Genomic DNA, 57,403 nt, shown 5'->3' on the forward strand with positions numbered 1-57,403 from the left:
GGGCGCCTCGCCGGGGTGCGGTTCCGCTTCGTCGGGACGGCGGCGGTCACGGATCCGCGGGCGGCCCCGGTCGTCACCCCGATCGCGGCGGCCCAAGGCGTCGCGGACCTCGTCGAGGAGATCCCCATGCGCCTGCCCTATCTCGACGCGCTCGGCGAGATGTGGGGATGCGCCGTCAACCTGATGGTCGGATCGGACGAGCCGCACTACACGGCGTCCCGGATCTATCCCGCCCTGATGTCGGGCCGGCCCTTCCTCTCCCTGTACCACGCGCAGAGCAGCGCGCACACGATCCTGTCCCGCTGCGGCGGCGGGATCGCCGTGGGCTTCGACGCGGCGGGGGGGCCGGCGGCGGCCGAGCCGGCCCTGCGCGACGCCCTCGCCCGGGTGCTCGCAGCCGGCGACCGCCTCGGCCCGGTCGATCCCGCGGCGATCGCGCCGTTCACCGGCTCGGAGATCGCGCGCCGCTGCGCCCGGTTCTTCGAGCGCGTCCTCGCCGCCGAGGGGTCGTCGTCCGGGAGAGCCGCGCCGTGAACTCCGGCGAGCGCCTGGCCGGCATCGACGCCCTGCGGGGCGTCGCCGCCCTCGCGGTGGCGTGGCTTCATCTGACGAACACCTATACGGGCGCGAGCCGGGAGGCGGGCGCACTCGGATGGCTCGGCGTCGACGGCTTCTTCGTCCTCTCGGGCTTCGTGATCCCGCTGGCACTGCACCGCGCCGGCTACGGGCTCGCCCGGTTCCCCGCCTTCCTGGCGCGGCGCCTGATCCGGCTCGAACCGCCCTACCTGGCCAGCATCGCCCCGGTGGTCGTGCTCCAGATCGCGAGCAGCCACGCCCCCGGTTTCGCCGGGCGCGATCCGGGCTACGTGCCGGCCCAGCTCGCCCTGCATCTCCTCTACCTGATCCCGCTCAGCGGCTACGACTGGATCAACGTCGTCTACTGGACGCTCGCCTACGAGTTCGCGTTCTACGTCGCGGCCGGGCTGCTGTTCCCCTTCCTCTGGACGCGACCGCTCGCCGCGACCGCCGCGGTGATCGTCGGGGCGACGCTCATCGTCGAGGGCGTCGCCGGTGCGGCGGAGCCCCCGCGCTTCCCGCTCTTCCTGATGGGGATCGCGGCGGCCCGCCGGCATCTCCGGCGCGACTCGTGGGTCTCGTTCGGCGTCGGCGTCGGCGGCGCGGCCGCGCTCATGGCGGCGGGGGGCGGCCTGCTCTCCGCGCTGGTCGGCGCACAGACGGCCTTGGCCGCGACCCTGGCGACGACCTCGGCGCCCACCCGGGAGAGGACGTGGTCCGGATCGCCGCTGCTCTGGCTGGGGCGGATCTCCTATTCGCTCTACCTGACGCACGTGCCGGTCGGCGGTCGCGTCGTGAATCTCGGCAAGCGCGTCGTCGACGGGCCGCTCCAGGAGATCCTCCTGTCCCTGGCGGCGCTCGGCACGTGCCTCGCCTTCGCGACGCTGTTCCATCGCGCGGTCGAGCGGCCGTTCATCCGCCTCTCGCGCTCCATCGTCCTGCGGCGTTGAGGCGAACCGTCGGTCACGCCCGGGCTCAGCCTGCGGCGTCCGGGCCGGCGCGGTCCCGGCTGGCCGCGTCCCAACCGTGCGCGTCCCAATCGATCGCGTCCCAAGCCGCCAGGATGCGGCCGGGCGGCGGGCCGGCGCCCAGGCCGAGGCGGGAGGCCAGCGTCGTCACGATCCAGTTGCCGCAGGTGTTCCCCTCCAGCACGACCGGCCCCCGCGGCGTCGGCACGAGGTCCCAATCGACGATCGGCAGGGGCGGCATCGTCCGCATCGCCTCCACCACCGCGGCGGCGGCCTCGGCGTAGCCCGGCACGACGCGACCGGTGAGGCCGGCCCCGTTCCAGGGCAGGGCCGCGAAGCGCTCGCCCGGCTGGGCGAACGAGAGTCCGGCCGTCATGCGGCCGCTGGACGGATCGACCGGCACCCGCAGCACGCCATCCCGGAAACGGCGCGGATCGCGGCCGGGCACCGGGATCTCGACCAGCGCCGCGTGGAGGATCGGCGCCCCGCCGGGTTCCCGCGTGGTGGTCAGGCGCAGGACCGGCGGGCGGCCGGCGGCGGCGAGGTCCGCCAAGTCCGGATGAGCGCTCAGCCGTTCCTGGACCAGCAGGGGATCGCGGGCGGATCGCTCGAGGAGAAGCCGGCGCAGAATCGTCCAGGGCATCGGCGGCGTCCCCTCGCCGATCCGCCAGCCATCGGATTCCCGGATCAGCGCGAAGCTCCCGCGTCCGCCGGAGCCGCGGCGCGGCTTGACGAACAGGTCTCCGGCGACAGGGAGCGGCGGGTCTGTCCCGCCGAGCGAGGAGGGTCCCTCGACCAGCAGGTGGAGGGTCGGGACGGCCAATCCGGCGGCGCTCAGATGCGCGGCGGCCGCCAGCTTGTCGGCCAGCAGCGCATGGCCGGCCGGGTCGCCCAGTCGCGACAGCAGCAGGCCCGCGGCGCGCCCGGGCAGCGGGTGGCGGGAGCCGTGCAATCCGCGCCAGACCACCGCTTCCGGGGGCGTCGCCCCCGACATCAGACAGTCAACGTACAATTGCGGGATCGCATTCCGGTCGAGCCCGGCCCGGCGCGCGAAGCGGAGGGCTCCGGCCAGGGCGGCGACCGACCAGCCGATGCGATCGATGATGCGAAGCCCGGGATGCAGGGAGGCCGCCATGCGTCGCCGGAACGCGGCGCTGCTCCGGCGGCGGGGCAGCGCCAGACAGGGGTCCGCGCTCGCCGCCCATCCCTCGCCGTCCCAGGGCAGCCGCCGCCACAAGTCCCGGATGGACCGATCCGCGCGCCGCCGGCCGGGGCTCAAGTCCGAACGATCCTCAGACACGGGACGGGCCACCGGCCCGGTAACCGGACCGATGCGGACGCGAGTGCCGCACCGGAACCGCGCGAGGCGATGCGACGAGGCCGGTTCGACCTCATAGTCGGTGCTCGGCCAGAAGCCGATCGAAATACAGGACCGTCTTCTCGATGCCCTGGCGCAGCGGCACCGTGGGCTCCCAGCCCAGGATCTCCCTGGCCCGGGTGATGTCGGGGCAGCGCTGCCTGGGATCGTCCGGAGGCAGCGGACGGTGGATCAGCCTCGAGGACGACCCGGTGACGTCGAGCACGACCTCCGCCAGCTGCCGGATCGTGACCTCGCTCGGATTGCCGATATTGATCGGGCCGGCGATCTCCGGCCCGGTCGCCATCATCCGCATCATCGCCTCGATCAGGTCGTCGACGTAGCAGAACGACCGCGTCTGCTGACCGTCGCCGTAGAGCGTGATGTCCTCCCCTCGCAGCGCCTGCACGATCAGGTTCGACACCACCCGCCCGTCATTCGGGTGCATGCGCGGGCCGTAGGTGTTGAAGATGCGCACGACCTTGACCTCCAGCCCGTGCTGGCGGTGGTAGTCGAAGAACAGCGTCTCGGCGCAGCGCTTGCCCTCGTCGTAGCAGGAGCGGAAGCCGATCGGGTTCACCCGCCCCCAATACTCTTCCGGCTGGGGATGGATCTCCGGGTCGCCGTAGACCTCGGAGGTCGAGGCCTGGAGCACCCGCGCCTTGGTCCGCTTGGCCAGGCCCAGCATGTTGATCGCACCGTGGACGCTGGTCTTCGTCGTCTGTACCGGATCGAACTGGTAGTGGACGGGCGAGGCGGGACAGGCGAGATTGTAGATCTCGTCGATCTCGACGTAGAGTGGAAATGTTACATCATGTCTCAGCAATTCAAAGCGTGCTTCATTCAGCAAATGCTTCAGATTTGTTCGCGTACCTGTAAATAAATTGTCAACACATAGCACTTCATGACCCTGCAAAATAAGCCGCTCACAGAGATGGGAACCGAGAAATCCGGCGCCACCCGTAACCAGTATTTTCTTTATATTTCCGTATCGCATAGACATAAATCCCACATGCGGAATTCGATCCACTTATCGTCGTGCGCGCGGCGGTCACGGGAGCCGGAGCGGATATCTCCTCGGAGTGCCGATGCCGGCAGATCCCAGGCGGGAGATCTTTCAGGCCGACGCAGATGTCGACCGTCATCGGACTTGGGGGGGGCGGTCAACTGGTTTTCGGCGATCCGGCTCGACTCCGGCGCATGGACCACGCGCCCTGGATCGCACCGGCTCCGTTCACTTGGGGTCATGTCCCTCGGATGACGCGAACGGCGCCGTTTTTCCCTAGGTCAGCGAGCGTACCGGGAGGATGGTGCGCGACCATGAGGGCGAGCACGGCGCGCGATGGCCGGTGATCCGGTCGGTCGCGGCCGAGAGTCGATCGCGACCAAGAGTCGGTCGCGGCCGAGAACGGCGGCTCGGGCGAGACGCTGGAGGACCTGGATGCCCAATCGCACCGCCGAAACCGGCCGAAGTCGAGTTCAGGATGCCGTCCGGCGTTTCGCCCGCGGTGCCGGGACCGCGTCCTCGCCGAGTACCTTGCCCAGCATCAGCGCGGCGTCGTCGATGTCCCGCTGCAGGGCCAGCCGCGCCCCGGCCGGGTCGCGCCCGGCGATGGCGGCCCGCATCACCCGGTGGTGGTCGTTCGAGGCGCCCCAGGCATCGCTCGCGCCGAGAAGATTGAAGAACGGGCCGATCTGGAGCCAGAGGGACTCGATGATCGAGAGCAGGGCGTCCGATCCGGATGCCCGGTAGATCGTGAAGTGGAACGCCCGGTTCGCCGGAACGTAGCGGGCGCGGTCGCCCTGCTGCCTGGCCTCCTCCATCTCCGCGATGAGGTCGTCGAGCGGGCCCTGCTCCTCCGGCGTCATGCGCTCGGCCGCCCATCCGATCGCCGTGCCCTCGACCTCGATCCGGACGCGCTGGAGGTCCGCCAGGCGCTCGGGCGACAGGAACGGGATGCCGACCGAGCGCCCGGCGACGTTCGTCAGCGCCTTCTCGGCGACGAGGCGGTGCATCGCCTCGCGCACCGGCATGGCGCTGACGCCGAAGGCTTCCGCGAGGCTCTGCACCGTCACCGTGCGCCCGGGCTCGATCCCGCCGGTGAGGATGAGCTCGCGCAACCGGACGTAGACGTGATCCTGCAGCGTCGCCCGCGACACGGGGGAATACGGCAGCACGGGCTGCGCGCGCGGGGGCGCCATGGGGATCCGCTCGTCTCTCGGGGAATGTGGGCCCGGATCCTACCGAAGACCGGCTTCCGGAAAAAGGCCTTGTCGCGATTTTCGATCTGTGATTTTTGATCAAAAAAAGCGTCGAACGCCCGAGGACCACACGTCCGAGAATCAGACGCTCAAGAATCGAACGTACGAGCATTGCGTCGAACGCCGACGAGGCGACCGGGAGGGGACGTAGAGATGACCAGGACGCTGCTTTCGGCTGCGACGGCCGCCCTGTGCCTGACGGCGGGACTGACGCACGCGGCATCGGCCCAGGAGAAGGCGCAAGAGAAGGCCAAAGTCTTCCTGAGCATGAGCTATATCGGGAACGACTGGCAGGCCGAGGCCGCCAACATGATCAAGGCCATGGCGGCGAGCCCCGCCGTCGCGTCGAAGATCGACCTCCAGGTCCAGGTCGCGGGCCCGAACGCCCAGAAGCAGATCCAGCAGATCAACGCCATGGTCCAGGCGGGCGCCAAGGCGATCCTGGTCTTCCCGATCTCGCCCACCGCCCTCAACCAGGTCGTCAAGAACGCCTGCGCGAAGGGCGTGATGGTGATCGCCTATGACGGGCAGATCACCGAGCCCTGCGCCTACAACGTCCATATCGACCAGCAGGAGGCGGGCCGGGTCACCGCCGAGTGGCTGGCGGGCAAGCTCGGCGGCAAGGGCAACATCGTGGCGATCACCGGCGTGCCCGGGACCTCGGTCGACAGCGGCCGGACCGAGGCCGCCAAGGCCGTCTTCGCCAAGCATCCCGGCCTCAAGATCGTGGCCGAGGCTCCGGGGATGTGGAGCCAGGCGGTCGCCCGGACCGAGCTCTCGAAGATCCTCGCCACCCAGGGCTGGGACAAGATCGACGGGCTGTGGATGCAGGTCGGCTGCTTCACCGCCAACCAGATGCAGCTCGAGGCCGGCATCCCCGCCGACAAGCTGAAGCCCTGCGCCGGCGAGGGCTCGAATGGCGGCCGCATCCAGATGCTGCCGAAGGGCACGGCGGTGGAGGGCGCGAACGGCGCCTACGCGCCGATGGGCGCGCCGCGCATCTCCTACGCCTCGCCGCCCTATTCCGGCGCCTACGCCCTCAAGCTCGTGCTCCAAAAGCTCGACGGCAAGGAGGTCCAGCGCGAGACGATCCTGCCGCTGCCGGTGGTGACGAACGAGACCGTGAAGCTCTGCAAGACCGGCACCTGGCAGGAGATGTCGGAGGGCTGCAACGCGTTCCAGCCCGCTTCCGTGTCCAATCCCGGCTGGTTCGCCTCGATCTTCTCGGCGGAGACGCCCGAGGTCGGCCTCAAGGCGGCGCTGAACGGCGAGCCCGAACCGGTCCGCTGACCGGTTCTTCGAAGCATTATCCGACGAAGTGGATTCCGGTTCGTCGAAAAATGCTTTGGCGAAGGTTCGACACGGCGAGGGTTGAGAATGGCCGAGAGCCATCGGGTAGACCTTTCGTTTCCACTTCTCTCCCTTTCCCGGACGACTGCAGCGAGAGCGGAAGGAGATCCGGGATCCAGCGAAGGAATTGCCGCGAAGCGGCTCTGCATACTGCACCGTGGCAGACACAAGGACGCTTCGCGACTTTTCGTGCTGGATCCCGGATCTCCTTCCACTTCGTTTCAGTCGTCCGGGAAAGGGGAGGCAGCTGCACCGGAGCCGCCTCGCGCGGCTTACGCGCCTCCGCCGTGCCGCGCGTCATCAGCTTGAGAGCCAAGGCATGACCGACAGCTTCGAAGCGCTCACGCTCGACCGGGTCGTCAAGACCTACGGCGCGACCACGGCGCTCGGCGGCGCGTCCCTGAAGGTCGCCACCGGCGAGGTCCACGCGCTGCTGGGCGAGAACGGGGCCGGCAAGTCGACCACCGTCAAGCTGCTGTCGGGCCTGATACGGCCGAGCGCCGGCGCGATCCGGGTCTTCGGCCGCGAGGTGGCGATGGCCCGGCCTGCCGACGCGCATCGCCTCGGCATCCAGACGGCGTTCCAGGAAATCAGCCTGGTGCCCGACCTCACGGTCGCGCAGAACATGCTGCTGCCCGAGGGGCCGCGCAACCGCCTGGGCCTGCTGCGCCGGCGCGAGGGCGAGGCGCAGGTTCGCGCCCATCTGGAGCGGATTGGGCTATCGTCGATCGACCCCCGCGCCGAGATCCGCGCCCTCGACCTGCCGCAGCGGCAGAAGATCGAGATCGCGCGCGCCGTGTTCCGCGATCCGCGCATCCTCCTCCTCGACGAGCCGACCTCGGCCCTGTCGGGCGGCGACATCGACTGGCTCGGCGGCCTGATCGCCGGGCTGAAGGCGCAAGGGGTGACGACGATCTTCATCTCGCACCGCATGGCCGAGGTGCGCCGGTTCTGCGACCGCCTCACCGTCCTGCGCAACGGCAAGGATGCCGGTTCGGCGCGGGTGGACAAGGTCGACGACGACGCGGTGATCCGGATGATCATCGGGCGCTCGCTCGAGGCCACCTTCCCGCCGCGGCCGGCCCCGACGGCCCGTCCGGCGGGGGCGGTTCCGGTCTTGAGCGGCGAGGGCCTGAGCACGGTTGGACGCTTGCGCGACGCGAGCTTCGCGCTGTGGCCGGGCGAGATCCTCGGCATCGCGGGCCTGGCCGGGATGGGCCAGCAGGACCTGTTCCACGCCTGTTTCGGCCTCGCTCCGCTCACCGCCGGCACCCTCTCGGTGGATGGGCGCCCCATCACCCTGCGCTCGCCGCAGGACGCCATCCGGCCCGAGGTCGGCCTCGCGCTGGTGCCGGAGGAGCGCAAGACCGAAGGCCTGTTCCTCAAGCGGGACGGCCGCTTCAACGGCTCGCTGCCGGTGATCGAGCGCTACTCGCGCCTCGGGCTCGTCGACACGGCGGCCGAGGGGCGGGACGTGGCCGCCGCGCTCGCGCGGGTCGACATCCATCCGCGCGCGATCTTCACCCAGGCCGGCGCGTTCAGCGGCGGCAACCAGCAGAAGATCGCCATCGCCAAGTGGCTGATCACCGGCGGCCGCGTGCTGCTGATGTTCGATCCGACCCGCGGCATCGACATCGGCACCAAGCACCAGCTCTACGTCCTGATGCGGGACTTCGCGGCGGCGGGCGGCGCGGTGCTGTTCTACTCGACGGAGATCACCGAACTCGTCAACCTCTGCGACCGGGTCCTCGTCCTCTACGGCGGCACATTCGTCGACGAGATGCCGGCCGGCGCGATCGACGAGGAGCGGATCATGCGCGGGGCCCTCGGCGGATCCGGGGTCACTCGCCACGGAGCGCCGGCATGACGACTCTCGCCGAGACACCCGTCCGGGCCTCAAGTCCCGCGTCGCGCCCCGGCGTCGGGCTCTCCACCCTGGCGCGGCACCGGGGCGCGCTGATCGCGCTCGCGGTCTTCGCGGTCCTGTTCAGCATCGTCGTCCTCGTCTCGGGCTTCAACTACTTCCAGTTCAGCTTCATCGCCTCCGGCGGGGCGGCCCTGGCGCTGGCGACCGTCGGGCAGACCTTCGTGGTGCTCACCGGCGGGTTCGACCTCTCGGCCGGCGCCGTGGTCTCCCTCGTCAACGTCGTGCTCGGCACCGGGATGGGGGCGGGGATCGGCTCCCAGATCCTGTTCGGCTGCCTCGCGCTCGGCATCGGGGCGGTGGTCGGGGCGGTCAACGGCGTCTTCGTCGCCTACGTCCGGATGCAGCCGATCGTGGTCACGCTGTCGACGATGTTCATCGTCCAGGGCGTGACGCTGCTGATCAGCGACAAGCCGGGCGGCACCATCGCGCCCGAATTCGTGGCCTTCCTCACCGGCGACGCGATCCCCGGGATCCTGCCGGCGCCGGTGCTCGTCGTCGCGGGGGCGGCTGCCCTCTGGCTCCTCGTCCGGGCGACGCGGTTCGGCGTCGGACTCTACGCCGTCGGCAGCGACGAGGACGCGGCCTTCGCCTCGGGTCTCGACACGCGCTTCGTCACCTTCCGGGCCTACGTGCTCGCGGGCACCTTCTACGGCGCGGCCGGCGCCTTCGTGTCGGCGCAGACCGGGTCGGCGGACCCGCTCGTCGGCAATGCCATGCTGCTGCAGATCTTCGCCGCGGTGGCGCTCGGCGGGACGGTGCTGGGTGGGGGCCGCGGCGGGGCGATCGGCTCGATCGTCGGCGCCTACACGCTGATGATCGCGGTCAACCTCCTGCTCGCCCTCGACGTCCCCGCCTTCTACTCGTCGGTCGCCGAAGGGACCCTGCTCATCCTCGCGGTGGTGGGCGGCTCGTTCGGCCGGCGCTCTCCCCTGGCGAACACTCTCCGCCTCGGTCTGCTCACGCTCAGGGCGCGCCGGGACGGCACCCTGGCCTCGTCCCGCCGATCGGACCGCCCGGCCCTCGTGCTGCCCGCGGGCCCCCGCCGGAGCCACGAGCCCGCCGCCTCCGGCTGGCTCGTGCGCCACCGCGACGCGCTCAAATACACGCTTCCCGCCTATGCCGGTCTCGTCCTGGTGCTGGTGGCGACGCAAGCGCTCAACGGCAACGCGCTGACCAATCCGGGCTTCTTCAACTCGCTCGTCGTGCTGTCGTCCTTCCTGGCGATCCTGGCGCTCGGCCAGGGGACGGCGATCCTGACCGGCGGCCTCGATCTGTCGCTGCCGTGGATGATCTCGCTCACCGGCATCGTGGTGGCGGGCCTCGTCAGCGGCTCGGACCAGGCGGCCCTCTGGGCGGTGCCGCTCGGGCTCTGCCTCGGCACGGCGCTCGGCGCGGTCAACGGCCTCGGCATCGTGCTGCTGGGCCTGCCGCCGATCGTCATGACGCTCGCGATGAACGGCATCCTCCAGGGCGCGGCGCTCGTCTATAGCGGCGGCACCCCGGCCGGCTTCGCCTCGCCGGCGATGCGCTGGGTCATGACCGGCCGGTTCCTCGGCGCCACGCCGGTGGTGTGGGGCGTGGCCGCCTTCGCGCTGGCCGCGACGGTCCTGCTCGGCCGCACCGTGTTCGGGCGCCGCGTCTACGCCGTCGGCAACAGCCCGCTCGCGGCCCGCTTCAGCGGCGTCGGCGTCGGCGGCACCTTGATCGGGGTCTACGCCCTGTCGGGCTTCTGCGCGGCGCTCGTCGGCATCCTGCTCGCCTCGTTCAGCGGCCAGGCCAGCCTCGGCATGGGCGACGAGTACCTGCTGCCCTCGATCGCCGCGGTGGTCGTGGGCGGCAGCCTGATCACCGGCGGGCGGGGCCGCTACCCGGGCATGCTCGGCGGCGTGCTGCTCCTCACCGCGCTCTCGACGCTGCTCGCCGGCACCATGCTGCCCCACGCGGTGCGGGACATCATCTTCGGCCTCGTCGTGCTCGGGGCCGTGCTCGCCCTGCGCGATTGAGGGCGACCAAGACGCCTGAAACGACACGAATGGGAGGACACCATGCGCATCGAGATCCTGGCGGACGTGAAGACGACCCTCGGCGAGGGCCCGCTCTGGGACGTCGAGGAGCAGCGCCTCTACTGGATCGACAGCTTCGACGGGCGGGTCTTCCGCTGCACGGCGGACGGGCGCGAGATCCGGGCCTGGGACGTGCCGCAGAAGATCGGCTCGATGGCGCTGCGCCGCGGCGGCGGGGCGATCGTCTCGCTGCAGCGCGGATTCCACGCCCTCGACTTCGAGACCGGCGAGGTCACCCTGATCCACGATCCCGAGCCCGGCCGGCCGGCGAACCGGCTCAACGACGGCAAGGTGGACCGGCAGGGCCGTTTCGTCGCCGGCTCGATGGACACGATGGAGGAGGGCGCCAACGGCGCGCTCTACCGCCTCGACCCCGACCTCTCCGTGCACGAGCTCGACCGCGGGATCATCTGCTCCAACGGCCCGTGCTGGAGCCCGGACGGCACCACCTTCTACTTCAACGACACCTGGTCGGGCGAGATCTGGGCCTACGATTACGACACGGCGACGGGCAACGTCTCGAACCGCCGGACCTTCGCCACGGTCGATACCTCGCGCGGCGGCGCGGCCGACGGCTCGACTGTCGACGCCGAAGGCTGCCTGTGGAACGCGCTCGTCTATGACGGCAAGCTCGTCCGCTACCGGCCGGACGGCACGGTCGACCGGGTCATCGACATGCCGGTCAAGAAGGTGACGAGCGTGATGTTCGGCGGCCCGGATCTCGATGTCCTCTACGTGACCTCGATGGCCAAGCCCCCGCTGCCGCGCTTCCCGGGCGACGGGCCGCTGCGCGGCAGCCTGTTCGCCATCCACGATCTCGGCGTGCGCGGGGTCCCCGAGATGCGCTTCGCGGGGTGACGGCCCTGCGGGCACCGTAACCCGCCTCGCGCCGGCCGACTCCGTTTCGGAGCGCGTTCGATCGATCGACGTCCGTCTGTCCCACTCACGCCCTCATCCTGAGAGCCTGTTTGAGCGGTTGCATCGATCGATCGGCACACCGACCGACATCTCTCCACATCATCCCGGGGCTCGTCGAAGACGAGAACCCGGGATCCATAGCCGCTGACGTTGCAGAACGAGACGGGGCGCATACTGCTTCATCCTGACTCGTCGGCGGTTATGGATCCCGGGTTCCGCTACGCGGCCCCGGGATGACATCGAGGGTTTCAATGCTGGTGGCCAACTCAAACAATCCCCGAGGTGTCAGCCTGCTCGATTGATGACCACAGAGTTGACACCCTGCATGTCATTCCGGGGCCGCTGCGCGGCCCCGGAATGACATGCAGGGTGTTGAAACTGTCGAGCGGATCAAACAACCTCTCATTCGATTGAAAATCAATTGATTTCGAAGTAAGTCTCCAGACATCTTGGAGATCCCTGGAGCCCTCCTTCGAGGCTCCTTTCAGTCGCACCTCAGGATGAGGTCACGAATGGGACAGAAAATTCCTTCGCGGTACCATCGTCGATTGTCAAACTAGCTCTCAGTTCCTTGAAGCCTGCGATCCGCCCGGCGATCGCACTCGCCGCCACCGTGGCGGGGCTGGCGAGCCAGACCTGCCCGGGCCCCGAACGGCCGGGGAAGTTGCGGTTGATGGCCGAGATCGTGACCTGCTCGCGGGTCTCGGAGGCGCCCGGACCGCAATTGGCGCAGGCGCCGCAGGCGGGCTGCATCACCTCCGCGCCGACCGCCGCGAAGGCGTCGAGGTAGCCTCGTTCCTCGCAGTAGCGGCGCACGTCGATCGTGCCGAATTGCAGGATCAGCCGCACGCCGGGCGCGACCTTCAGCCCGTTCTGGGCCGCCCAGGACAGGACCTCGTGGTAGCGGTCGAAATCCTCCCGCTTGCCGGCGGTGCACGAGCCGCCATAGGCGATGTCGATCGCCACCGGCCCGTCGAGGGCGTTGAGCGGAATGCCGTTGCCGGGATCGCCCGGGCGCGCCAGCATCGGCGACAGCGACGCGACGTCGATGCCGATCTCGGCCGCGTAAGGAGCGCCCGGATCGCTCTGCATCCACGCCTCCAGGGCGGGCGCCGTGCCGCGGCGCTCGTTGAGGAAGCGCAGGGTCTCGGCGTCGGGCGCGACGAGGCCGGTGAAGCCGCCGAGCTCGGCCGTCATGTTGGTGAGCGTCGCCCGCTCGTCGGTGGAGAGCGCCGCGACCGCGTCGCCGGCGAACTCGAACACCCGGCCGACGCCGAGACCGGCGCGGATCTCCGGCAGCGCCAGGAGGTGCAGCACGATGTCCTTGGCGCCGACGCCCGGGGGGAGCGCGCCGTCGAGGGAAACCCGGACGCTCTCGGGCATCGCGAACCGCACCGCCCCGGTGACGAAGGCGTTGGCGATGTCGGTCGTGCCGACCCCGAAGGCGACGCAGCCGACTGCGCCGGCATGCGGCGTGTGCGAATCGGTGCCGACGACGAGCTGGCCCGGGAGCGCGTAGCGCTCGGCCATCAGCGCGTGCGAGATGCCCTCGGAGCCCGGCCCGTCCGGGAGGTATCCGTGATGGGTCAGGCCGTGCTCGGCCACGAAGGCGCGGTGGGCCCGCGACGCCTCGCGGATGAAGGGCATCAGCTGCCGGTGGGCGCTGCTGAGGTGGGTGTAGGAATAGTGGTCCTCGAAGGCGAGGATCGAGGCGGGATCGTCCAGGGCGAGACCGGCCCCGAACGTCTCGTAGAGCAGGTGGCGGGCCATCCCGGTGTAGATGTCGTGGATGAAGCGCAGGTCCGCGCGCACGAAACCGCTCGCGCCCGCCTCCCCCACCGGCGGGCAGGATGCCGTTGCCAGCGCGTGGCGCCGCACGACCTTCTCGAAGTAGGTCCGCGGCCGCCCGTCGTCGGGGAGCGGCGCGGGCCGGGCCCCGGCGAGCTGCGCCCGCCCGTAGGCCAGGAGCCCGCCGGCGCGCAGGATCGCGGCCGCGAGGGGGTCGCGGCCGGCGACCAGCTCGTCCACCGTCACCGCCTCGCCGGCCCGGATCCGGGCGACGAGGCCCAGATCGGTCGAGGTGAACAGGCCGAGATTGTCGGCGTTCTGGCGGTAGATGCGCTCGAAGCTCCCGGCGATCACCAGGCGGATGCCGGCGAGCCGCTCGGCGAGCGGCGCGTGCTCGCGCGACGAGCCCTTGCCGTAGCGGGCACCGCCCACCAGCACCGAGAACCCGCCGCGTTTCAGCGCGCCGAGCCCGATCGGCGTCTCGTCCCCGGCCCGGAAGCCGAGATGGGCGTGGTCGGCGAGCCGCCCGTCGAAATGCACCAGCGAGGGCACCGGCGTGATCTCGTCGGTCGAGATCTCGGCCCGCAGGGGACGAGCATCGGCGAGGGCGAGGTCCTCGCCGGCGAGCTGACGGCGGATGAGGGACGCGTCCGCCGCCAGGCAGAGAACGCGCCCGGGCAGCGCGAGGGTGGCGGGCGCACTCAATGGGAGATCTTCTCGAGTTCGAGCCCGGTGGTGCGCGGCCCCATCAGGCCGATCGTCAGCATCACCACGCTCATCGCGCCGGCGATGAACACGAACACCCCGGTCACGCCGAAATGCTCCAGCATGAAGGCGATCAGGAAGGCGTTCAGGATCGCCGAGAACCGGCTCCAGGAATAGACGAAGCCGACCGCCCGGGTGCGGATCCCGGTCGGGAACAGCTCCTGCTGGTAGGTGTGGTAGCTGTACGAGATGATGTTGCCGGCAAGCGTCAGCATGACCCCGAGACTGACGATGGCGACGGCGCTCGCGGCTTGCGAGAACAAGAGCCCGCAGACGATGTTGACGCCCGCCATCGCCACGATGACGTGCTTGCGCTCGAACCGGTCGGCGATGAGCAGCCCGAGCAGCGGGCCGACCGGCGCGGCGAGCGCGATCAGCGTGGTGTAGCCGAGGCTCGTCGTCACGGTGATGCCCTGCTTGATCAGGAGCGTCGGGACCCAGTTGGCGAAGCCGTAATAGCCGATGGTCTGGAAGATGTTGAACAGGATCATCATCACGGCGCGCCGGCCGTAGGGGGCGGCCCACATCTCGGAAAAGCGCGTGTGGTGCACCACCGTCTCGGCGGGGCCCGGGGGCGGCAGCGGGCGGCCGAGATCGCGCTCGACGCTGCGCTCCAGCCCGGTCATCACCCGGTCGGCCTCGTCGAGCCGGCCCTTCATGGCGAGCCAGCGCGGGCTCTCCGGCAATTCGCGGCGCAGCCACCAGACGAAGACCGCGCCGACGCAGCCGATCAGCACCACCCAGCGCCAGCCGTCGAGGCCGAGCGGCGCGTGCGGCACCAAGAGGTAGGCGAGGTAGGCGACGATCGGCACCGCCGAGAAGCCGAAGGCCTGACAGAGCGCGTTGGCGCGCCCGCGCAGGTGCTTGGGCACCAGCTCGGAGACGTAGGTGCCGATGGTGACGATCTCGACGCCGATGCCGAGCCCGGCGATGAAGCGCCAGAGATTGACCCCGAACGCCGTGTCCTGGAACGCCATCACGCCGTTGGCGGCGCAGTACCAGAGCAGCGACCAGGTGAAGATCGACCGGCGCCCGAAGCGGTCCGACAGGAAGCCGCAGGCGATGGTGCCGAGGAACAGCCCCGAGAACAGCGCGGCGACGAAGCTCGCCACGCCCGTGGTACCGAACAGGCCGTGGGTCGTCGGCGTCAGGATGCCGGACTTGACCAGCCCCGGCGCGACGACGCCGGTGAACAGGAGGTCGTAGAGCTCGAAGAAGAAGCCGAGGCCGAGCAGCATCACCAGCCGCCACACGGTGCGGGTGGCGGGCAGCCGGTCGAGGCGGGCCGAGATCGTCCCGGCGCCGGCGACGACGGGGGCCTCGGCGGCGGCGATGGGCACGGCCTGTGCGACGGACAGGGTCATGGGGCGTCTCCTCGTGGGCGGTTTCCTCAAGGACCCCGCCGGCGTCTGGCGCGCCGGTGCGGGGACGGAGTCGAAGTTCAGGCGGCGCCGGCGAGGATGCCGGTCGTCGCGAGATCCGCGATCTCGGCCGCGGTGAGGCCGGCCTCGCGCAGCACCTCGCTGCCGTGCTCGCCGACCCGCGGCGGCTGGCGGCGCAGGCCGGGCCGGCCGTCGCCGAAGGAGACCGGCAGGCCCGGCAGGCCGGCGCGCGCGGCACGGGGCTCCCGCGCGCCCTCGGCGCCGGCGAGATCGACCGGCAGCAGGCCGCCCGAGGCGAGGAGGTGCGGATCGGAGAAGAGGTCGCTGGGCTTCGCGATCGGGGCGAACGGCACGCCGAGCGCCTCGAGCCGCGCCATCAGCGCCGCCTTCGGCAGGGCGGCGAAGACCTGGGCCACGCGCGGCAGGATCCGCGGGCGCGACGCGGCGAGGTCGCGCATGGTCGCGAGGGCGGGATCGTCGCGCAGGTCGGAGAGGCCGAAGGCGTCGCAGAAGGCCCGCCACTGCCCCTCGCCGACGACGCCGACGAAGACCTGCTCGTCGGGCTCCGCCGTGGCGAACACGTCGTAGACCGGCCAGGGCTTGCGCATCGCCGGATCGCCGAACGGCTCGGGATCCTCGCCCTCGATCGCCGCGCGGGCCATGTGCTGGGCCATCAGGACCATGTTGGTCTCGAACAGGCCGGACTGGACGAGGCCGCCGCGCCCCGTCGCCGCGCGCTCCCGCAGGGCGGCGAGGATCGCGATCGCCCCGAACATGCCGCCCATGATGTCGTTGACCGAGGACCCGGCCCGCAAGGGGCGGCCGGGCGGGCCGGTCATGTAGGCCAGGCCCCCCATCATCTGCACCACCTCGTCGAGGGCGGTGCGGTGCTCGTAGGGGCCGGGCAGGAAGCCCTTGCACGAGCAGTAGACGAGGCGCGGGTTGAGGGCGGCGAGCGCGGCGTGGCCGAAGCCGAGCGCCTCCATCGCGCCGGGCCTAAAATTCTCCAGCACCACGTCGGCCCCGGCGACGAGCCGTCGCGCCGCGGCCGCGCCCTCCGGCCGTTTCAGGTCGAGGCAGATCGAGCGCTTGTTGCGGTTGAAGGTCGGGAAGAAGCCGAGGGCCGCGCCGGTGAGCCGGCGGGTGTTGTCGCCCCGCGGCCCCGGCTCGACCTTGATCACGTCGGCGCCGAGATCGGCCAGGATCATGCCGCAGCTCGGCCCCATCACCATGTGGCTGAACTCGACGACCCGGATGCCGGCGAGCGGGCCGGGTGACGTCACGGCCGGGATCGCTTGCGGCTCCGGACCGGCGGCCGGGCGATACGTCGGCGGCAGGCCGGCGGCCGCCACCCGGCCCTGCAGCGGCTCGGAAGGAAGGCCGGCGCGCAGGGCCTCCCGGGCGGCGATCAGGCGGGGGAGGTCGATGCCGGTCCGCACGCCCTCGGCTTCGAGCAGATGGACGAGGTCTTCCGTCGCGACGTTGCCGACCGATCCCGGCGCGAACGGGCAGCCGCCGAGGCCGCCGAGCGCCCCGTCGAAGCCCCGCACGCCCTCCTCCAGCCCCGCCATCGCGTTGGCGAGCGCCGTACCCAGAGTATCGTGGAGGTGGAGGTTGCCGAGGCGGTCGGGTCCGATCTCGGCCCGCACCGCCCGCACCAGGCGGCGGATGTGGGAGGGCGTGGCGTAGCCGAGCGTATCGGCGAGCGCCACCACGTCGGCGCCGGCCTCGATCAGGGCGCGGGCCAGGTCGACCACGTCGCGCTCCGGGACGAGGCCCTGGAGCGAGCAGCCGAAGGCGGTCGAGATGCCGGCCTCGATCACCGGCCGGTCGCGCCCAAGGCCGCTTGCCCATTCGACCACGCGGCGGACCTCCGCGACCTGTTCGGTCTTCGCACGCCGGACATTGGCGCGGCTATGCGCCTCGCTCGCCGAGACCGGGACGATGATGGCTTGGGCACCGGCCGCCGCCGCGTTCTGCGCGCCGCGCAGGTTGGGCGCCAGCGCCACCGCGCGCAAGGAGGGATGCCGCGCCCGGACGATTCGGGTCACCTCGGCGGCGTCGGCCATCTGCGGCATCGCGGCGGGGGGCACGAAGCTCGCGACCTCCATCTCGGCGAGGCCGGCCTCCGCCATGGCGGCGATCCAGGCGAGCTTTGCCTCGGTCGGCATCACGGCTTTCGCGTTCTGCAGGCCGTCGCGCGGGCCGACCTCGCGGATCACCGTTGCGGGCGCAGCCGGAACCTCGGCCATGGCGCTCTCTCCCTGCTGTCCCGCCCTGATCTCCCGCGTGTTCCCGCGGCCGTGTCGGGCTGTCGGCGGGAGACTGCGCCCCGCGTGGAGAGCCGGGAAGCGCTGATTGGCGAAGGGAGTGTTCGCGAGCGGCGAATACCGGAGGCTCAGGCTGCCTCGTCCTCGCTGTTCACGAGAACGCCGAGCAGGCGCCGGGCCGCGGCGGGCAGTTCCGGCCCGGGCCGGCTGACGAGTCGGATCGTGCGCTGCGCCCACGGCTCGTCGAGGGGGATGCCGACGAGGCCGAGATGCGCGCCGTAGACCCGCATCACCCCGTCCGGCATCACCGTGATGCCGTGGCCGGCGGCGACCAGGCGCACCGCGGCGTCCGGGCTCGCCGTGACGAAGCGGTAGCGCAGGGCGCGCCCCAGCCGCTCGGCCGCCTCCTCGAGGAGCACTGCCAGGGCGCCCCCGGCGACGAGGCCGACCAGCGGCTCGTCGATCAGGGCGGCGAAGGACAGGCGCGCCGGCAGCCGGACGCGCCAGGCCGCCGGCGCGACGGCGAGCAGGCGGTCCTCGCGCCAGGGCCGCACCTCGATCTCCGGCGGCACGAGCTTGGCGGTGGTGATGAAGCCGAGATCCGCCCGGCCCTCGCCGACGTCGCGCAGGGCCGTGGCGCTGGTGACCTCGGCGAGCTCGACCGCGATGCCGGGATAGCGCGCCCGGAACGCCGCCAGACGCTCGGGCAGCGGGTGGCCGACGATGACCGAGGCGGTGGCGTCGAGGCGCACCCGCCCGGTCTCGCCGGCCGCCATCGCCCGCAGGTCGTCGCCGAGCCGCTGCTCCATCGCGAGGAGCGCGCGGGCATGGGCCGCCAGCACCTCGCCGGCGGCGGTCGGGCGCACGCCCCGGGCCGAGCGCGCGAGGAGCTGCACGCCGTGGGCGGCTTCGAGATCCTGGATCCGCCGCGCCGCCGCCGAGACCGCGATGCCGCACCGGGCCGCCGCGCCGGTCAGGCTGCCGAGCTCGAGGGCGGCCAGGAAGATGCGCAGGGTGGTCCAGTCCGGCGCCATGGTGCCTCGACCGTCGGGCCTCTCTCCGGCGCGCCTATCGCAGCGCCTGCCACCCGGTGCCGATGACCGGCAGGTCGAGGGTCGCCGCGTGCTCGGCATCCATGGCGATCGACCATTGGCTCGCCGTCGGGTTCTTGCCCGGGCCTTGCGGGAAGGGCAGCCCGGCCGGCGGCTCCGCGCCGCCCGCGATCACCAGGCGCATGCGATGCCCGGCCCCGAACACGTAGGCGACGGGGAAGAGGTCGAGGTCGTACCGCCGCAGCTCCCCGGGCGTGACCGTCACCGGTGCGGCCTGAAGGTCCTTCGCGTGCCGGGCGTTGAGGTAGCCCTGCATCACCTGCCGCGAGGTGCCGTCGGGCGCGACGTCGTTGAGGCTGACGACGAGGTCGGCATCCGCCGCGGTCGTGCTCGCCCAGAGCGAGACGCGGGGATAGCCGGTCACCTCGGTCGCCGCCGCGAGCGGGGCGGTCGTCCAGGTCGCGACCTTCGCCTCGACCGCGCGCTGGTCGAGCACCGACCGGCCCTTGGTGGCGCTGAGGAGCACCGGCAGGAACGGGCCGGCCTCGGGCGAGTAGGCTACCGTCACCGCCTCGCCGGCAGCCTTCTGCGTCGTGAGCGCGCCGTCATTCGCGCTTCCCGCCGAGCCGCTGCGTTCACTTGTGAGGAACAGGCGGGTCGGGTGCGCGTCGGGCAGCGGCCAGTCGGCCTCGGTGCGCCAGCGGTTCGCGCCCTTGACGTAGACCATGACGCGCGCGTCGGTGTCGGCGCCGTTCGCCTCGTCCTTGAGCCAGCGGTCGAGCCACTGGACCTGCAATTCCTGGATCAGCCCGATATGCCAGCCATGGGCGTAGGGGCCGAAGAACAGGCGCTTCTTCGCCTCCGCGCCGAGCTGGGTGTAGAGGCGCAAGTTGGCTGGCGAGATGTAGTCGTCCTGGCCGCCGGCGACGAAGACCGCGACGCCGCGCTTGCCGATCTCGGCCGCCGCCTCGGCGAGCGTCGTGCGCGCCTTCCACCACTCGTCGAAATCGGGATGCGCGATGGCGGTGGCGTACTCGGCCTCAGCCCCCGGCGACAGCTTGCGCGCCTCGCGTCCGGGCCCGGGCCGCATGCCGCCGGGATACCACAGCTCGCCGTAGCAATCGCCGCAGGCGACCTCGGGCACGATGGCCTTGAGGTGCGGCGGCGCCTCCTTGGCGGCGAGCCACTGGCTGATGCCGAGCAGCGAGGGGCCGACCATGCCGACGCGGCCGTTGCACCAGGGTTGCGCCGCCATCCACTCGATCGCGTCGTAGCCGTCCTCGCCGAAATGGGCGTAGAGATCCGCCTTGCCCTCGGATTTCCCCGAGCCGCGCAGCGACAGGTGGAGCACCGCGTAGCCGCGGCTGGCGATGTCGAAGAGCGGCCCGTCGAAGGAGGCGCCCGAATTGCTCGTCCGCCCGTAGCCGTCGGTCATCAGCACGCAGGGCGTCGGCTTCTCGCCCGACGCGAGCGTTGGGCGGAAGAGGCGTCCCTCAAGCCGCACGCCGTCCCGCGCGGCGACGATCACCCCGTCCTCCACCGTGATCGGGTATCGCTTCATCGGGTTTGCGGCCGTCGGCGCCTCCGGCAGCCACTGGCGATGTTCCGTGCCGGCCCCGATCGGAAACACGTCCGCGCCGACCGAGGTCGCCGCGAGGCACAGGGCGATGGCCCCGATCACCCGCTTCATCACCGCATCCTCCCACGCCCGTCGGCAGCCCGTTCGTCGGTGGCCGCCGTTTCAGGCGATCTGAGCATCCCGGGCGCGCTTTGGCGAGGGATGGATGCTGAGAGTCTACCGGCCTTGCTCGACACCCTCCGACGCACCCGCCGGCATCAGGCCGAAGGCGCGCAGCGAGCGCTCGATCAGGCCCGCATCGAGGCCGCGGATGATGAAGACGAGGCGCGAGCGGCGGTCGGCCGGATCGGGCCAGGCGGACAGGTGCGTCGGCACGTGGACGAGCTGCTGCACGCCGTGGATCGCGACCGGCGTGTCGGCGCCGGCGACGTTCAGCAGGCCCTTGACCCGCAGGATGGCGCTGCCGTGGCTGTGCAGAAGCATGGTCAGCCACAGGCCGAACCGCGTCCAGTCGATCGACGCCTCGAAGACGAGGGCGAAGGTCGACACGTCGGCGGCGTGGTTTCCGGCTCCGGCCGGTGCCGGGACGCAGCGAAAGCTCTCGGCAACGGTCGTCAGGGCCTGGCGCCCACTCAGGAGCGCTGCGGCATCGAGCGTCGCACCCGCGGCGCGCAGGAGCGGGGCGTCGGGGTTGAGCGCCCGGAGCGCCGCGATCGTTGCCGCCACCTGCGCCGGGGTGGCGAGGTCGGTCTTGGTGAGCACGAGGCGGTCGGCGACCGCGGCCTGCGCGACGCTCTCGGGTTGGCGCGCGAGCTGGTCGGGGCCGTTGACGGCGTCGACCGTGGTCACCACCGCGCCCATGCGGAAATGGTGCCGCAGCACCGGGTCGGCCGTGATGGTGGCGATCACCGGCAGGGGATCGGCGAGGCCGGTCGATTCGACGACGACACGGCGGAAGGGCGGCACCTCGCCCCGCGCCCTGCGGGATTGCAGGGTCCTGATGGCGGCGGCCAGTTCGCCGCGGATCGTGCAGCAGACGCAGCCGGAGGAGAGCAGCACCATCTCCTCGTCGATGCGGTCGAGCAGGTGATGGTCGAGGCCGACCTCGCCGAACTCGTTGATCAGGACCGCGGTGTCGCCGAGCGCCGGGTCCGCGAGCAGGCGCGACAGCAGCGTGCTCTTGCCGGACCCGAGGAAGCCCGTGAGCAGGATCACGGGGGTAAAACCGGGATCAGCCATCGCCGCGCCGCCTCGTGGGTGCGGTGGACGTCGAGCCTCCGGCGCTCACGCCTCGGGCCCCAGCCGCGCCAGCAGCACCGGGTCGAGGGGATCGAGCGGGCGGCCAAGGAGCCTCTCGGCCGCGGCCCAGAGATGGCCGAGGTCGCCCACGAGCTCGACCTTGCCGGTGCGGGTCGCGAGCCGGAAGGCGGTGCCCTGCCAGTCCGAGAGCTTGAGCCCGAACAGGGCCAGGATGCGGTTGGCTTCCGCGACGCGGCGGGCGCGCTCGCGGCGGCGCTCGAGGGGGCTGGTGTTGCGGGTGAAGGCACCGGGCCGCGGATGCGCGTCGGCCCAGTGCTCCGCGCCGCCGAGGACGCCGCAGAGCGCGCACATCGCCCGCTTACGGCTTGCGCGGGGAGCGGCGGGCGAAGTCGTCGGCCATCTCGTTCATCGTGACGAATCGTACGCCGGGATGCGACGACATGTACTGATACAAGCGCTCCAGCATCATCAGCACGTGCGGCCGCCCCGACACGTCCGGGTGGATCGTCATCGGAAACACGGCGTAGTCGTATTCACGGTAGACCCAGTCGAACTGGTCGCGCCACATCTGCTCGATGTCGCGCGGATTGACGAAGCCGTGGCTGTTCGGCGACTTCTTGATGAACATCATCGGCGGAAGGTCGTCGAGGTACCAGGAGGCCGGGATCTCGATCAGGTCGGTCTCGTGGCCGCGCTGGAGCGGCACCATCCAGTCCGAGGGTTTCTTCGAATAGTCGATCTTGGTCCAGCTGTCGCCGACTCGCACGTAGTAGGGCTGGTGGTCGTGGTGCATCAGCGAGTGGTCGTACTTGATGCCGCGCTCGAGCAGCAGCTCGTTCGTCACGGTCGAGAACTCCCACCACGGCGCGACGTAGCCGGTCGGACGCTTGCCCGAGAGCTTCGTGACGAGGTCGATGCACTTGTCGAGGACCTCGATCTCCTGCTCGCGCGTCATCTCGATCGGGTTCTCGTGCGAGTAGCCGTGGATGCCGATCTCGTGACCGGCCTCGGCGACCGCCTTCATCTCGTTGGGGAAGGTCTCGATCGAGTGGCCGGGAATGAACCAGGTCGTCTTGATGCCGAGGCGGTCGAACATCCGGAGGAGCCGGGGCGAGCCGACCTCGCCGGCGAACAGGCCGCGGGAGATATCGTCGGGCGAATCCTCGCCGCCGTAGGAGCCGAGCCAGCCGGCGACCGCGTCGACGTCGACGCCGAAGCCGCAGAGGATGTCTTTCGCCATCGGGAGGGGCCTTTCCTAAGCTCAGCAGGTCTCGCAGCAGTGGCGGCTGAGTCTGCGACAGGATTCTCCGGCAGAACAAGATCCCGGCCGGGACGACCGGGAGGCGCTTGTTCGCGCGGCTGGAGCGTCCCACCCCCTCACTCGTCCTGAGAGCCTGACTTAGCGCGGACCGATATGGAACCCTCCACGTCATCCCGGGGCTCGACGAAGTCGAGAACCCGGGATCCATAACCGCTGACGATACCGCACGAGGCGGTGCGCGTTCCGAGCACTCATGAAGCGTCAGCGGTTATGGATCCCGGGTTCCGCTTTCGCGGCCCCGGGATGACACAGAGGGCTTCACGTCGGTCTGACCCACGTAAATCAGGCTCTCGCGTCACCGTGGGAGCCGCCCTACCCGGCCTCGTCCCGACGCCTACCCCGCCGCAACGCCCTCCAGCGCGTCCATGAAGGTGTCGACGTTCGCGCGGGAGAACACGACCGGCGGCCGGATCTTGAGGATGTTGGCGTGGGGGCCCGACGCGCTGATCAGTACCCGGCGCCGGCGCAACGCGTTGACGAGGTGGCCGGCGAGCGCCGCGTCCGGCTCCTTGCTCGCCCGGTCGCGCACGATCTCCACCCCGATGAAGAGGCCCCTGCCCCGCACGTCGCCGACCGCCTCGTGGCGCTCGGCGAAGCCGCGCAGGCGCTCCAGGAAGTAGCCGCCGGTGTCGCGGGCGTTCTGGACGAGGTTCTCGCGGGCGATGACGTCGAGCACCGCCATCCCGGCGGCGCAGGAGACCGGGTTGCCCCCGTAGGTGTTGAAGTAGCGGACCTTGGCGCCGAAATCGGCGACCACGTCGGGCTGCAGCACGAGGCCGGCCACCGGCTGGCCGTTGCCCATCGGCTTGCCGAGGGACACCATGTCGGGAAGGATGGCGTGGCGCTGAAAGCCCCACATCGCGTCGCCCGTCCGGCCGAAGCCCGGCTGGACCTCGTCGGCGACGAACAGGGCGCCGGCCTCCCGCACGACCGCGACCGCCTCGGCGAGGAAGCCCGGGGGGTCGGCCAGGACCCCGTCGCTGGAGAAGATCGTGTCGCAGATCATCATGGCGGGGCGGATGCCGCTCGCCCGCATGTCGGCGAGCGCCGCCCGGACGTCCTGCGCGAAATCGCGCCCGAGATCGTCGGTGTTGCGGCGGTAGAGGTCGGGGGCCGGCACCGTGCGGACATGCGCGCCCAGCGGCACGCTCGCCCCGAGGGAGGGCGAGAACTGGCTCACCGCATCCGTCACGCCGTGATAGGCGAGCGAGGTCACGATGACGCCGGTGCCGCCGGTGCGGTGCTTGGCGATCCGGTAGGCGAGGTCGTTGGCCTCCGAGCCGGTGCAGGTGAGCATCACCTGGCTCAAGGGCGCAGGGAAGGTCGCGCTCAGCCGCTCGGCATAGGCGAGGATCGCGTCGTGCAGGTAGCGGGTGTGGGTGTTGAGGACCGCCCATTGCCGGCTCACCGCCTCGACCACCGCGGGGTGGCAATGCCCGAGCGAGGCGACGTTGTTGTAGACGTCGAGATAGTGGTTGCCGTCGCCGTCGTAGAGATGCACCCCCTCCCCGCGCACGAGGTGCACTGGCTCCTCGTAGAACAGCCGGTAGGCCGGCCCGAGCAGAGCCGCCCGCCGCTCGATCATCGCCCGGTCCTCCTCCGGGATCCGGGAGGAGGCCCCCGGCACGTAGGCATTGACCATGCCGGCGCTCGTCAGCGTGCTCATGCGGTCCTCTCCAGGCTGCAGGCGTTGCGCAGCCGCGCCTCTCCCTCGGCCCGGCCGATCCCGGCCAGGGTGGCGAGCGCCGCGGCCGCCCGGGGATGGTTGCGCAGCACGTAGGCGCGGTTCTCGGGGTAGAGGCTCGCGCGCCACTCGGCGATGATCAGCGTCATGGCCTGGCGCAGCATCACGAGGTCGAACAGGACCGCCACCTCCTCGTCCCGCAGCGGGTTGACCGCGTGGTAGGCGGCGACGAAGGTCGCGAGCCGGCCGAGGGGATCGGGCCCCTCCACCTGGTAGGCCCCCGCCACCGCCACGTCGTTGACGAGCGGCGTCTCGACCATGTCGCCGAAATCGAGCACCCCCGTCACCCGCGCCGGATCCGCGGAATCGACGAGCACGTTGTGCGGGTTGAAGTCGTTGTGGACGACCTGGCGCCGGAAGCCCGCCATCCGGGGGCCGATCTCGCGCTCGAAGCGGTCGAGGCCCTCGTCCGCCAGGCGGCGCAGGCCCGGATCCGCGACGTGGCGCAGGGAGGGGCGCAGGCGCGGGATGTGCTGGAGGTCCCAGATCAGCTCGTGCCGCGCTCCGGGATGATCGAAGCCGGCGAGCGCCGCGTCCAGCAGGCCGAGGCAGCGTCCGAGGTTGCGGGTCTGCGCGGGCGAGGCGGGCGCCGCATGGAGCGGGGTGCCGGGCAAGTAGGTCAGCATGCGCACGACGTGACGGGTGCCCGCCGCCACCTGCGCCACGAAATGCGGTTCGCCGGCGCGGGAGGGCTGCACCTCCGGAACCGGCAGGCCGGGTGCCCGCTCCCGGATGTGCTGCAGGGCGCGGGCCTGGAAATCGCTGATCGCGACGTCCTCGGCCGCGTTGCCGATCTTCAGCACGAAGGCCCGGCCGTCCTCGGCGACGACGTGGAAATTCCTGTCCCGCTCGCTCGTCAGCGCCCGGACGGTGGCGACGAGGCCATAGGCGTCCTGGACCAGCGCCGCCGCCTCCGCCTCGCCGATGACCGGCGCGCTGGTCGTGTGCACGGAGTTCGGGGCGGCCGCCGCCGTCATGCGCGGATCCTCGTCAACGGGGTGTGAGGACGGCGTTATATCAGCGCGCTGACGCATCGGCACGGCGATTCATCGAGCAGTGTCCGACGAAATGGAGACCGATTCGTCGGATAATGCGGCAGAATCAACGGGCTAGGGCATCATTCGCGGGCGGCGCGACCGGATGGTGCCCCGGTGATCGACGCCGACGCCGTTCGCGCGTGCCACACACCGCTCGACGGCCCGGATCAGGTCCTCGTCCGGGGGGTTCAGGGAGCCTGTTTGCTTGGAGCCCACAGAGTTGACACCCTGCATGTCATTCCGGGGCCGCGCAGCGGAGCCCGGAATCCAGACACTCAGGCGGTGCAGAACGAAGCGGAACGCGCTCCACTTGATCCGGAACGACCTGCGGTTCTGGATTCCGGGCTCCGCTGCGCGGCCCCGGAATGACGTGGAGCGTGTTGCTTCTGTTGAGGCCAATCAGACGAGCCCTGATGTCTGTCGATCGCGCGGCGTCGAGACCAGGCGCGCCGCGGCCGCGTTGGCGGCGGCGAGGGCGTCCGGTGCGGCCTCGCCCCGGGCGAGCCGGGCCGCGAAGGTGCCGACGAACCTGTCGCCCGCGCCGTGCGTGCTGACGACCGCGACCGGGATCCCGGGCAGGGCGGCGGCGCCGGCGCGGCCCGCCATGGCGACGCCGCCGCCGCCGGCCGTGACGATCGCGGTGGGACAGCGCGCCGCCAGCGCCTCGGCCGCGCGCACGGCGTCCGGCAGGGCCCTCACGGCCCCGGCGCCCAGCATCTCGGCCTCGACCGCGTTGACGATCAGGATGTCGACGTGATCGGCGAGGTCGGTGGTGAATGGCCGGGCGGGCGCCGCATTGAGGATCGTCGTGACGCCGAGGCGCCGGGCGCGGGCCGCCAGGGCGGCGTTGACGGCTTCCGGGATCTCGTTCTGCAGGATCAGCACGCGGGCCTGCGCCAGCACGGCATCCGTCAGCTGGCCGGGCGTGATCGCGAGGTTCGTGCCCGAGACGATGACGGCGCCGTAATCGCCCTCGTCGTCGAAGATCGCGACGCTCATCCCCGAGCCCGCACCCGGCAGGATCGCCACGCCGGCGCGGTCGACCCCGGCGCGGTCGAGCCCCGCCAGCAGAGTGCGACCGAATTCGTCGTCGCCGACCGCGCCGACCATCGCGGTCGGGGCCCCCTGCCCGCTCGCCGCCACGGCCTGGTTGCCGCCCTTGCCGCCGAAGGCCGGGGCCCAGGCCCGCCCGGTCACCGTCTCGCCCTTGCGCGGGCGGTCCGGCGCGTCGACCGTGATGTCGTAGTGCAGGCTGCCGACCACGATCACGGCGGGAGGCGCCGTCCTGCTCTCCGGGCTCACGCCCGCCCCCGCGCGATCCGGTCGACCGGCACGGCGAGCAGGATGGGGCCGGACGGCGTAGGGGACTGCATGGGTTCCTCCTGGATCGATCGACGCGGCCGGTCCGCCGCCGGCTCGGGCGCTTCGCGGTGTCGTCAGAGCCCGAACATGGCCCGGCGGACGAGGTTCTGGCTCGCGACGGCGTCCTGGCGGGCGATGGCCCCGGCGAGGTCCGGGTCGGCGTCGAGCGTGTCGACGACCTTCAGCATCGCCGTCACGGTGGCGATGTTGGCCTCGCACTCGGCGACCGGATCGAGGCCGGAGAGGTCGGGGAAGGTGTCGAAGTAGATCGGCCCATGGAAGCCGTCGCGGCGGACTTGGCGCAGCAGCTCGATCGTCTGGATCGGGTGGACGGCGCCGACCATCAGCCCGTCGTCGCGCTTGGCGTAGCCGTCGTTCAGGTGCACGCCGAGGATGCGGCTGTGGCGCGCGATCAGCGCCGCCGCGAAGGCCGGCTGCTCGTCGGCGTAGAGCACGTGGGCGAAATCGAGCGTGACGCCGAGATTCGGCAGGCCGATCTCGCCTAGCGCCAGCAGCGTCGTGGCGCAGTCGGGCATCAGGCTGTAGGAGCGCGGCTCGTTCGGCTTGTACTCGATGCTGATCAGGCAGTCGGGATCGTGCTCGGCGACCTCGCGGATGCCCGCGATCTCGTCGGCCCAGAGCTTGGCGTAATCGGCCTGGAAGGCGTAGTCGAAGCCGTCCTGGCCGAGCCACAGCGTCATCAGCGAGCAGCCGGCCTCGCGGGCGGCGTCGATGCCGCGCTTCGTCAGGTCGATCGCCTCGCGCCGCACCGCCGGATCGGGGTTGGTGAAGGCGCCGATCTTGAAGGCCGGGTTCGAGTAGTAGCGCATCGCCAGGCCGTTCACGGTAAGGCCCAGGTCGCGGATCGCCGCTCCGGTCGCCCGCGCATCGCTGCCGAGATGGTCGGGATAGTTCAGGTCGACATCGGTGAGTCCGCGCGCGGTCGCAGCGCGGGCCGCCAAGTCCAGCGGGCCCGGCTTGCCGTGGCCGGCCGGCCAATAGGCATCGGGCTTCGAGGCGAAGGAGTTCAGCCGCGTCGCGAAGCGGACCGGGTCGGATGTCACGATCGAGTCTCCTGCGTTTGACCGGCACATCACATTTTTACGTGAAATTGTAAAGTACGTGGCTGCTCGCCAAGGATGCCCTTCGTCAGTGCTTCGCGAGAGACGCAGAGCGGAACCGTTTCGCAGGTGCGAGAGCGGGGGCCCGAAGCGGCGCGACCGAAACCGGCTTGACTCGTCCCTCGCTTCACGCATACCTGTGTTGCAGTGAATAACGCGACCGCAACACGACAGGTCGCGACCGGGTGGAGGGACGCAGCATGGATCGGCGCACCACGTTGAAGATGCTCGGTGGCCTGGCGGTGGCCGGGCCCCTCGGCGCCGGCCGGGCCTTCGCGGCCGCGCCGAAGACGATGGCGACGGTGGTCAAGGCCGCCGGCATTCCCTGGTTCAACATCCTCAACCAGGGGCTCGAGGCCGCCGGCAAGGAGTTCAACATCACCACCACGATGGTCGGCCCGGCCACGGTCGATCCGGCCCAGCAGGTCAAGCTGATCGACGACCTGATCGCCAAGAAGGTCGACGTGATCGGCCTCGTGCCGCTCGACGTGAAGGTGACGGGCCAGGCGGTGCAGCGCGCGCGCGACGCCGGCATCGTCGTGATCACCCAGGAAGGCGCCAACCAGGACGGCAAGACCTGGGACCTGGAGCTGATCAGCGCCAAGGGCTACGGCGAGATGCAGATGAAGGCGCTCGCCCGCGAGATGGGCGAGGAGGGCGAGTACGTCATCTATGTCGGCACGCTGACGACCCCCGGCCACAACGCCTGGGCGGATGCGGCGGTGGCCTACCAGAAGGCCCACTTCCCCAAGATGAAGCAGGCGGCCGACCGCTTCCCGGGCGCGGATCTCATCGACGAATCCTCGCGCGTGACCCAGCAGGTGCTGCAGGCCTACCCGAACGTGCGCGGCATCATGTCGATGGGCTCGAACGGCCCGATCGGCGCCGGCAACGTGATCCGCCAGCGCCGCCTGGAGAAGAAGATCGCCCTCGTCGGCACGACGATCCCGGCGCAGGCCCAGCCGCTGATCATGGCCGGCGCGATCCGCGAGGGCTTCCTGTGGAGCCCGAAGGATGCCGGCTACGGCATGGTGGCGGTCGCCCGCATGGCCCTCGACGGCACGCCGATCAAGACCGGCACCGAGATCCCGACGCTGGGCCGGGCCACGGTGGACGAAGCGCAGCGGGTGATCGAGGTCGATCGGGTGCTGACGATCAACAAGACGACGGTGGGCGATCTGGTGAAGCAGGGGTTGTGAGGCCGCCTGCCGGCACGGGAGGCTGTCCGGGGAAAGGACCCCCCTCCCCCCTCTGCGGGCCAGTGTGTTCACACATCTCGGTTTGAGTTCATTCCCCGTCAAATATCGCGCGCCTCTCCTCCCCCTTGTGGGGAGGAGTTGGAGGTGCCGGAGGAGCCTCGCGCTCTACGCGGCACCACCCCCACCCCTAGCCCCTCCCCACAAGGGGGAGGGGAAGCGCCCACGTTTACAAAGGGTTGGTTCTCGGAGGGCGAAGTGTGAATCCGCTATCCTCTGCGGGGGAGGGTTCACCCGCGCCTCGTCTTTCGCCCGGCATTCCAGTGATGCCGGCCGGCGCTCTTCCCTCGACACGGACCAAGCGATGATGTTCCTTGAACTGCGGGGCGTGTCGAAGCGGTTCGGCGGGGTGAAGGCCCTGTCCGACCTCGACTTCGACCTCGCGCGCGGCGAGATCCACTGTCTCGTCGGCGGCAACGGCTCCGGCAAGTCGACGATGATCAAGATCATCTCGGGCGTGCAGAGCCCCGATCCGGGCGGCCGCATCGTGGTCGAGGGGCGCGAGCATGCCAAGCTCACCCCGGTCGAGAGCAGCGCCCTCGGCGTCCAGGTGATCTACCAGGACCTGTCGCTGTTCCCGAACCTCACGGTGGCGGAGAACATCGCCATCGCGCAGCACCGCAACCTCGCCGGGCTGGTGAACAAGAAGGCGCTGCGGGCGACGGCGGAGGCGGCGATGAAACGCATCGACGTCGCCCTCGACCTCGACGAGCGGGTCGCCCACCTGTCGATCGCCCAGCGGCAGCTCGTGGCGATCTGCCGGGCCATCGCCGCCGATGCCCGCCTCGTCATCATGGACGAGCCGACCGCCTCGCTCACCCGCCACGAGGTCGACGCGCTCCTGGCGCTGACCCTCGAACTGAAGCGGCGCGACATCAGCGTTCTCTTCGTCAGCCACCGCTTCGACGAGGTCCTGGAGATCGCCGAGCGGGTCACGGTGATCCGCGACGGCGTGAAGCTCGGCACCTACGACGCCAAGGACATGACCGAGCAGCGCCTCGCGGTGCTGATGTCGGGGAAATCCTTCACCTACGAGACCGCCGAGCGCGCCGTGCCGCGCGAGCGCCCGGTCCTGAGCGTCGAGGGGCTGACCAAGGCGGGCGAGTACCGGGACGTCGGCTTCTCGCTCTATCCCGGCGAGATCCTGGGCCTCACCGGCCTGCTGGGGGCCGGCCGCACCGAACTGGCGCTCTCGCTCTTCGGCATGAACAGGCCGGATTCCGGCACGATCCGGATCGACGGCGAGCCGGTGACCTTCCGGTCGAACCGCGACGCCATCGCCCGCGGCATCGCCTACGTGCCGGAGGACCGGCTGTCGCTGTCCCTGGTCCTCGACCAGTCGATCGGATCGAACATCACGCTGCCGGTGCTCGACACGCTGAAGGACCGGATCGGCCTCTTGCGGCGCCGTCAGGAGGCCGGGCTCATCCGCGACTGGATCCGGGGCCTCTCGATCAAGATCGGCACGCCCGACGATCCGGTCCGCACCCTGTCGGGCGGCAACCAGCAGCGGGTGGTGATCGCCAAGTGGCTCGCCACCAAACCCCGCGTGCTGATCCTCGACAGCCCGACGGTCGGCGTCGACCTGCACGGCAAGGACGGCATCTACCAGCTGGTGAAGGATCTCGCGGCGCAAGGGCTCGCGGTGATCATGATCTCCGACGAGATCCCGGAAGTCCTCTACCATTGCGACCGCATCCTGGTGATGCGCGACGGCCAGTTGCACGGGGAAGTGATGGCCCACCATGTCACCGAACCCGAATTGAGGAGCATGGTCCATGCGTGAGCGATCGCGCTCGCCGGGTCGGCCGTTTCTGGCCCGCGCACCGCAGGAACTCCGGCTCGGGCTCGTCATCCTGGCGATGATCGTCGTCCTGACGCTGCTGCGGCCGAACTTCCTGAGTCTCCAGAACATCCTGGAGATGTTGAACGCCACCGCCTATAACGGCATCCTGGTGGCGGGCCTGCTGGTCGTGCTGATCGCCGGCGGCATCGACATCTCGTTCGCGGCGGTCGCCTCGGTGGCGCAGTACACCGCGCTCACCGTCGCCAACGCGACGGGGGCGGGCCTGGGCGAGGTCGTCGCCATCGCGGGCGGGATTGGACTCGCCCTCGGGCTGGTCAACGGGCTGCTCGTCAGCACGCTCGGCATCGCCAGCATCATCGTGACCATCGCGACCCAGAGCGTGATCTACGGCGTGCTCCTCACCGTGACCCGCGGCCAGGACATCTTCGCCCTGCCGGACTGGTTCTCGTCGGGGCTCGACCTCCTCGTGGTGAACGACGCCGAGGGCAACGCCTACGTGCTGAGCCTGCAGATCGTCGGGCTGGTCCTCGCCTTCGGGACAACCTGGTTCCTGCTCAACCGGACCCATTTCGGCCGCCAGGTCTTCGCGCTCGGCGGCAACGCCGAGGCGGCCCGCCGCGTCGGCTTCGGGACGATGCGGCTCAACCTGCTCGTCTACGGCTATATGGGCTTGGTCGCCGGCCTCGCCTCTCTGGTGCAGGCCCAGTACACCCAGTCGGTGTCGCCCACCGCCCTCGTCGGGCGCGAGCTCGAGGTGGTGGCGGCGGCCGTGCTCGGCGGCGCGAGCCTGGAGGGCGGCAGCGGCTCGGTCTTCGGCGCGATCCTCGGGCTCGCCCTCGTCGTCATCATGAAGAACGGCCTCGCGCTCCTCGGCGTGTCGTCCTACTGGTCGGACTTCTTCACCGGCCTCGTCATCGTCGCGGCCGTGGCCGCCATGGCGTCCCGCGCCCGCCGGCGCTGGCGCGATGCGCCGGGGCTCGCCTGATGCCGAATCTCCTGAATGCGATCGGCCGCACCAACCTGCGGCTCCTCGCCCTCCTCGCCGTCCTGTGCCTCGCGGCCGCCCCCCTCGTCGGCGACCGGCTCTTCGCCCCGGCGGGCCTGCGCTCGATGGCGTTCCAGTTGCCGGAGCTGGGGCTGCTCTCGCTGGCCATGATGGTCGCGCTGCTCTCGGGCGGCCTCGACCTGTCGATCATCGCGACCGCGAACCTCTCGGCGCTTGCGATGGCGGCGATCCTGAAGGCGATCCCCGACGGCACGTCGGGCGCGCTCCTCCTCGCCTGGGAGGCGGCTGCGCTGATCGGCGGGCTCGCGACCGCCGCCGTCATCGGCGCCCTCAACGGAACGCTGATCGGCTACCTGCGCGTCTCGCCGATCCTGGCGACCCTCGGTACCATGACCCTCGTCAAGGGCCTGGCGATCGGGCTCACCCGGGGCGGCGTCGTGTCCGAGTTCCCGCCCGAGATCCTGTTCCTCGGCGGCGGCACGGTCGGCGGCGTGCCGATGCCGCTGCTGCTGTTCGGGCTGATCGCCCTCGGTCTGGGCCTCCTCCTCACCCGCACGCCGTTCGGCGTCGTGGTGGCGCTGATGGGCTCGAACCAGCAGGCGGTGCGATTCTCCGGCATCGACACCCGGGCGGCTCTTTTGCGGATCTACGTCGTCACCGCCCTCGTCGCGGCCACCGCCGGCTTCGTCATGCTGGCCCGCTTCAACTCGGCCAACGCCTCCTACGGCGAGAGCTACCTCCTCGTCACGATCCTCGCCTGCGTCCTCGGCGGCATCAGCCCGACCGGCGGCTTCGGCCGGGTCGGCGGCCTCGTCCTGGCGCTGGTCGTCCTGCAGCTGATCTCGACTGCCTGCGTGCTCCTCGACCTCAGTCAGTTCCTGACGCTCGCGATCTGGGGCGGGATCCTGCTCGCGGTCAGCCTGATCGCGGCGGTCCGCGACCAGCTGCGCCCGGTCCTCGCGACCTTGCGGGGGCCGCTCATCCGCCCCACGGCGCCCCGCGGCCGGGAGGAGCCCTCATGCTGAAGGGACTCGACCGCGCCCTGTCGGCGGAGCTGCTCGGCGTCCTGATGGCGATGGGGCACGGCGACGATCTCCTGCTCTGCGACGTCAACCACCCCGCCGCCAGCATCGCCCGCCACACCGTCCACGGCCGGGTGATCGACATGGCCGGCTGCGATCTGCCTCGCGCCGCTGAGGCCATCCTCTCGGTGATGCCGCTCGACACCTTCGTGACGGCGCCGGTGTGGCGGATGCAGGTGGTGGGCGACCCCGACCGGCTGATGCCGGCGCATGCGCGGATGCAGGAGGTGGTCGACCGCGCCGAGGGCCGGCCGGTCCCGGTCGAGGCCCTGGAGCGCTTCGCCTTCTACGAGGCGGGCAAGCGCGCCTTCGCGGTCGTGCGCACCGCCGATCCCGGACCCTACGGCTGCTTCGTCCTGCGCAAGGGCGTGGTGTGAAGACGTGTTCGATCACCCCACGGACATGACACCCTCCGGGTCATTCCGGGGCCGCGGCAGCGGAGCCCGGAATCCAGAACCGCAGGTCTTTCAGAACAAGACGGACCGCATTCCGCTCGATTCTCATCCACCTGAGCGTCTGGATTCCGGGCTCCGCTGCGCGGCCCCGGAATGACCCGGAGGGCGTGGAGATCGGTGGAGGCAAAGCGACGAGGCTCTGAATCATCTCGGCTGGAACCGTGCAGAGGCCGATGTCTGGTACGAGCTTTGCCGGACGTGTGAGTGGCGCAGCCCGCGAGGAGACGGACGCGATGAGCGACGGGATGGATCCGAGGTCGGTCGGGCCGCGGATCCGTATGATGCGGCCGAACCTGACGCCGCTCGAGGCCAAGGTCGTCGACAGTGTGTTCGAGCGGCGCGACTTCAGCGCCGAGACCGCCCTGAAGGACGTGGCCGAGGCCGCCGGCGTCTCCGAGGCGATGGTGGTCAAGATCGCCAAGAAGCTCGGCTTCTCGGGCTACCGCGATTTCCGCCAGAACGTCGCCGACTACGTCCGTCTCTCGGTCGCCGAGATGGACGACGACCTGTCGCCCGACGATTCCGGCGCCGAGATCGTCGGCAAGGTCTTCCGGGCCTCGATCCAGGCGCTGGAGGAGACGCTGGCCATCGCCGACGTCGCCGCCTTCGAGCGCGCCGCCGACTTCATCGCGCAAGGCCGCCAGCGCGATTTCTACGGCATCGGCGGCTCGGCCCAGATCGCCCGCGACGTCGCCCACAAGTTCCTGCGGATCGGCATCCGCGCCTCGGTCTACGACGACGCCCACATGATGGCGATGTCGGCCTCGCTCCTCGGCACGCGGGACGTCGCGGTCGGCTTCTCGCATAGCGGCGCGACCCTGGTCACGCTGGAGGCGCTGCAGATCGCCCGGCGGCGCGGCGCCCGCACCATTGCGATCACCAACTACCCGCACTCGGCCCTGGCCGAGGTGGCGGACGTGGTGCTGTGCTCGACGGCCCGCGGCTCGCCGCTGCTCGGCGAGAACGCGGCGGCGCGCATCGCGCAGCTGAGCCTCCTCGACGCCATCTACGTGCTGGTGGCCCGGCGCGACATCAGGTCGGCGGAGGCGAACCTCGCGCTGACCCGGGACGCGGTGCGGGAGAAGCGGCGGGGGTGAGCGGGACCCCGGCCCCTCACGCCCGCACGAGCGGGCAACCGCCCTTGTCGAGGGGCCGGAAGGCCTCGTCGATCGGGGTCGTGCCGACGAGCTTGTAGTAATCGAAGGGCCCGCTGCTCTCGGAGGGCTTCTTCACCTCGAACAGGTAGGCCGGGCAGAGCTTGCGCCCGTCCTCGCGGATGCGGCCGGGGCCGAAGGCGTCGTCGTCGGTCGGCATCGCCTTCATGCGGTTGACGACGTCGACGCCCGAGGCCTTGGCGGCCGGCACGCCCATGTCGGCGACGGCCTTGAGGTAGTGCAAAACCGCCGAGTAGTTCGCGATCGAGGCCATGTTCGGGTACATGCCCCGGAGCCGCGGCAGCGCCCGGCGCGTCACCGCCCGGGTGCGGTCGTTCAGATCCCAGTAGAAGCTCTCGGTCAGGACCAGGCCCTGCGCCGCCGGAAGGCCGAGGGCGTGCACGTCCGACAGGAACATCAGCAGAGCCGCCAGCTTGAAGCCCTGCTGGGTCAGGCCGAACTCGGCGGCCTGCTTGATCGCGTTGACGGTGTCCGCCCCGGCATTGGCCAGCCCGATCACCTTGGCGCCGCTGCTCTGGGCCTGGAGCAGGAACGACGAGAAGTCGGCGGTCGACGGGAAGGGATAGCGCACGCTGCCGAGCACGCGCCCGCCATTGGCCTTCACGAAGGTGCCGGTGTCGCGCTCCAGCGCGTGGCCGAAGGCGTAGTCGGCGGTGATGAAGAACCACGAATCGCCGCCCGCCTTCACCATGGCGCCGCCGGTCGACTTCGCCAGCATGTAGGTGTCGTACATCCAGGAGATCGTGACCGGCGTGCACTGCACCCCGGTCAGGTCCGAGGTGGCCGCGCCGGTGTTGATGTAGGCCTTGTTCTTCTCCCGGGCGACCTGGTTGACCGCCAGCCCGACCGAGGAGGTCGGCACGTCGATGATCAGGTCGACGCCGTCGCGGTCGTACCATTGCCGGGCGATGCCGGCCCCGACATCGGGCTTGTTCTGGTGGTCGGCCGAGATCACCTCGACCCGGAAGCCGCGGGCGCCGAACTCGTCGACCGCCATCTGGGTGAGGGCGACGCCGTAGGGACCGCTGATGTCGCGATAGGGCCCGGACTGGTCGTTGAGGACGCCGATCCGGATCGTGTTCGCGGCTTGCGCCCGCGACGGCCGCGACAGCATCGGCATGAGGCCGAACCCGGCTCCGGCAGCCAGCACCTGACGTCGGGTCGTCCGCATCGGCGTGATCCTCTTACATCCCATCATCCTCTCGAACCATGAGGCTCGTTCGCGATACTTGTGTCAACGGCGAAACCGGCGTGTTGCCAAGATTTAATGCTGATGGCACGCGATTTTAACGCCTTTTTATGCTGCACTGCAAAGTGTCCATCGCGTGATTGTTCCCGGGCGATGGATGTCTAACCTCGTCTAACGTATCCCTTGGGATGAGGCGGCGCCGGATCGACGTCGAAAGCGACGGTTGAATACCCCGATGTTCGGCAGGCCTCGGTTGCACGAGCCCTAACGCGTCGCACCGGCGCCCCACTCGCAACGTGCGAGGGCGCAAGCGGGGCGATGCCGCCACACCCGAATCCGTTGTTCATACCATTTCGGTACCCGCCTTTCCCCTTTCCCGGACGACTGAAACGAAGTGGAAGGAGATCCGGGATCCAGCATAAGAAGTGCCGCGAAGCGGCTCAGCCTTTGCAACGTTGTAGACAGAAAGACGCTTCGCGACTTTTCGTGCTGGATCCCGGATCTCCTTCCGCTGACGCTTCAGTCGTCCGGGAAAGGGGAGAAGCGGACACCGAAGGTCCGCTTGAGAGTTCAGTCGCGATGCGTTGACGTGCAGGCGGACAGCAGACGAATGATATTACTAAATATTACGGTGACGGATAGATAAAAACTAACCCGCCCTGTTTTTGTGAGAGACAAGGTCGAGCGACCGTTCGAGGGTGAGCAGGATGTCATCGAGGGCGCTGGCCTGGGCGGGGCTGAGGCAGGACAGAAGCGTCTGCTCGCGCGCGAGCAGGAGCGGCAGGAGCTCCTCGTAGACCTCGCGCCCGCGCGGCGTGAGCTGGAGCATGATCTCGCGCCGGTCGTCGCCGCTCTCCAGGCGCTCGACGAAGCCGAGCGCGGCGAGCTGGCCGACGGCGCGGCTGATGCGGGATTTGTGCGTCCGCGTGCAGCGCACGACGTAGTTGGCGCTGCGCGGCGCGTCGTGCATGCCGAGCGTCGCCAGGACCCGCCATTCCGGGATGTCGATGCCGAAGCGCGCGTAGTCGGCCGCGAGCGCGTTGCTGAACTCGGTCGCGAGGCGGTTGAGCCGGAACGGCATGAAGCCGAGCAAGTCCAGACGGTTCATCCTCTGCCCCTCGCACCCTCCCGGCGCCGGGACGCGGCGTCGGAACAGGGCCTCATGCCGCTTGACGGTTGCGATCGCAACTGACTATGAATGGTTGCACTCGCAACAAGCACGGCTGCCGCCACTTTGCAACGCCGAAGCGCGCCGCCTGCCCGATCGGCCCGAATGGGTGATACGCTCACGCGCCGGACGGACAAGGCGGGACAGACCGGGGAGGAGGACCGCATGAGCAAGGGTTTCGCCAGCCAGGGTGACCTGGTCGAGAAGAAGGAAACCTTTTCGGAGTTGGCGCCGGGCGTCTACGCGCTGACCGCCGAGGGCGATCCGAATTCCGGCATCGTGGTCGGCGACGATTCGGTGCTGGTGATCGACGCCCGCGCCACCCCACGCATGGCCGGCGACCTCGTGGCCCGCGTCCGCGAGGTCACCGATAAGCCGATCCGCCACGTGCTGCTCACCCATTACCACGCCGTGCGGGTGCTCGGCGTCGCCGGCTATCCGGACCGGGTCAACGTCATCGCCAGCGACGTCGCCCGGGCGATGATCGTCGAGCGCGGGCAGCAGGACATGGATTCGGAGATCCAGCGCTTCCCGCGGCTCTTCCGCGGCAAGGAGGAGATCCCGGGCCTGACCTGGCCGACGCTGACCTTCCACGGCGAGATGACCCTGTGGCTCGGCTCGCGCGAGGTGCGGATCATCCATGCCGGGCGTGGCCACACCGCCGGCGACACCATCGCGTGGCTGCCGAAGGAGGAGGTGCTGTTCTCCGGCGACCTCGTCGAGTACGGCGCCACCCCCTATTGCGGCGACGCGCATTACGGCGACTGGCCCGCCACCCTCGACCGCCTGGAGGCCCTGAAGCCCAAGGCCCTGGTGCCGGGCCGCGGCGAGGCGCTGACGAGCCCGGACCGGATCCGCGAGGGGCTGGAGGGCACCCGGGCCTTCCTGCGCGACCTGTTCGCCATCGCCAAGGCCGGCGTCGCCGCCGGGCACGACCTCAAGACGGTCTATGCCCGGGCGATGAGCGAGATGCGGCCGACATACGGGCACTGGGTCATCTTCGAGCATTGCATGCCGTTCGACGTGAGCCGCGCCTACGACGAGGCGAAAGGGATCGACACCCCCCGGATCTGGACCGCCGAGCGCGACATCGAGATGTGGCGGGCGCTGGAGGGCTGAACCCCTCCCGCTAAGCAACACGAGAGCGACGCCCGGGCCAACCGGGCGCGCCGCCATCGCCCGAGGAAACGCCATGACCTCTCGCCCCCGCTTCGCATCCACACCATCGCTCGAATCTTGCGGCCGCCGGCCGGTCGTGGTGATCGGCGCCGGACCGGTCGGCCTCACCTGCGCCATCGACCTTGCGATGCGCGGCGTGCCGGTGGTGGTGCTCGATGACGACGACACCGTCGCGACCGGCAGCCGGGCGATCTGCTGGGCCAAGCGCACCCTCGAGATCTGGGACCGTCTCGGCGTCGGACAGCGCATGGTCGACAAGGGCGTGACCTGGCAGGTCGGGCGCGTCTTCCACGGCGCGCGCGAACTCTACCGCTTCGACCTGCTGCCCGAGGGCGGGCACCGTCGCCCGGCCTTCGTCAACCTGCAGCAATACACCGTCGAGGAATATTTGATCGCGCGGGCGGCGGAGTTGTCCGACCTGATCGCGCTGCGCTGGCGCCACGAGGTCACCGGCCTGACCCAGGGCCCCGACGGGGTACGCCTCGACATCGCGACGCCGGACGGCGCGACAATGCTCGAGGCGGAATGGGTGATCGCGGCGGACGGGGCGCGCTCTCCGACCCGGACCCGGATGGGCCTGCCCTTCCCGGGCCAGCGCTTCGAGGAGCGCTTCCTCATCGCCGATGTCAAGCTCGCCGACGCGTCGCGGCGGGCGGATTTCCCGACCGAGCGGCTGTTCTGGTTCGCCCCGACCTTCCATGCCGGCCAGAGCGCGCTCCTGCACCGCCAGCCCGACGATGTCTTCCGCATCGATTTCCAGCTCGGCCCCGAGGCCGATCCCGAGCTGGAGCGCCAGCCGGAGCGGGTGATGCCGCGGGTGCGGGCGGTGATGGGGGAGGACAACCCAGTCACCCTCGAATGGTGCTCGGTCTACTCGTTCCGCTGCGCGCGGCTGGAACGCTTCGTGCACGGGCGCGTGGTGTTCGTCGGCGACAGCGCCCACGTGGTGAGCCCGTTCGGGGCGCGGGGCGGCAACGGCGGCATCCAGGACGCCGACAACCTGTGCTGGAAGCTGGCGCTGGTCGTGCGCGGCGAAGCCCCCGAGAGTCTGATCGCCACCTACGACGAGGAGCGCGGGGCCGGCGCCGACGAGAACATCCTCAACTCCAGCCGCACCACCAATTTCATGACCCCGAAGACCCGGGCCGAGCGACATTTTCGCGATGGGGTGCTGGATCTCGCCGCGGAGGCGCCCTTCGCCCGCTCCCTCCTCAATGCCGGGCGCCTGTCGCGGCCGTGCAGCCTCGCCGGGATGGCGCTCCAGACCCCGGACCGGGTCCCGCTGGCCGGGGGATTGCTTCCCGGCGAGGCCTGCCTCGACGCCCCGGTCGTCGATGCGGCCGGCCGCAGCACCTGGCTGCTCGACCGCCTCGGCGGGTCGTTCGCGCTCCTGGTCCTCGCGGGAGCCGAGGTGCCCGATCTCTCCGGTCTCCCGCCCGGCCTGCGCTGCGTCGTCGTGGCCGAACGGCCGATGACCGTGCCGGGGGCCGAGGTGTTGTGCGACACGGATGGCCTCGTCGGGCGGCGCTACGGGGCCGGATCCGTGGCGGCCACCCTGATCCGGCCCGACGCGCACGTCGCCGCCCGCTTCGCGGCGCTCGACGGCGCGCAGGTGGCCGACGCGCTCGATCGTGCGCGCGGCCGGTCCGGCGCATCGGTCCAGGAGGCGGCGTGATGACGGCACGGTTGCGACAGGACGACGGCTTCGCCGGACGGGCGGACGAGGTCTACGAGACCCTGATCCGCGCGCATCACGGCTTGAGCGACGAGGACAGCGCGGCGCTCAACGCGCGCCTCGTGCTGATCCTCGCCCACGAGGTCGGCGATCCCGCTGTGCTGGCCGAGGCCATCGCGCTGGCGCGGCGCTCGCTCACCTTGGCGAGTTCTGATCATGCGGTGTCGGCCTGATCCGGCCGGCTTCAGAACAGAGTGCGCCTCCCCTCTCCCGTGTGGGAGAGGGGCCGGGGGTGAGGGTGCTACGGTTCTGAGTCTAGCTCAAAGTACCAAGCTGCCAACGCGACGCTCAGCGATCTACACGGAAGCGTGTCACCCTCACCCCTACCCCTCTCCCACACGGGAGAGGGGATCCCGCGCTCCAATTTTTTAAAGCAGATCGAGCAGAATACGTCATCACAGTCGCACTAGATCTTTCTCGGACCCGCTCAGCTCTTGGATCATCTTACGGCATGGGAGACCCATCCATGAACCAGCAGACCCGCCCCGCTCCGGCCGGCGAACCCGCCGCGCGGCAGATCCATCCGGGCTACCTGTCGGGCTTCGGCAACGGCTTCGAGACCGAGGCCCTGCCCGGGGCGCTTCCGGTCGGCCGCAACTCCCCCCAGAAGTGCCCCTACGGTCTGTATGCCGAGCAGATCTCCGGCTCGCCCTTCACCGCGCCCCGCACCACCAACGAGCGCTCCTGGCTCTACCGCATCCGCCCGACCGTGATGCACTGGGGCGCGTTCCGGAAGGTCGAGACCCGCTTCTGGCTCACCGCCCCGGCGCAAGCCCCCGACCTGCCGCCGGCACCTTTACGCTGGGACCCCATCCCGATTCCGACGGAGCCGCTCTCCTTCGTCGAGGGCCTCCGCACCATGACGACGGCCGGCGATGCCGGGGCCCAAGCCGGGATGGGCGCGCATCTCTACCTCGCCACCCGCTCGATGCAGGACGAGTATTTCTACAACGCCGACGGCGAGATGCTGGTCGTGCCGCAACAGGGCGCTCTCCGCTTCCGCACGGAGTTCGGGGTGATCGCGGTCGAGCCCGGCGAGATCGTGGTGATCCCCCGCGGCGTGAAGTTCGCCGTGGACCTGCTCGGCGGCCCGGCCCGGGGCTACGTCTGCGAGAATTACGGCGGCGCCTTCACCCTGCCGGAGCGGGGGCCGATCGGCGCCAACTGCCTCGCCAACCAGCGCGACTTCCTCACGCCGGTGGCCTCTTACGAGGACCGCGACGCGCCCGGCACGATGCTGGTGAAGTGGGGCGGGAATCTCTGGGCGGCCGAGATCGCCCACTCGCCCCTCGACGTGGTCGCCTGGCACGGCAATTACGCGCCCTACAAGTACGACCTCAGGAAATTCTCGCCGGTCGGCCCGATCCTGTTCGACCATGCCGACCCCTCGATCTTCACGGTGCTGACCTCGCCCTCCGAGACGCCCGGCACCGCCAACATCGACTTCGTGATCTTCTCCGACCGCTGGCTGGTGGCGGAGAACACCTTCCGGCCGCCGTGGTACCACCTCAACGTGATGAGCGAGTTCATGGGGCTGGTCTACGGAGTCTACGACGCCAAGACCGGCGGCGGCTTCCAGCCGGGCGGCGCCTCTCTGCACAACACGCTCCTGCCACACGGGCCGGACGTCGACGCCTTCGAGAAGGCCTCGACCGTGGAGCTGAAGCCCCACAAGCTGGAAGGCACGCTCGCCTTCATGTTCGAGACGCGGTTCCCCCAGAAGGTCAGCCGCTTCGCCGCTGAGACCCCGGCGTTGCAGAAGGACTACGGGACTTACGGGCGCAAGCTCGCCAAGCACTTCGATCCCACCCGGCCCGAGGCCCGCTGATGACGATTCTCGACCAGACGCACGACGCGGCCCTGCGCTCCTGGGTCCCGGGGGCCGACGGGCATCCCGATTTCCCGATCCAGAACCTGCCGCTCGGGGTGTTCTCGCCCGCGGGCGGCGCTCCGCGGGCCGGAATCGCGATCGGCGACCACATCCTCGACCTGACGGCGCTGCTCGCCACCGGCCTGCTCCAGGGCGAAGCGGCGCGCGCCGCCGAGGCCGCCGGGGGCGGCGCCCTCAACGCCCTCCTCGCCCTCGGGGCGGGACCGCGCCGGGCCCTGCGGGCGCAGGCGTCGGAGTTGCTGCGCGAAGGCGCGGCCGAACGCGACCGGATCGCGCCGCTCCTGCACGAAGCGAGCGCCTGCACCCTGCACCTGCCGGCCCGGATCGGCGACTACACCGACTTCTACGTCGGCATCCACCACGCCGAGAATATCGGCAAGCAGTTCCGGCCCGACAATCCGCTGCTGCCGAACTACAAGCACGTGCCGATCGGCTATCACGGCCGCGCCTCCTCGATCCGGCCCTCCGGCACCCCGGTGCGCCGGCCGCGCGGCCAGTCGAAGGCGCCGGACGCAGCCGCGCCGAGCTTCGGCCCCTCCGCCCGCCTCGACCTCGAACTCGAGCTCGGGGTGTGGATCGGCCCCGGCAACGAGCTCGGCACGCCGATCCCGATCGGCGAGGCGCAGGACCACATCGCCGGCTACTGCCTGCTCAACGACTGGTCGGCGCGGGACATCCAGGCCTGGGAGTACCAGCCGCTCGGGCCCTTCCTCGCCAAGAACTTCGCCTCGACGATCTCGCCCTGGATCGTCACCCCGGAGGCCCTGGCGCCGTTCCGCATCGCGCCAGCCGCGCGGCCGGAGGGCGATCCGGCGCCCCTCCCCTACCTCCTCGACGAGGCCGACCAGGGGAGCGGCGCCCTCGACCTCAGCCTCGACGTGCTGCTGGTGACCCCGGGCCTGCGCGAGGCCGGCCTTCCCCCGCACCGGGTCTCGGCCTCGAACGCCCGGCACATGTACTGGACGGTTGGACAGATGGTGGCCCACCACGCCAGCGGCGGCTGCAACCTGCAGCCGGGCGACCTCTTGGGGACGGGCACGATCTCCGGGCCGGACCGCACCGCCTGCGGCAGCCTGGTCGAGGCGACGCTCGGGGGCCGGGAGCCGCTGCGCCTCGCCTCGGGTGAGGAGCGCCGGTTCCTGGAGGACGGCGACGAGATCATCCTGCGGGCCCGCGGCCTCCGCGAGGGTTTCGCCCCGATCGGCTTCGGCGAGTGCCGGGCGGTCATCCTTGGGGCGGTCGCATGAAGCTCTACGGCTACTGGCGCTCGACCTCGTCCTACCGCCTGCGCATCGCGCTGGCGCTCAAGGGCGTGACCCCGGACCAGATCCCGGTGCACCTCGTGCGCAACGGCGGCGAGCACCGGAGCGAGGCCTACCGGCGGATCAACCCGCAGGCGCGCGTGCCGAGCCTCGCCCTCGACGACGGCAGCGTGCTGATCCAGTCCCCGGCGATCATCGAGTACCTGGAGGAAGTCTTTCCCGATCCGCCGCTCCTGCCGGCGGACCCGGTCGCACGGGCGCGGGTGCGGGCCGTGGCGGCGATCATCGGCTGCGACATCCATCCGCTGCACAATGTCGGGCCGCTCAACCACCTGCGGCGCGATTTCGGCCAGTCCGAGGAGGCGGTCTCGGCCTGGATCGGGCGCTGGATCTCGGAGGGCTTCGCGGCGGTCGAGGCGCTGATCGACGACGAGGGGTATTGCTTCGGCCCTGAGCCGGGCCTCGCCGACGTCTACCTGGTGCCGCAGGTCTACGCCGCCCGCCGCTTCGCCGTCCCGCTGGAGGCGTTTCCACGGATCGCCCGCGCTGCGGCGCTCGCCGAGGCGCATCCGGCCTTCCAGGCCGCCCACCCCTCGCGCCAGCCCGACGCCGAATAGTCCGGGGGATGCCCCGCGCGGTCCCGACGGCCCTTTCCCGGTCAGCCCTCGGCCCGCGCGGCGCGGCGGGGGGCTCGGCCGCGGCCTCCGTCGCGCCCGCGCGGTAGCCGAGCCGGGCGGAGATCTCCTGGCCGAAGGCGCGGGCCCGCGCCACGGTGGGGCTCGCCTGGCCGAGATCGACCGCGCTCTCGGGGCCGATCAGGGTGAGGGCGCATTGGAGCTGGCCGGTATGGTCGAAGATCGGCACCGCGATCGCGTTGATACCGGGAACCGGACTGCCGGCGGTGGTCGAGCAGCCCTCGATCCGGATCCGCTCGGCGGCTGTCGCGAGGGCGGGCAGCGAGGTCGGCACGCCGATGCCGCGCCCCTGCGATCCGGCGCGCAGCTCGGCCTCGACCAGCGGCGCGACGATGCGCGGCGAACAGGCGGCCCGTCGCCGTTCCCGTGAGCGTGTAGACGCCCATCCGCTCCGGCTACCTGAAGACCGGCCGGACCCTCGCCGAGCTCGCCCGCAACGCCGGCATCGACGCGGCCGGCCTGGAGGAGACGGTCGCGGCCTCGAATCGCGACGTGCAGGGCGGGGAGGACCGGGCCTTCGGCAAGGGCTCGACGGCCTATAACCGCTTCAACGGCGATCCGGACTTCACGCCCAACCCGTGCCTTGCGCCGATCGCGACCGGGCCGTTCTACGCCGTCGAGGTGGTGGTGGGCGATCTCGGCACCTTCGCGGGTTTGCGCTCCGATGGTCACGCCCGCGTCCTCGACCGGGCCGGCCGCCCGATCCCGGGCCTCTACGCCGCCGGCAACGACATGGCGAGCATCATGGGCGGCAACTATCCGGGCGGCGGCATCACCCTCGGTCCGGCGCTCACCTTCGGCTACATCGCCGGTCGCCACCTTGCCGGGGACGCCGCCCTCGCGCCGGCCCGGCCGGATGCGGCGTGACGAGGGGTCTGTTCGACCAAGGACGAGGCGCACCTTCCGGTTTTCCTGTAAGAGCCTGTTCGATTGCCGAGTAGATTTTGTCCCACCCATGACCTCATCCTGAGGTGCGAACGAAGTGAGCCTCGGAGGCCTCCGGAACTCTCCGCGATTCCTGGATGCCTCCTTCGAGGCCGCTGCACGGCACCTCAGGATGAGGTCGTGGATGGGATAAAATCTGCCCATCAGCCAAACAGGCACTCAGAAGCTGTTTGGCTTGCCCAACGCTGCCAAACCCACCGGGTCATTCCGGGGGCGCGCAGCGGAGCCCGGTATCCGGACGCTCAGGTGGACGAGGACGAAGCGGGATGCCTTTCGCGCGATCCTGAACCTTCCGCGGTTCTGGATTCCGGGCTCCGCTGCGCGGCCCCGGAATGACAGGCAGGCTGTCGATTCTGGGGGCTTCGATGGAATAGGGCCTCACCGGCACGCCAACCCTCGCTCTCGCTCGAATCCAGTTCCGGCCGAGGAACGTGGGAGGGCGGCGGCGGGTTCGCGTGAACCTGGCAGTTATCCACGGCGCAAAGCAGCGCGCGGCCGCCTTGCGGTTCACGACGATCGACGCTGCCTCGCTCCGATCGACGCCATCGACGATAGCGAATCGTGATTCCGGAAAGCCTGTCTTGTCTGGCACATTCGTCTTGCGGTTGCGAGTCGAAGGCGCGACGGATCGAAATACGCTGCCTTCTTCGTCTTCTGAAGATTCGAAAAATCTGTCAGCCGAAGGCGTTTCAAGAATCTGTTTCTATAGTTTTGATTCTAGGTTTTAGGTCTGCGGGGCCCCCTCAAGCCCCTGGCGGTTAAGGTAATTTTTAGAATCCAGGAGTCCCAAGTACGGCGCTGCCGGATCGATCTACGCCGCCGACAGAATGATGTACGGCGCGCCTGGGAGCGATGTACGCCGGAATCCGACTTATCCACAGTTGTCCACAGGCCCGGTTTTTGTCACGCGGGGGGCGGACCGATGTACGGCCCCTGGCAAAACAGGAGGCCCCCCGATTCGCTTTTTGGCAAAGCCGGGCGGACCGAAATACGGGGGTTTTGGCAGTCCCCTCCCCGTCCGCCTCGCCGCCCGGTTTTGTCACGGATCGGCGGACCCATGTACGGCCGATTTGTCATTGGTCCGGTTCACCATGCGCAACACCGGCTCGCGCTCGCCGTCGATGATGCTGAGGTCGTAATCCGGCAGGGGCACCGCCGCCTCGACGATCTCCTTGATCGCCTGACGGAACTTGTGCTTGGGCAGCTTCGAGCCGCTGCGCTTGTGCAGCTCGGTCATGCCGTAGCGCGCCTCCGTCTGCCCGGCGGCCTTGCGCGCCAGCCGGTACAGGAACTTGGCGATCGGCCGGGTGATCAGGAAGTAGTCCGGGTTCAGCGTCAGGATCGACGGCTTGCCGTCCGGCTTGACGACGCCCTCGTAGACCCAGTCCGGGATGTCGATCTCGACCTGGTCGATGCGGTCGGCGCTGGTGCGCGACACCACCTTGTAGCGGCCGATCAGCGGGAACGCCTCGGTCTCGCGCCGGCGCGTCTTCGCCCGGTCGCTCGACAGGTTGGTGATCTTGATCCGCGTCGCCTGGAGGCGGTCGAGCGCGCGCTCGAGGTCCTCGTACTGCTTGCCGCCGAGCTCGCGCCGGCAGAACTTCAGGATCTCGGACGCCGCCGGGCGGTAGGTCCGGGGCGGCAGCGACGGGCGCAACCCCTTCGAATCGTCGATCCGGTACTGCCGCGTCTGGTCCGCCAGGTGCGAGATCATGTTGATGACGATGTCGTAGTCGTAGGCCGTGGCGAGCCCGACCTCGGCGCCGCCCTCCACCGTGATGACCGAATCCTTCAATTCGTAGCGGATCACCCCCTCCCCCGTCGTCTTCGACAGGGCGAAGGGCGCGATGTCCATCAGGTTCATGTCGTCCTTGATCGGGGCGTCATGGACGGTCGGCACGAAGAACGCCATCTGGGCGTCGTCGATCGGCGGCGGGCGGACGAGGGCGCGCGGCTGGCGCGGCACCTCGTGCTCGATGATCTTGGCGACCTCCTCGGAGCGGATCGCCTCGGCCAGGATCGTGAGGGATTTCCGGAGCGGCTCCCCCTCCTCGAATTCGGCCAGCTTCAGGTCCGCGAAGGAGCGCCGGCTGTAGAAGCGCCGGATGCGGCTGAGCCCGTCCTTCGTCAGGGGGACGAATGGGTCGCCGCGCAGGTGCGCGACCTGCTGGGCGATGCCTTGCAGGTATTCGTTCTTCTCGTGCAGCGAGAGTTGGGCGAACTCCTCGCGCGTCTTGAGATGCAGCTTCGCCATCGGCACACCAGTTCCTCAAGCGCTACCATAGCACGGCATCGCCTTGCGTAGTCGTCTCGCCCGGTCCCGCTTCGTGGTCGCACCGGCCTTTCCCCGGAATCGTATCGCGCGCCGTGGCGCATGGGTCGAACTCCGCCGCCCGATAGCCCCGGTCGATCCGGCGGTGTCGAATCCCCCTCCCCTCTCGATCGGCGGGCCCGGCGGCTTCGAACGGGCCAGCCCGTTCCAGACACGCAGCGTCATCCCGGAGCTCGGCGAAACCGAGAACCCGGGATGACGTCGAGAGGTGTCGGCGCGGGGGCCGGGTCGACCGACGCGACTGCCGGCCCGGACGCCCCGCCGGCAGGCACGCTGCCGCAAAAATAAACAAGCAACGATGTATAAACATACTTGCATGTTTGTTTATGCCGGACGATGCTGACCCGAGGTGAGCGCAGGAGCCGCTGGACATGGCCGAGGCCCGCAAGCGCCGGACGCAGCAGGAGCGGTCGGCCGAGACAATCGACGCCATCCTGAACGCGACGATCGACCTGCTCTTTGAGCGCGGCTTCTACCGCACGTCGGCGACCGATATTGCGGAACGGGCCGGCGTCTCGCGCGGCGCGCTGAACCACCACTTCGCCTCGAAGGAAGACGTCGTCGTCTCGGCGATCCGGCACCAGCTGCAGGCGAGCACCGCCCGGCTGCATGTGATGGCGCGGACCATCCGCGAGCGCGGCGGCTCGACCGACGAGGTCGTCGACTTCATCTGGTCGCTCATGACCGACCGGCTGTACTTCGTGACCATGGAGTACCTGCCGGAGGTCCGGCACAACCCGGACTTCAAGGACAAGGTCGTCGTCGTCGTCAAGGAGTTCCACGCCGGCCTGGAGGCGATCTGGTCCGTGCTGGCGGAGCAGTTCGGCACCGACGTCGTGCGCACCGCGACGATGATGAACGCCACGATGTGCACCGTGCGCGGCATGATCGCCCAGTCGGCGAGCAAGGACGACGCCCGGTACTTCGACGATCTTCTGAACTACTGCAAGGAGCAGGTCGCCCGTGAGATCGACAGGATGAAGCCCGCCTCCGAGCCGTCCCGGCGGCACAGCGTCGGAGGCCGGTCGTGACCCGCCCTGCCCTTTCGAAACCCGCCCCCTCGGACTCCGTCGCCCTGTCGGTCCGCGACGTGAAGCTCTCCTTCGGCGGGTTGCGCGCCCTCGATGGCGTCAGCTTCGACGTCGCGCCGGGCCGGGTGACCGGGCTCGTCGGCCCGAACGGCGCCGGCAAGACGACGCTCTTCAACGTCGTCTCCGGCCTCCATCGGGCGCAGTCGGGTGCGATCACCTATGCGGGCCGGCGCATCGAGGGCGAGAGCCCGCACCGCATCACGCAGGCCGGCCTGGTGCGCACCTTCCAGATCGCCCGCGGCTTCCCCGCCCTCACGGTGTTCGAGCACCTGATGGTCTACGGCGTGCGCCAGCCCGGCGAGAGCCTGATGACCGCGATCCTCGGCTCCGCCGCCGCGCGCCGGCGCGAGGCGGAACTGGCCGAGACGGCGCTCGCGGTCGCCCGCCGCCTGCGCCTGTCGCACGTCATCGACAACCGGGTGACCGACCTGTCGGGCGGCCAGAAGAAGCTCCTGGAGATCGGGCGCGCGCTGATGGCCGAGCCCGGCATGATCCTGTTCGACGAGCCGGCCGCCGGGGTGAACCCGACGCTCGCCGAGGAGATCGGCGACGAGCTGCTGGCGCTCGCGGCCGAGGGGATGACCGTCCTGCTCATCGAGCACGACATGGCGCTGATCGAGCGCCTGTGCCGCCACGTCGTCGTCATGGCCCGCGGGCGCACCCTGGCGGAAGGGACGTTCGACGAGGTTCGCGAGAACCGCGAGGTCCAGGACGCCTATCTCGGAGGGCGGCGCTGATGCTGCTGGAGGCCCACAACCTCGTCGGCGGCTACCCGTCGGCCGAGCAGATCGTGAAGGGCGTCGCTCTCTCGGCCGATGCGGGCGAGCTCGTGACGATCATCGGCCCGAACGGAGCGGGCAAGTCGACGGCGCTCAAGCTCGTCTCCGGCCTGCTCCGGCCCGCCTCGGGCACCGTCCGGCTCGCCGGGCAGGACATGGCCGGGCGCTCGCCCCAGGCGCTCGCCCGTGCCGGGCTCGGCTTCGTGCCGCAGGAGCGCAACGTCTTCGCCTCGCTCACCGTGGCAGAGAATCTCGACATGGGCTGCCTCTTCGCCCCCCGCGAGACCAAGGCCCGGGCGGAAGAGGCATTCGCGCGCTTCCCCGTCCTCGCCGAGAAGCGGCGGGCGGCGGCCGGCACCCTGTCGGGCGGGCAGCGGCAGATCCTCGCCATGGCGATGGCCCTGATGGCGCGGCCGACCGCGCTCCTCCTCGACGAGCCGACGGCGGGCCTCAGCCCGGCGGCGGCCCACGATCTCTTCGCCACCATCCGGGCCATCGCCCGCGACGGGCTCGCGGTGCTGATGGTCGAGCAGAACGCCCTCGAGGCGCTCGCGATCTCCGACCGCGCCACCGTGCTGGTCGACGGGCGCAACCACCTCGACGGCCCGGCATCCGCGGTCGCCGACGACCCCGACATCCGCCGCCTCTTCCTCGGTGGCCGCTCCTCGAAACCCACCACCCCGTCCGCCTCACCCCCCGTCCAGGACGTCTGAAACGAAGTGGAAGGAGATCCGGGATCCAGCGCGAAAAGTCGTGAAGCGTCCTTGTGTCGACAACGGTGCAACATTCAGAGCCGCTTCGCGGCACGTCTCTCCTGGATCCCGGATCTCCTTCCGCTGACGCTCCAGTCGTCCGGGAAAGGGGAGCGTTACGACAAAAGTTTGCTGGCAAGACAGGCCAGTCTTCGCTGCCGCGCTTTGACGGAAGCCAAGCACAACCCATCCCTGAACACCTGACAAGTGAGCCAAGAACCATGATCGCTCGTCGCACATTCCTCGGATCAAGCCTCGCGCTCGCCGGCACGCTCGCCATGCCGGCTGCCTCGCGCGCCCAGTCGGGTCCGATCCGCATCGGCACCCTCACCCCGCTGACCGGCGCCGGCGGCGCCTACGGGCCCGTCATGGCGAACGTCGCCAAGCGCGCGGCCGAGGAGATCAACAAGGCCGGCGGCGTCAACGGCCGCGAGCTCCTGGTCGTCTCCGAGGACGACCAGACCAATCCCGAGGCGGGCCTGCGCGCCGCCCGCAAGCTGATCGACGTCGACAAGGTCGCGGCGATCATCGGCACCTGGGCCTCCTCGGTCACCACCGCGGTGGCGCCGGTCTGTTGGGAATCCGGCACTTTCCTGGCGACGGTCTCGGGTGCCGATTCGATCACGCTCCTGCCGCATCGCGGCTTCCTGGTGCGCACCCAGCCGAACACCACCCTGCAGGGCCGCAAGTTCGGCGAGTTCGCGCTCGAGAGCGGCGCCAAGACCGTCGCCTTCCTGTCCCCGCAGACCCCGTTCACCGACAGCCAGTACGCCGAGATCACCAAGGTGGTGACGGCGGCCGGCGGCAAGACCTCGAAGCTGATCTACGACGACAAGAAGACCACCCTGCGCACCGAGGTCGATTCGGTGCTCAGGACCAAGCCCGACGCGATCGTGATGGGCGGCTACACCACCGACACCGCCGTGCTCGTGCGCGACCTCTACCGCGCGAGCTACCGCGGCAAGCTCCTGGGCTTCGGCTACGCGGTCAACAAGCAGCTCGTCGAGGCGCTGCCGCCCGACGTGAGCGAGGGCATCCTGACCCTCTCGCCCTCGGCTGCGGCGGAATCGAATGGCTACAGGCACGTCGCGCGCCTGGCTGGCGTCGAGACGCCCGACACCTATAGCTGCCAGGTCTACGACCAGCTCAACCTCGTGGCGATGGCGCTCGGGCTCGGCCGCGGCGACACCGGCAGCGTGATCAAGGCCAACATCCGCTCCGTGTCGCAGGGCGGCGGCGAGCGCGTCGACAACGCGGTCGACGGCCTCAAGCTCGTCGCCGCCGGCAAGACGATCGATTATGACGGCGCCTCCGGCCCTTGCGACTTCACCGAGACCGGCGACGTCGCCGACGCCAAGTTCCGCTACGAGCAGGTCCGCGGCGGCAAGATCACCCTGATCAAGATCGCCTGACCATGGAGGCCCTCCTCCAGACCCTCGTGAACGGGCTCGTGGCGGGATCGCTCCTCGCGGTCCCGGCCTTGGGGTTCAGCGCGATCTTCGCGGTGCTGCGCTTCCCCAACTTCGCCGTCGGCGCGCTCGCGACGGCGGGCGCCTACGGCGCCTGGCTCGCCAATACGAGCCTCGGGGCGCCGGTCGCCCTGGCGATCGTCGTCGGCTTCGTCGTCGCGGGCCTCGTCGGCGTCGCGGTCGAGGTCGCGGCGCTCGACCGGCTCGGGCGGGCCGGTCCCCTGATGAAGGCGATCGGCTCGCTCGCCGCCGGCATGCTGCTGGAGAACGTCATCCGCTTCGCCTTCGGCAACGACCTCAAGGCGTTCGACCTGCCGCTCGCCCGCGACATCGTCGTCGGGCCGATCCGGATCGGCCCGCAGCAGCTCGCGAGCGTCGGATTCGCGCTCGCCGCGATGGCGGCTTTCTGGGCCTTCCTGTCGCTCTCGAGCCTCGGCCGGTCGATGCGGGCGGTCGCCGACAACCCGGACCTCGCCCGGCTCAAGGGCGTCGACCCGACCCGCGTCGCGCTCGTGACGGTGTTCCTCGGCGCGGGTCTCTGCGGCGTCGGCGGCACCCTCGTCGGGCTCGACGCCTCGCTCGATCCGCTGACCGGCGGGCGCGTGCTGCTCTCGGTCTTCGCGGCCGCTGTGGTCGGCGGCCTCGGCAGCATCCCGGGCGCGGTCGCCGGCGCCTTCCTGATCGGGATCACCGAGGAGATGTCCTCGCTCGCCCTCGCGCCCGCCTACCGGCTGGCCGTCAGCTTCGCGGTGATCTTCCTCGTCCTCAGCTTCCGGCCCTCGGGCCTCCTCGGCCGGGCCGTGCAGTGACGCGATGCTGACCTACCTCCTCTTCGCCCTCGTCATCGGGTCGATCTACGCGCTCCTGGCGCAGAGCCTGATGCTGTCCTGGGGGCTCGCGGGCCTCGTCAATCTCGGGCTCGCCGGCCTCTTCGCGCTCGGCGCCTACGCCTCGGCCATGGCGACGACCTGGGGTCACGCGCCGATCCCCGCAGGCGTCGTCCTCGCGATGGTGGTCGGCGGCGCCGTCGGCCTCGTCGTCTGCTTCTCGACGCTCAAGCTGCGGGACGACTACCTCGCCATCGTGACGCTGGGCTTCGCCGAGGTGGTGCGGGTCGTGGCCTCGAACGAGGTCTGGCTCACCGGTGGGACCGACGGCATCCCGGGCGTGCCCGTGATGGTGCCGCGCGACCTCGGCCTCGGCTTCCATGCCGGCACGCTCGCCATCGTGCTGGCGGCGGTCGCCCTCGTCTACGCGCTCCAACGCCGCCTGCTCGCCGCGCCCTGGGGCCGGACGTTGCGGGCGATCCGCGAGGACCAGATCGTGGCCTCGGTCGCCGGCAAGAGCACCGTGCGCTTCAAGGCCCAGGCCTTCTGCATCGCCTCCGCGATCGCGGCACTCGCCGGCGCGCTCTACGGCCACTACACCAGCTACGTCGCGCCGGACCAGTTCCAGCCGCTGGTCACGATCTACATCTTCCTCGCGGTGACCGCCGGCGGCAACGCCCGCCCGGCCGGCGCGGTGATCGGCGCCTACGCCCTCGTCGCCTTCCTGGAATCGACGCGCTTCGTGGCCGAGCTGGTGCCGGGCCTCGCCCCCGTCCAGGCGGCTTCCTTGCGCGAGATCATCGTCGGCCTCGGCCTCCTCCTCGTCCTCAGCGTGCGGCCGAACGGCATCCTGCCGGAGCGGTCCCAGAAGGCACCCGCCCGATGAACGATCGGCTCGATCCCCTCGCCCCCATCGCCGAGACCCTGGCACGGGACGCGCGTCCCGAGGCGGCCTTCGCGGCCGTCGAGGGCGCGCTCCAGACCCTCCTCGGCCACCGGCTCTTCACCGTGCTCCTGTGCCGGCCCAGCGACGAGGTCGAGCGGGCCTACTCGTCGGATCCGGCCAACTATCCCCTCGGCGGGCGCAAGCGCTTCGCGTCGACGCCCTGGGGCGAGCTGGTGCTCAAGCGCCGCCAGCCCTTCCTCGGGCCCGACCGCGCGGCGCTCCGCTGGGCCTATGCCGACCACGCCCTCATCGAGAGCCTCGGGCTCGGCAGCGCCATGAATGTCTGCGTCGAGCACGGCGGCGACCTCCTCGCCGTGCTCGCCCTCCTCCACGAGGAGGGCCATTTCCACGATCCGCGCCAAGTCGCGACCGTGCGGGCGGTGACGCCGTTCCTGATCCCGGCCCTGCATGCGCTGCGCGGCTGACCTCTCTCGGGGTCATCCCGGGGCTCGGCGAAGCCGAGAACCCGGGATCCATAACCGCTGACGCTTCAGAAAGAGGCGGACGGCGTTCCGCTTTATCCTGAAAGGTCAGCGGTTATGGATCCCGGGTTCCGCTGCGCGGCCCCGGGATGACGCGGTGGGCTTCAAGCCGGTCGGCCCACGCGACTATCCGCTGATCCGCGATCCGGACGCCCGCCTTCGGCATTCCGGACAAAGCGCGGTCCGACCGCCTTCGCATCGAAGCTTGCGCGGGGCTTACGCCCGCCTCGACCCCTCACCCTAAGCCCGTCCCAACATCTCGTTTACGGTGTTATGGTGAATCCCGCCGTTTCACCGTGAACGAGGCAGGGTCGATGAATCAGTACGTCCAGCCGGGCGGGCCGCTGGCGCCGAGCCAGATCGCGGGCCACGACGCCCAGATCCTGGGCGCCAAGCTCCGCGAGATCGCCTCCGTGGTCTTCTCGCCGGCCGAGGCCAAGACGCTGCGCCGGTTCACCTCGGGCGAGGTCGCGCGCATCCTCGGGGTGACCGACAGCCGGATCCGGCAGCTCCCCCCTGCCCTCCTGGTCTCCGAGCCCGAGGTCGCGCCCGGCGGACGCCGGCTCTTCACCCTCGCCGACATCCACGCGCTCCGCGCCCATCTCGACGAGATCGACCGCGTCGGCCGGCGCTACATCCCGCACCGCGATCCCGCCAAGGGCGAGCACCTCCAGGTCATCGCGTGCGTGAACTTCAAGGGCGGCTCGGGCAAGACCACGACCTCGGCCCATCTCGCCCAGTCGCTGGTCCTTCGCGGCTACCGGGTGCTCGCCATCGACCTCGACCCTCAGGCCAGCCTCTCCACCCTGCTCGGGGTCCGGCCCGAGAACGAGCGCGAGCCCTACCCCACCATCTACGACGCGATCCGCTACGGCGACCAGCGCCGCCCGCTCGACGCGGTGATCCGCCAGACCTACTTCACCGGCCTCGACCTTGTGGCGGCGGACCTGGAGCTGGAGGTCTTCGAGTTCGAGGCGCCGATGCATTCCGCCCGGCGCAAGGCCAACGACCCGGAGCCGCCGTTCTTCGCCCGGATGGGCCTCGCCCTGACCGAGGTGGCGGACCGCTACGACGTCGTGGTGATCGATTGCCCGCCGCGCCTCGGCTACCTGACGATCGCGGCGCTCTGCGCGGCGACCGCGCTCCTCATCACCATCCACCCGCAGATGCTCGACGTGTCGAGCATGCGCCAGTTCCTGACCATGATGGACGAGATCATGGAGCCGGTGCGCGAGCAGGGCGCTGCCCCGACGCATGACTGGTTCCGCTATCTCGTCACCCGCTTCGAGCCCCAGGACACGCCGCAGACCGAGGTGGTGGCGATGCTGCGCGGCCTGTTCGGCGAGCGCGTCCTGACGAAGGCGATGCTGCAATCGGCGGCGGTCTCGAATTCCGGCCTGCGCGGCCAGACCGTCTACGAGACGCCCCTGCGGCGCGACGAGGTCACGGGATCGACCTACCGCCGGGCGCTGGACGCCCTCGACGCGGTCAACGGGGAGATCGAATCGCTCATCACCCGCGCCTGGGGCCGCAAATGAACCAGAAGAAGCGCCTCAGCGCGATCATGGGCACGCCGGTCCAGCCCGACGCCCCGCATCCCGCCTCGCCTGAGACATCAACGGGTTACACCCCTGTAGCAGGTGCTACGCCGCCTAGCCCTGTCCCGGAGAAGCGCCCGGCGGCGGCCCGCTCGATGGCCGCGATGTGGGCCGCGTCCCGGCCCGCTCTCCCTGAGGCCGACGGCGCGGTGATCGAGCTCGATCCCGACCTGTGCCTGCCCTCGTCCATCGCCGACCGGGTGCCCGACGTCACGGACCGCGCCTTCGACGCCTTCGTCGCGCAGATCCGCGAGGAGGGCCAGCATACGCCGATCCTGGTGCGGCGGCACCCCAGGGAGGGCGGCCGCTACGAGATCGCCTACGGGCGCCGCCGGACGCGGGCGGCCAAGGCTCTCGGCCAGCCGGTCCGGGCCGTGGTGCGCGAGCTCAGCGACGCCGAGCTCGTCGTCGCGCAGGGGTCGGAGAACCTGGCGCGGGAGGACCTGTCCTACATCGAGCGGGCGCATTTCGCCCGCAACATGGAGCAGGCCGGCCTCTCCCGGGAGGTGATCCTCCGGGCCATGGGCGTGCACCGGCCTGACCTCGCCAACTACCTCTCGGTGGCCGAGGCGATTCCCGCTCCCGTGCTCGCCGCGATCGGGCCGGCGCCGAAGGTCGGGCGCCCCCGTTGGCTGACGCTGGCCGACCGGATCAAGGGCGCGACCCCGCAGCAGGTCGAGGCCGCGCTTGCCGCCCCGGAGCTCGCCGGCAAGGCTTCGGACGAGCGCTTCGCGGTGATCCTGGCCGCGCTCGCCGCTCCGCCGCCGCGCAAGGCGAAGCCGCGGGCTGAGACGGTCAAGGATGCGAGGGGCGTGAAGTTCGCCCGCATCGAGCGCAGCGCCGACGGCATGCGCGTGACCCTCGACGAGAAGGCGGAGCCGGGCTTCGCCGATTACCTCGCCGAGCGCCTGCCGGAGATGCTCGCCGCGTATCGGCAGGGCAGGGGCTGAACGGGCCCGCCGGTGAGAGGAAGGCGTTCCGGAGGCCGCCGAGGCTCCGGTCGGCGAGGTTGCCGCGCTCTTCGTCGAACGCCACCGGGCGGCCATCGTCGAGACCTTTGACGCCGACCGCTCCCTGCGGGCGGCGACGTCGATCAAGGATCGCGTGCATGGGTCGATCGGCCTCTGCGAAGTCCCCCGGTCAGATTTCGCGACCGGGCGTTGCCGGCGACCGAGTACAGTGTCGAATTGGGCACCGCGATCCACGGCGGCGGCGAGGTCGGGAAGGCGGTGGTCGCCGGCCGGCCGAACCTCGCTTGCGTACCGCGCCGTGCCGCAGGGGCGGTACCGCGTCGGCCGGACGTCCTGCGCCGGTTGCATCCGGGAGGAGGGGGCTCGCTCGGGCTGCCGCCGCCGTGGGACGGTAAGCACCGCATCGACTCGACGCTCTCCGCCCCAGACATTGCGCAGGCGGGCCGGTCAGACCCCCCACTTCGTCGCTACGGCCCGGGAGGCGATGTCGCACGCTTCCGTGCACGGCCTTCCGGCGTGGCGCAACGGCTCGACAGGGGGCTGAACGACGATCGAAGCGGATCGGAGTTCGGGCACCCATATACGTCGTTGACGTATATGCGCCAATGACGCATCTTTCGATATGTCCGACGAATTGTGGACCGTCATAGAGACCGAAGTGTACCTTCGCACGGCCGAGAGGCTGATGACCGACGCTGAGCGGGCGACTGTCGTCGATTTCGTTGCGGCCAATCCGCAGGCCGGAGATGTGATCCCGGGAGTCGGCGGCCTGCGAAAGGTGCGTGTTCCGCTGGCCGGCCGCGGCAAGCGGGGAGGGGCCCGGGTCATATCATGCTTCGTCAGCCAGCGCGGCGTCTACCTGCTCCTCGCCTACGCGAAGAACGAGCAGGCCAACCTGACTCCGGAGCAGGCCCGTACCCTGGTCCGGCTAGTCTCAGCCCTGTCCTGAGGAGGCACCATGGACGACGCCTTGTTCAACGACTTGACCCGCAGCCTGAAGCAGGCCGCCGCTCATGCCCGCGGCGAGATCGTACCGGGCTTGCGTGTCCACGTCCCGCGTGAGGTCGACGTGGCGGCCATCCGCAAGGCGACCGATCTGTCTCAAGACGTGTTCGCCGCGCGGATCGGTGTCGCTGTCGGTACTCTGCGGAACTGGGAGCAGGGGCGCCGCAGACCCGAGGGACCTGCGCGCGTGCTTTTGGCGCTCTT

47 protein-coding genes and 1 pseudogene (2 of these 48 cut by a window edge) are annotated in these 57,403 nt (G+C 70.4%); 30 read left to right on the forward strand and 18 right to left on the reverse strand.

Features of this window, described 5'->3' with window-relative positions; translation table 11 throughout:
* Both BM430_RS33805 and BM430_RS03995 read left to right on the forward strand, forming a co-directional pair.
* Positions 1–534 carry the final stretch of a glycosyltransferase gene (locus tag BM430_RS33805; protein WP_143131958.1) on the forward strand. 789 nt of this gene lie to the left of the window's left edge, so the window shows 534 of its 1,323 coding nt (coding positions 790–1,323); its start codon lies beyond the left edge, outside the window; the stop codon is at positions 532–534.
* Complete coding sequence (locus BM430_RS03995; protein ID WP_177302934.1) at positions 531–1,526, forward strand: acyltransferase family protein; 996 nt, start codon at positions 531–533, stop codon at positions 1,524–1,526. Before BM430_RS33805 ends, BM430_RS03995 begins: the two co-directional genes overlap by 4 nt.
* Before the next feature lie 25 nt (positions 1,527–1,551).
* On the opposite strand, the gene BM430_RS04000 is transcribed toward BM430_RS03995, so the two are convergent.
* The 3 genes from BM430_RS04000 to BM430_RS04010 form a co-directional block, all read right to left on the reverse strand.
* Positions 1,552–2,679 (reverse strand): sugar-transfer associated ATP-grasp domain-containing protein, encoded by a 1,128-nt coding sequence (locus tag BM430_RS04000; protein WP_093565653.1) that lies wholly within the window; start codon positions 2,677–2,679, stop codon positions 1,552–1,554.
* 256 nt (positions 2,680–2,935) lie between these two features.
* On the reverse strand, positions 2,936–3,898 hold the full coding sequence (locus BM430_RS04005) for a UDP-glucuronic acid decarboxylase family protein (RefSeq protein WP_093565983.1): 963 nt from the start codon (positions 3,896–3,898) through the stop codon (positions 2,936–2,938).
* A 482-nt stretch (positions 3,899–4,380) separates the two neighbouring features.
* Complete coding sequence (locus tag BM430_RS04010) at positions 4,381–5,103, reverse strand: GntR family transcriptional regulator (protein WP_093565655.1); 723 nt, start codon at positions 5,101–5,103, stop codon at positions 4,381–4,383.
* 213 nt (positions 5,104–5,316) lie between these two features.
* Between BM430_RS04010 and BM430_RS04015 the strand changes: the two genes are divergently transcribed.
* The 4 genes from BM430_RS04015 to BM430_RS04030 all read left to right on the forward strand — a co-directional run bounded on the left by BM430_RS04015 (position 5,317) and on the right by BM430_RS04030 (position 11,361).
* A complete protein-coding gene (locus BM430_RS04015) occupies positions 5,317–6,453 on the forward strand; it encodes a sugar ABC transporter substrate-binding protein (RefSeq protein WP_093565657.1) in 1,137 nt (378 codons plus the stop codon).
* Between the two features lie 379 nt (positions 6,454–6,832).
* Positions 6,833–8,380: a sugar ABC transporter ATP-binding protein gene (locus BM430_RS04020; protein WP_093565659.1), complete on the forward strand. Its 1,548-nt coding sequence runs from the start codon at positions 6,833–6,835 to the stop codon at positions 8,378–8,380.
* A complete protein-coding gene (locus tag BM430_RS04025) occupies positions 8,377–10,443 on the forward strand; it encodes an ABC transporter permease (RefSeq protein WP_093565660.1) in 2,067 nt (688 codons plus the stop codon). The genes BM430_RS04020 and BM430_RS04025 overlap by 4 nt, the downstream gene beginning before the upstream one ends.
* 42 nt (positions 10,444–10,485) lie before the next feature.
* Positions 10,486–11,361 carry an SMP-30/gluconolactonase/LRE family protein gene (locus BM430_RS04030; RefSeq protein WP_093565662.1) on the forward strand — a complete coding sequence of 292 codons (876 nt, stop codon included), beginning with the start codon at positions 10,486–10,488 and terminating at the stop codon, positions 11,359–11,361.
* A gap of 555 nt (positions 11,362–11,916) precedes the next feature.
* On the opposite strand, the gene BM430_RS04035 is transcribed toward BM430_RS04030, so the two are convergent.
* The 12 genes from BM430_RS04035 to BM430_RS04090 all read right to left on the reverse strand — a co-directional run bounded on the left by BM430_RS04035 (position 11,917) and on the right by BM430_RS04090 (position 28,045).
* Positions 11,917–13,914 (reverse strand): aconitase family protein, encoded by a 1,998-nt coding sequence (locus tag BM430_RS04035; protein ID WP_093565664.1) that lies wholly within the window; start codon positions 13,912–13,914, stop codon positions 11,917–11,919.
* Positions 13,911–15,338: an MFS transporter gene (locus BM430_RS04040; RefSeq protein ID WP_093565665.1), complete on the reverse strand. Its 1,428-nt coding sequence runs from the start codon at positions 15,336–15,338 to the stop codon at positions 13,911–13,913. Before BM430_RS04040 ends, BM430_RS04035 begins: the two co-directional genes overlap by 4 nt.
* A gap of 77 nt (positions 15,339–15,415) precedes the next feature.
* Entirely contained in the window at positions 15,416–17,608 is a 2,193-nt protein-coding gene (locus BM430_RS35170) for a hydroxymethylglutaryl-CoA lyase (protein WP_093565669.1), read from the reverse strand.
* A 146-nt stretch (positions 17,609–17,754) separates the two neighbouring features.
* Positions 17,755–18,660, reverse strand: a complete 906-nt coding sequence (locus BM430_RS04050) for a LysR family transcriptional regulator (protein WP_177302935.1) — start codon at positions 18,658–18,660, stop codon at positions 17,755–17,757.
* A gap of 34 nt (positions 18,661–18,694) precedes the next feature.
* Positions 18,695–20,368, reverse strand: a complete 1,674-nt coding sequence (locus BM430_RS04055; RefSeq protein ID WP_093565673.1) for a CocE/NonD family hydrolase — start codon at positions 20,366–20,368, stop codon at positions 18,695–18,697.
* Positions 20,369–20,473: 105 nt separating this feature from the next.
* Positions 20,474–21,496, reverse strand: coding sequence for a CobW family GTP-binding protein (locus BM430_RS04060; RefSeq protein ID WP_093565675.1), 1,023 nt, complete (start codon positions 21,494–21,496; stop codon positions 20,474–20,476).
* A 45-nt stretch (positions 21,497–21,541) separates the two neighbouring features.
* Positions 21,542–21,868, reverse strand: coding sequence for a hypothetical protein (locus BM430_RS04065; protein ID WP_093565677.1), 327 nt, complete (start codon positions 21,866–21,868; stop codon positions 21,542–21,544).
* A 7-nt stretch (positions 21,869–21,875) separates the two neighbouring features.
* A complete protein-coding gene (locus BM430_RS04070; protein WP_093565679.1) occupies positions 21,876–22,757 on the reverse strand; it encodes a polysaccharide deacetylase family protein in 882 nt (293 codons plus the stop codon).
* A gap of 415 nt (positions 22,758–23,172) precedes the next feature.
* Complete coding sequence (locus BM430_RS04075; RefSeq protein ID WP_244539306.1) at positions 23,173–24,504, reverse strand: aspartate aminotransferase family protein; 1,332 nt, start codon at positions 24,502–24,504, stop codon at positions 23,173–23,175.
* Positions 24,501–25,559 (reverse strand): phosphotransferase, encoded by a 1,059-nt coding sequence (locus BM430_RS04080; RefSeq protein ID WP_177302936.1) that lies wholly within the window; start codon positions 25,557–25,559, stop codon positions 24,501–24,503. Before BM430_RS04080 ends, BM430_RS04075 begins: the two co-directional genes overlap by 4 nt.
* Positions 25,560–26,018: 459 nt before the next feature.
* Positions 26,019–26,921 carry a PfkB family carbohydrate kinase gene (locus BM430_RS04085; protein WP_093565683.1) on the reverse strand — a complete coding sequence of 301 codons (903 nt, stop codon included), beginning with the start codon at positions 26,919–26,921 and terminating at the stop codon, positions 26,019–26,021.
* A 134-nt stretch (positions 26,922–27,055) separates the two neighbouring features.
* Positions 27,056–28,045 carry a sugar phosphate isomerase/epimerase family protein gene (locus BM430_RS04090; protein WP_244539307.1) on the reverse strand — a complete coding sequence of 330 codons (990 nt, stop codon included), beginning with the start codon at positions 28,043–28,045 and terminating at the stop codon, positions 27,056–27,058.
* Positions 28,046–28,302: 257 nt separating this feature from the next.
* Here BM430_RS04090 and BM430_RS04095 point away from each other — a divergent pair, with 257 nt between their 5' ends.
* From BM430_RS04095 to BM430_RS04120, 6 genes are all read left to right on the forward strand, one after another.
* Positions 28,303–29,301, forward strand: a complete 999-nt coding sequence (locus tag BM430_RS04095; protein WP_093565686.1) for a substrate-binding domain-containing protein — start codon at positions 28,303–28,305, stop codon at positions 29,299–29,301.
* A 361-nt stretch (positions 29,302–29,662) separates the two neighbouring features.
* Positions 29,663–31,144 carry a sugar ABC transporter ATP-binding protein gene (locus BM430_RS04100; RefSeq protein WP_093565687.1) on the forward strand — a complete coding sequence of 494 codons (1,482 nt, stop codon included), beginning with the start codon at positions 29,663–29,665 and terminating at the stop codon, positions 31,142–31,144.
* Entirely contained in the window at positions 31,137–32,150 is a 1,014-nt protein-coding gene (locus tag BM430_RS04105; protein WP_093565688.1) for an ABC transporter permease, read from the forward strand. The genes BM430_RS04100 and BM430_RS04105 overlap by 8 nt, the downstream gene beginning before the upstream one ends.
* A complete protein-coding gene (locus BM430_RS04110; RefSeq protein ID WP_093565690.1) occupies positions 32,150–33,196 on the forward strand; it encodes an ABC transporter permease in 1,047 nt (348 codons plus the stop codon). Before BM430_RS04105 ends, BM430_RS04110 begins: the two co-directional genes overlap by 1 nt.
* A complete protein-coding gene (locus tag BM430_RS04115; protein ID WP_093565692.1) occupies positions 33,190–33,630 on the forward strand; it encodes an RbsD/FucU family protein in 441 nt (146 codons plus the stop codon). The genes BM430_RS04110 and BM430_RS04115 overlap by 7 nt, the downstream gene beginning before the upstream one ends.
* A gap of 311 nt (positions 33,631–33,941) precedes the next feature.
* On the forward strand, positions 33,942–34,805 hold the full coding sequence (locus BM430_RS04120; RefSeq protein ID WP_093565694.1) for a MurR/RpiR family transcriptional regulator: 864 nt from the start codon (positions 33,942–33,944) through the stop codon (positions 34,803–34,805).
* Positions 34,806–34,821: 16 nt separating this feature from the next.
* Here the strand turns inward: BM430_RS04120 and BM430_RS04125 are convergent, their stop codons facing one another.
* Both BM430_RS04125 and BM430_RS04130 read right to left on the reverse strand, forming a co-directional pair.
* Positions 34,822–36,054, reverse strand: coding sequence for an ABC transporter substrate-binding protein (locus BM430_RS04125; RefSeq protein ID WP_093565696.1), 1,233 nt, complete (start codon positions 36,052–36,054; stop codon positions 34,822–34,824).
* Between the two features lie 667 nt (positions 36,055–36,721).
* Complete coding sequence (locus BM430_RS04130; RefSeq protein ID WP_177302937.1) at positions 36,722–37,180, reverse strand: MarR family winged helix-turn-helix transcriptional regulator; 459 nt, start codon at positions 37,178–37,180, stop codon at positions 36,722–36,724.
* 225 nt (positions 37,181–37,405) lie between these two features.
* Here BM430_RS04130 and BM430_RS04135 point away from each other — a divergent pair, with 225 nt between their 5' ends.
* From BM430_RS04135 to BM430_RS04170, 7 genes and pseudogenes are all read left to right on the forward strand, one after another.
* Positions 37,406–38,359 (forward strand): MBL fold metallo-hydrolase, encoded by a 954-nt coding sequence (locus BM430_RS04135; protein ID WP_093565985.1) that lies wholly within the window; start codon positions 37,406–37,408, stop codon positions 38,357–38,359.
* A gap of 73 nt (positions 38,360–38,432) precedes the next feature.
* Positions 38,433–40,094: an FAD-dependent oxidoreductase gene (locus BM430_RS04140; protein ID WP_093565698.1), complete on the forward strand. Its 1,662-nt coding sequence runs from the start codon at positions 38,433–38,435 to the stop codon at positions 40,092–40,094.
* Positions 40,094–40,327: a DUF2783 domain-containing protein gene (locus tag BM430_RS04145; RefSeq protein WP_093565699.1), complete on the forward strand. Its 234-nt coding sequence runs from the start codon at positions 40,094–40,096 to the stop codon at positions 40,325–40,327. Before BM430_RS04140 ends, BM430_RS04145 begins: the two co-directional genes overlap by 1 nt.
* 293 nt (positions 40,328–40,620) lie before the next feature.
* Positions 40,621–41,982, forward strand: coding sequence for a homogentisate 1,2-dioxygenase (gene hmgA, locus BM430_RS04150; protein ID WP_093565701.1), 1,362 nt, complete (start codon positions 40,621–40,623; stop codon positions 41,980–41,982).
* A complete protein-coding gene (fahA, locus tag BM430_RS04155) occupies positions 41,982–43,292 on the forward strand; it encodes a fumarylacetoacetase (protein WP_093565703.1) in 1,311 nt (436 codons plus the stop codon). The genes hmgA and fahA overlap by 1 nt, the downstream gene beginning before the upstream one ends.
* Positions 43,289–43,924: a maleylacetoacetate isomerase gene (gene maiA / locus BM430_RS04160; protein WP_093565705.1), complete on the forward strand. Its 636-nt coding sequence runs from the start codon at positions 43,289–43,291 to the stop codon at positions 43,922–43,924. The genes fahA and maiA overlap by 4 nt, the downstream gene beginning before the upstream one ends.
* 462 nt (positions 43,925–44,386) lie before the next feature.
* A pseudogene (locus tag BM430_RS04170) lies at positions 44,387–44,869 on the forward strand (FAD-binding protein); the annotation flags it as partial.
* A gap of 1,117 nt (positions 44,870–45,986) precedes the next feature.
* Here BM430_RS04170 and BM430_RS04175 read toward each other — a convergent pair.
* The gene (locus BM430_RS04175; protein ID WP_348273071.1) at positions 45,987–47,201 is read right to left on the reverse strand and encodes a replication initiator protein A; all 1,215 of its coding nucleotides are present in this window, start codon (positions 47,199–47,201) and stop codon (positions 45,987–45,989) included.
* Between the two features lie 449 nt (positions 47,202–47,650).
* Between BM430_RS04175 and BM430_RS04180 the strand changes: the two genes are divergently transcribed.
* The 11 genes from BM430_RS04180 to BM430_RS04230 all read left to right on the forward strand — a co-directional run.
* Positions 47,651–48,310 (forward strand): TetR/AcrR family transcriptional regulator, encoded by a 660-nt coding sequence (locus BM430_RS04180; protein ID WP_244539308.1) that lies wholly within the window; start codon positions 47,651–47,653, stop codon positions 48,308–48,310.
* Entirely contained in the window at positions 48,307–49,107 is an 801-nt protein-coding gene (locus BM430_RS04185; RefSeq protein ID WP_244539309.1) for an ABC transporter ATP-binding protein, read from the forward strand. The genes BM430_RS04180 and BM430_RS04185 overlap by 4 nt, the downstream gene beginning before the upstream one ends.
* Entirely contained in the window at positions 49,107–49,862 is a 756-nt protein-coding gene (locus BM430_RS04190) for an ABC transporter ATP-binding protein (protein ID WP_177302938.1), read from the forward strand. Before BM430_RS04185 ends, BM430_RS04190 begins: the two co-directional genes overlap by 1 nt.
* 260 nt (positions 49,863–50,122) lie before the next feature.
* A complete protein-coding gene (locus BM430_RS04195) occupies positions 50,123–51,313 on the forward strand; it encodes an ABC transporter substrate-binding protein (RefSeq protein WP_093565709.1) in 1,191 nt (396 codons plus the stop codon).
* Between the two features lie 2 nt (positions 51,314–51,315).
* Complete coding sequence (locus BM430_RS04200; RefSeq protein ID WP_093565711.1) at positions 51,316–52,179, forward strand: branched-chain amino acid ABC transporter permease; 864 nt, start codon at positions 51,316–51,318, stop codon at positions 52,177–52,179.
* Positions 52,180–52,183: 4 nt separating this feature from the next.
* Positions 52,184–53,083 carry a branched-chain amino acid ABC transporter permease gene (locus BM430_RS04205; RefSeq protein WP_093565713.1) on the forward strand — a complete coding sequence of 300 codons (900 nt, stop codon included), beginning with the start codon at positions 52,184–52,186 and terminating at the stop codon, positions 53,081–53,083.
* Positions 53,080–53,568: a GAF domain-containing protein gene (locus tag BM430_RS04210; RefSeq protein ID WP_093565715.1), complete on the forward strand. Its 489-nt coding sequence runs from the start codon at positions 53,080–53,082 to the stop codon at positions 53,566–53,568. Before BM430_RS04205 ends, BM430_RS04210 begins: the two co-directional genes overlap by 4 nt.
* 371 nt (positions 53,569–53,939) lie before the next feature.
* Positions 53,940–55,163: a plasmid partitioning protein RepA gene (gene repA / locus BM430_RS04215; RefSeq protein ID WP_093565717.1), complete on the forward strand. Its 1,224-nt coding sequence runs from the start codon at positions 53,940–53,942 to the stop codon at positions 55,161–55,163.
* On the forward strand, positions 55,160–56,173 hold the full coding sequence (gene repB, locus BM430_RS04220; protein ID WP_093565719.1) for a plasmid partitioning protein RepB: 1,014 nt from the start codon (positions 55,160–55,162) through the stop codon (positions 56,171–56,173). Before repA ends, repB begins: the two co-directional genes overlap by 4 nt.
* Before the next feature lie 706 nt (positions 56,174–56,879).
* Positions 56,880–57,143 carry a type II toxin-antitoxin system RelE/ParE family toxin gene (locus BM430_RS04225; protein ID WP_244539310.1) on the forward strand — a complete coding sequence of 88 codons (264 nt, stop codon included), beginning with the start codon at positions 56,880–56,882 and terminating at the stop codon, positions 57,141–57,143.
* A gap of 9 nt (positions 57,144–57,152) precedes the next feature.
* A protein-coding gene (locus BM430_RS04230) for a helix-turn-helix domain-containing protein (RefSeq protein WP_093565723.1) crosses the window boundary here: on the forward strand, positions 57,153–57,403 show its 5' portion. 49 nt of this gene lie beyond the right edge of the window; the window shows 251 of its 300 coding nt (coding positions 1–251); it begins with the start codon at positions 57,153–57,155; its stop codon lies off the right edge, out of view.

Origin of the sequence: Methylobacterium sp. 174MFSha1.1 (assembly GCF_900116815.1) — a bacterium.
Classification (GTDB): Bacteria; Pseudomonadota; Alphaproteobacteria; order Rhizobiales; family Beijerinckiaceae; genus Methylobacterium.

What these genes read in the sequence shown, in the direction of transcription:
- BM430_RS04050 (WP_177302935.1), bottom strand. Translation starts at nt 18,660, where the DNA reads ATGGCGCCGGACTGGACCACCCTGCGCATCTTCCTGGCCGCCCTCGAG.
- BM430_RS04140 (WP_093565698.1), top strand. Translation starts at nt 38,433, where the DNA reads ATGACCTCTCGCCCCCGCTTCGCATCCACACCATCGCTCGAATCTTGC.
- BM430_RS04010 (WP_093565655.1), bottom strand. Translation starts at nt 5,103, where the DNA reads ATGGCGCCCCCGCGCGCGCAGCCCGTGCTGCCGTATTCCCCCGTGTCG.
- repA (WP_093565717.1), top strand. Translation starts at nt 53,940, where the DNA reads ATGAATCAGTACGTCCAGCCGGGCGGGCCGCTGGCGCCGAGCCAGATC.
- BM430_RS04180 (WP_244539308.1), top strand. Translation starts at nt 47,651, where the DNA reads ATGGCCGAGGCCCGCAAGCGCCGGACGCAGCAGGAGCGGTCGGCCGAG.
- BM430_RS04200 (WP_093565711.1), top strand. Translation starts at nt 51,316, where the DNA reads ATGGAGGCCCTCCTCCAGACCCTCGTGAACGGGCTCGTGGCGGGATCG.
- BM430_RS04095 (WP_093565686.1), top strand. Translation starts at nt 28,303, where the DNA reads ATGGATCGGCGCACCACGTTGAAGATGCTCGGTGGCCTGGCGGTGGCC.
- BM430_RS04005 (WP_093565983.1), bottom strand. Translation starts at nt 3,898, where the DNA reads ATGCGATACGGAAATATAAAGAAAATACTGGTTACGGGTGGCGCCGGA.
- BM430_RS04205 (WP_093565713.1), top strand. Translation starts at nt 52,184, where the DNA reads ATGCTGACCTACCTCCTCTTCGCCCTCGTCATCGGGTCGATCTACGCG.
- hmgA (WP_093565701.1), top strand. Translation starts at nt 40,621, where the DNA reads ATGAACCAGCAGACCCGCCCCGCTCCGGCCGGCGAACCCGCCGCGCGG.
- BM430_RS04070 (WP_093565679.1), bottom strand. Translation starts at nt 22,757, where the DNA reads ATGGCGAAAGACATCCTCTGCGGCTTCGGCGTCGACGTCGACGCGGTC.
- BM430_RS04000 (WP_093565653.1), bottom strand. Translation starts at nt 2,679, where the DNA reads ATGGCGGCCTCCCTGCATCCCGGGCTTCGCATCATCGATCGCATCGGC.
- BM430_RS04225 (WP_244539310.1), top strand. Translation starts at nt 56,880, where the DNA reads ATGACCGACGCTGAGCGGGCGACTGTCGTCGATTTCGTTGCGGCCAAT.
- BM430_RS04130 (WP_177302937.1), bottom strand. Translation starts at nt 37,180, where the DNA reads ATGAACCGTCTGGACTTGCTCGGCTTCATGCCGTTCCGGCTCAACCGC.
- BM430_RS04190 (WP_177302938.1), top strand. Translation starts at nt 49,107, where the DNA reads ATGCTGCTGGAGGCCCACAACCTCGTCGGCGGCTACCCGTCGGCCGAG.
- BM430_RS04030 (WP_093565662.1), top strand. Translation starts at nt 10,486, where the DNA reads ATGCGCATCGAGATCCTGGCGGACGTGAAGACGACCCTCGGCGAGGGC.
- BM430_RS04040 (WP_093565665.1), bottom strand. Translation starts at nt 15,338, where the DNA reads ATGACCCTGTCCGTCGCACAGGCCGTGCCCATCGCCGCCGCCGAGGCC.
- BM430_RS04075 (WP_244539306.1), bottom strand. Translation starts at nt 24,504, where the DNA reads ATGAGCACGCTGACGAGCGCCGGCATGGTCAATGCCTACGTGCCGGGG.
- BM430_RS04065 (WP_093565677.1), bottom strand. Translation starts at nt 21,868, where the DNA reads ATGTGCGCGCTCTGCGGCGTCCTCGGCGGCGCGGAGCACTGGGCCGAC.
- maiA (WP_093565705.1), top strand. Translation starts at nt 43,289, where the DNA reads ATGAAGCTCTACGGCTACTGGCGCTCGACCTCGTCCTACCGCCTGCGC.
- BM430_RS35170 (WP_093565669.1), bottom strand. Translation starts at nt 17,608, where the DNA reads ATGGCCGAGGTTCCGGCTGCGCCCGCAACGGTGATCCGCGAGGTCGGC.
- BM430_RS04115 (WP_093565692.1), top strand. Translation starts at nt 33,190, where the DNA reads ATGCTGAAGGGACTCGACCGCGCCCTGTCGGCGGAGCTGCTCGGCGTC.
- repB (WP_093565719.1), top strand. Translation starts at nt 55,160, where the DNA reads ATGAACCAGAAGAAGCGCCTCAGCGCGATCATGGGCACGCCGGTCCAG.
- BM430_RS04055 (WP_093565673.1), bottom strand. Translation starts at nt 20,368, where the DNA reads ATGAAGCGGGTGATCGGGGCCATCGCCCTGTGCCTCGCGGCGACCTCG.
- BM430_RS04135 (WP_093565985.1), top strand. Translation starts at nt 37,406, where the DNA reads ATGAGCAAGGGTTTCGCCAGCCAGGGTGACCTGGTCGAGAAGAAGGAA.
- BM430_RS04100 (WP_093565687.1), top strand. Translation starts at nt 29,663, where the DNA reads ATGATGTTCCTTGAACTGCGGGGCGTGTCGAAGCGGTTCGGCGGGGTG.
- BM430_RS04080 (WP_177302936.1), bottom strand. Translation starts at nt 25,559, where the DNA reads ATGACGGCGGCGGCCGCCCCGAACTCCGTGCACACGACCAGCGCGCCG.
- BM430_RS04020 (WP_093565659.1), top strand. Translation starts at nt 6,833, where the DNA reads ATGACCGACAGCTTCGAAGCGCTCACGCTCGACCGGGTCGTCAAGACC.
- BM430_RS04210 (WP_093565715.1), top strand. Translation starts at nt 53,080, where the DNA reads ATGAACGATCGGCTCGATCCCCTCGCCCCCATCGCCGAGACCCTGGCA.
- BM430_RS04175 (WP_348273071.1), bottom strand. Translation starts at nt 47,201, where the DNA reads ATGGCGAAGCTGCATCTCAAGACGCGCGAGGAGTTCGCCCAACTCTCG.
- BM430_RS04105 (WP_093565688.1), top strand. Translation starts at nt 31,137, where the DNA reads ATGCGTGAGCGATCGCGCTCGCCGGGTCGGCCGTTTCTGGCCCGCGCA.
- BM430_RS04110 (WP_093565690.1), top strand. Translation starts at nt 32,150, where the DNA reads ATGCCGAATCTCCTGAATGCGATCGGCCGCACCAACCTGCGGCTCCTC.
- BM430_RS04195 (WP_093565709.1), top strand. Translation starts at nt 50,123, where the DNA reads ATGATCGCTCGTCGCACATTCCTCGGATCAAGCCTCGCGCTCGCCGGC.
- BM430_RS04060 (WP_093565675.1), bottom strand. Translation starts at nt 21,496, where the DNA reads ATGGCTGATCCCGGTTTTACCCCCGTGATCCTGCTCACGGGCTTCCTC.
- BM430_RS04120 (WP_093565694.1), top strand. Translation starts at nt 33,942, where the DNA reads ATGAGCGACGGGATGGATCCGAGGTCGGTCGGGCCGCGGATCCGTATG.
- BM430_RS04015 (WP_093565657.1), top strand. Translation starts at nt 5,317, where the DNA reads ATGACCAGGACGCTGCTTTCGGCTGCGACGGCCGCCCTGTGCCTGACG.
- BM430_RS04145 (WP_093565699.1), top strand. Translation starts at nt 40,094, where the DNA reads ATGACGGCACGGTTGCGACAGGACGACGGCTTCGCCGGACGGGCGGAC.
- fahA (WP_093565703.1), top strand. Translation starts at nt 41,982, where the DNA reads ATGACGATTCTCGACCAGACGCACGACGCGGCCCTGCGCTCCTGGGTC.
- BM430_RS04125 (WP_093565696.1), bottom strand. Translation starts at nt 36,054, where the DNA reads ATGCGGACGACCCGACGTCAGGTGCTGGCTGCCGGAGCCGGGTTCGGC.
- BM430_RS04025 (WP_093565660.1), top strand. Translation starts at nt 8,377, where the DNA reads ATGACGACTCTCGCCGAGACACCCGTCCGGGCCTCAAGTCCCGCGTCG.